Origin of the sequence: Acerihabitans arboris (assembly GCF_010131535.1) — a bacterium.
Classification (GTDB): Bacteria; Pseudomonadota; Gammaproteobacteria; order Enterobacterales; family Enterobacteriaceae; genus Acerihabitans; species Acerihabitans arboris.
The window spans coordinates 115343-173013 of the sequence record NZ_WUBS01000003.1; the positions used below are offsets into that span (position 1 = coordinate 115343).

Annotated in this window: 43 protein-coding genes (2 of these 43 running past the window's edge); 10 read left to right on the plus strand and 33 right to left on the minus strand. The window is 54.5% G+C overall.

Annotated elements, in window-relative coordinates:
• The 3 genes from GRH90_RS04925 to GRH90_RS04935 all read right to left on the minus strand — a co-directional run.
• A protein-coding gene (locus GRH90_RS04925) for a hypothetical protein (protein WP_162364788.1) crosses the window boundary here: on the minus strand, positions 1-1051 show its 5' portion. 977 nt of this gene lie to the left of the window's left edge; the window shows 1051 of its 2028 coding nt (coding positions 1-1051); it begins with the start codon at positions 1049-1051; its stop codon lies beyond the left edge, outside the window.
• A 461-nt stretch (positions 1052-1512) separates the two neighbouring features.
• Positions 1513-2250, minus strand: a complete 738-nt coding sequence (locus GRH90_RS04930; protein ID WP_162364789.1) for an SDR family oxidoreductase — start codon at positions 2248-2250, stop codon at positions 1513-1515.
• 432 nt (positions 2251-2682) lie between these two features.
• Complete coding sequence (locus GRH90_RS04935; RefSeq protein ID WP_162365048.1) at positions 2683-5664, minus strand: autotransporter outer membrane beta-barrel domain-containing protein; 2982 nt, start codon at positions 5662-5664, stop codon at positions 2683-2685.
• A 450-nt stretch (positions 5665-6114) separates the two neighbouring features.
• Here GRH90_RS04935 and GRH90_RS26590 point away from each other — a divergent pair, with 450 nt between their 5' ends.
• A complete protein-coding gene (locus GRH90_RS26590; protein ID WP_162364790.1) occupies positions 6115-6744 on the plus strand; it encodes a response regulator transcription factor in 630 nt (209 codons plus the stop codon).
• A 4-nt stretch (positions 6745-6748) separates the two neighbouring features.
• Here the strand turns inward: GRH90_RS26590 and GRH90_RS26040 are convergent, their stop codons facing one another.
• Positions 6749-7066, minus strand: coding sequence for a hypothetical protein (locus tag GRH90_RS26040; protein WP_218586214.1), 318 nt, complete (start codon positions 7064-7066; stop codon positions 6749-6751).
• 91 nt (positions 7067-7157) lie between these two features.
• On the opposite strand from GRH90_RS26040, the gene GRH90_RS04945 reads away from it, so the two are divergent.
• Both GRH90_RS04945 and GRH90_RS04950 read left to right on the plus strand, forming a co-directional pair.
• Positions 7158-8195 carry a S66 family peptidase gene (locus tag GRH90_RS04945; RefSeq protein ID WP_162364791.1) on the plus strand — a complete coding sequence of 346 codons (1038 nt, stop codon included), beginning with the start codon at positions 7158-7160 and terminating at the stop codon, positions 8193-8195.
• 265 nt (positions 8196-8460) lie between these two features.
• A complete protein-coding gene (locus GRH90_RS04950) occupies positions 8461-9426 on the plus strand; it encodes a threo-3-hydroxy-L-aspartate ammonia-lyase (RefSeq protein ID WP_162364792.1) in 966 nt (321 codons plus the stop codon).
• Here the strand turns inward: GRH90_RS04950 and GRH90_RS04955 are convergent.
• The 7 genes from GRH90_RS04955 to GRH90_RS04985 all read right to left on the minus strand — a co-directional run bounded on the left by GRH90_RS04955 (position 9395) and on the right by GRH90_RS04985 (position 19666).
• Entirely contained in the window at positions 9395-9805 is a 411-nt protein-coding gene (locus GRH90_RS04955; protein WP_162364793.1) for a RidA family protein, read from the minus strand. The two genes, GRH90_RS04950 and GRH90_RS04955, sit on opposite strands and share 32 nt — an antisense overlap.
• A gap of 350 nt (positions 9806-10155) precedes the next feature.
• Positions 10156-11304 (minus strand): DSD1 family PLP-dependent enzyme, encoded by a 1149-nt coding sequence (locus tag GRH90_RS04960; RefSeq protein WP_162364794.1) that lies wholly within the window; start codon positions 11302-11304, stop codon positions 10156-10158.
• Between the two features lie 459 nt (positions 11305-11763).
• Positions 11764-13221, minus strand: coding sequence for a DUF1593 domain-containing protein (locus GRH90_RS04965; protein WP_162364795.1), 1458 nt, complete (start codon positions 13219-13221; stop codon positions 11764-11766).
• A gap of 19 nt (positions 13222-13240) precedes the next feature.
• Entirely contained in the window at positions 13241-14872 is a 1632-nt protein-coding gene (locus GRH90_RS04970) for a carbohydrate porin (protein ID WP_162364796.1), read from the minus strand.
• A 545-nt stretch (positions 14873-15417) separates the two neighbouring features.
• The gene (licT, locus tag GRH90_RS04975; protein WP_312857170.1) at positions 15418-16344 is read right to left on the minus strand and encodes a BglG family transcription antiterminator LicT; all 927 of its coding nucleotides are present in this window, start codon (positions 16342-16344) and stop codon (positions 15418-15420) included.
• On the minus strand, positions 16313-17758 hold the full coding sequence (locus GRH90_RS04980; RefSeq protein WP_162364798.1) for a glycoside hydrolase family 1 protein: 1446 nt from the start codon (positions 17756-17758) through the stop codon (positions 16313-16315). The genes licT and GRH90_RS04980 overlap by 32 nt, the downstream gene beginning before the upstream one ends.
• Before the next feature lie 15 nt (positions 17759-17773).
• Positions 17774-19666, minus strand: coding sequence for a beta-glucoside-specific PTS transporter subunit IIABC (locus GRH90_RS04985; protein WP_162364799.1), 1893 nt, complete (start codon positions 19664-19666; stop codon positions 17774-17776).
• Positions 19667-20150: 484 nt separating this feature from the next.
• Between GRH90_RS04985 and GRH90_RS26665 the strand changes: the two genes are divergently transcribed.
• Positions 20151-20336: an ABC transporter substrate-binding protein gene (locus GRH90_RS26665; protein WP_376766063.1), complete on the plus strand. Its 186-nt coding sequence runs from the start codon at positions 20151-20153 to the stop codon at positions 20334-20336.
• Positions 20337-20454: 118 nt separating this feature from the next.
• Positions 20455-21621 (plus strand): oligogalacturonate lyase family protein, encoded by a 1167-nt coding sequence (locus GRH90_RS04995; RefSeq protein ID WP_162364800.1) that lies wholly within the window; start codon positions 20455-20457, stop codon positions 21619-21621.
• A 211-nt stretch (positions 21622-21832) separates the two neighbouring features.
• Here GRH90_RS04995 and GRH90_RS05000 read toward each other — a convergent pair whose 3' ends face one another.
• The 6 genes from GRH90_RS05000 to GRH90_RS05025 form a co-directional block, all read right to left on the minus strand.
• Positions 21833-22531, minus strand: a complete 699-nt coding sequence (locus tag GRH90_RS05000; protein ID WP_162364801.1) for an oligogalacturonate-specific porin KdgM family protein — start codon at positions 22529-22531, stop codon at positions 21833-21835.
• Between the two features lie 267 nt (positions 22532-22798).
• Entirely contained in the window at positions 22799-24085 is a 1287-nt protein-coding gene (locus tag GRH90_RS05005; protein ID WP_162364802.1) for an ABC transporter substrate-binding protein, read from the minus strand.
• Positions 24086-24100: 15 nt separating this feature from the next.
• The gene (locus GRH90_RS05010; protein ID WP_162364803.1) at positions 24101-25228 is read right to left on the minus strand and encodes an ABC transporter ATP-binding protein; all 1128 of its coding nucleotides are present in this window, start codon (positions 25226-25228) and stop codon (positions 24101-24103) included.
• A 13-nt stretch (positions 25229-25241) separates the two neighbouring features.
• Positions 25242-26162: a carbohydrate ABC transporter permease gene (locus GRH90_RS05015; RefSeq protein WP_178113034.1), complete on the minus strand. Its 921-nt coding sequence runs from the start codon at positions 26160-26162 to the stop codon at positions 25242-25244.
• Complete coding sequence (locus GRH90_RS05020) at positions 26155-27045, minus strand: carbohydrate ABC transporter permease (protein ID WP_162364804.1); 891 nt, start codon at positions 27043-27045, stop codon at positions 26155-26157. Before GRH90_RS05020 ends, GRH90_RS05015 begins: the two co-directional genes overlap by 8 nt.
• A gap of 895 nt (positions 27046-27940) precedes the next feature.
• The gene (locus GRH90_RS05025; RefSeq protein ID WP_162364805.1) at positions 27941-32767 is read right to left on the minus strand and encodes an ATP-dependent helicase; all 4827 of its coding nucleotides are present in this window, start codon (positions 32765-32767) and stop codon (positions 27941-27943) included.
• 421 nt (positions 32768-33188) lie between these two features.
• Here GRH90_RS05025 and GRH90_RS05030 point away from each other — a divergent pair, with 421 nt between their 5' ends.
• Positions 33189-34709, plus strand: coding sequence for a glycoside hydrolase family 43 protein (locus GRH90_RS05030; protein WP_162364806.1), 1521 nt, complete (start codon positions 33189-33191; stop codon positions 34707-34709).
• A 32-nt stretch (positions 34710-34741) separates the two neighbouring features.
• On the opposite strand, the gene GRH90_RS05035 is transcribed toward GRH90_RS05030, so the two are convergent.
• The 12 genes from GRH90_RS05035 to GRH90_RS05090 all read right to left on the minus strand — a co-directional run bounded on the left by GRH90_RS05035 (position 34742) and on the right by GRH90_RS05090 (position 47520).
• Positions 34742-35329, minus strand: a complete 588-nt coding sequence (locus tag GRH90_RS05035) for a DJ-1/PfpI family protein (RefSeq protein WP_162365051.1) — start codon at positions 35327-35329, stop codon at positions 34742-34744.
• A gap of 38 nt (positions 35330-35367) precedes the next feature.
• A complete protein-coding gene (locus tag GRH90_RS05040; protein ID WP_162364807.1) occupies positions 35368-36066 on the minus strand; it encodes an oligogalacturonate-specific porin KdgM family protein in 699 nt (232 codons plus the stop codon).
• 344 nt (positions 36067-36410) lie between these two features.
• Positions 36411-37253: a Cof-type HAD-IIB family hydrolase gene (locus GRH90_RS05045; protein WP_162364808.1), complete on the minus strand. Its 843-nt coding sequence runs from the start codon at positions 37251-37253 to the stop codon at positions 36411-36413.
• Positions 37232-38191 carry a hydroxyacid dehydrogenase gene (locus tag GRH90_RS05050; RefSeq protein WP_162364809.1) on the minus strand — a complete coding sequence of 320 codons (960 nt, stop codon included), beginning with the start codon at positions 38189-38191 and terminating at the stop codon, positions 37232-37234. Before GRH90_RS05050 ends, GRH90_RS05045 begins: the two co-directional genes overlap by 22 nt.
• A gap of 51 nt (positions 38192-38242) precedes the next feature.
• Positions 38243-39082 carry a PTS system mannose/fructose/sorbose family transporter subunit IID gene (locus tag GRH90_RS05055; RefSeq protein ID WP_162364810.1) on the minus strand — a complete coding sequence of 280 codons (840 nt, stop codon included), beginning with the start codon at positions 39080-39082 and terminating at the stop codon, positions 38243-38245.
• Positions 39075-39878: a PTS mannose/fructose/sorbose/N-acetylgalactosamine transporter subunit IIC gene (locus GRH90_RS05060; protein ID WP_162364811.1), complete on the minus strand. Its 804-nt coding sequence runs from the start codon at positions 39876-39878 to the stop codon at positions 39075-39077. The genes GRH90_RS05055 and GRH90_RS05060 overlap by 8 nt, the downstream gene beginning before the upstream one ends.
• 11 nt (positions 39879-39889) lie before the next feature.
• A complete protein-coding gene (locus tag GRH90_RS05065; RefSeq protein ID WP_162364812.1) occupies positions 39890-40384 on the minus strand; it encodes a PTS sugar transporter subunit IIB in 495 nt (164 codons plus the stop codon).
• A 24-nt stretch (positions 40385-40408) separates the two neighbouring features.
• Positions 40409-41584 carry a glycoside hydrolase family 88 protein gene (locus tag GRH90_RS05070; protein ID WP_162364813.1) on the minus strand — a complete coding sequence of 392 codons (1176 nt, stop codon included), beginning with the start codon at positions 41582-41584 and terminating at the stop codon, positions 40409-40411.
• Positions 41581-42060 (minus strand): PTS sugar transporter subunit IIA, encoded by a 480-nt coding sequence (locus GRH90_RS05075; protein ID WP_162364814.1) that lies wholly within the window; start codon positions 42058-42060, stop codon positions 41581-41583. Before GRH90_RS05075 ends, GRH90_RS05070 begins: the two co-directional genes overlap by 4 nt.
• Before the next feature lie 188 nt (positions 42061-42248).
• Positions 42249-44855: a sigma 54-interacting transcriptional regulator gene (locus tag GRH90_RS05080; protein WP_162364815.1), complete on the minus strand. Its 2607-nt coding sequence runs from the start codon at positions 44853-44855 to the stop codon at positions 42249-42251.
• A 482-nt stretch (positions 44856-45337) separates the two neighbouring features.
• Positions 45338-46216 carry a glutamate/aspartate ABC transporter substrate-binding protein gene (locus tag GRH90_RS05085; protein ID WP_162365052.1) on the minus strand — a complete coding sequence of 293 codons (879 nt, stop codon included), beginning with the start codon at positions 46214-46216 and terminating at the stop codon, positions 45338-45340.
• Between the two features lie 281 nt (positions 46217-46497).
• A complete protein-coding gene (locus GRH90_RS05090) occupies positions 46498-47520 on the minus strand; it encodes an LLM class flavin-dependent oxidoreductase (protein WP_162364817.1) in 1023 nt (340 codons plus the stop codon).
• A gap of 378 nt (positions 47521-47898) precedes the next feature.
• Between GRH90_RS05090 and GRH90_RS05095 the strand changes: the two genes are divergently transcribed.
• The 4 genes from GRH90_RS05095 to GRH90_RS05110 all read left to right on the plus strand — a co-directional run bounded on the left by GRH90_RS05095 (position 47899) and on the right by GRH90_RS05110 (position 52787).
• Positions 47899-48654, plus strand: a complete 756-nt coding sequence (locus GRH90_RS05095) for an IclR family transcriptional regulator (RefSeq protein WP_178113035.1) — start codon at positions 47899-47901, stop codon at positions 48652-48654.
• A 224-nt stretch (positions 48655-48878) separates the two neighbouring features.
• Entirely contained in the window at positions 48879-50399 is a 1521-nt protein-coding gene (locus GRH90_RS05100) for a D-arabinonate dehydratase (RefSeq protein WP_162364819.1), read from the plus strand.
• Between the two features lie 76 nt (positions 50400-50475).
• Positions 50476-51819 carry an MFS transporter gene (locus GRH90_RS05105; RefSeq protein WP_162364820.1) on the plus strand — a complete coding sequence of 448 codons (1344 nt, stop codon included), beginning with the start codon at positions 50476-50478 and terminating at the stop codon, positions 51817-51819.
• 68 nt (positions 51820-51887) lie between these two features.
• Entirely contained in the window at positions 51888-52787 is a 900-nt protein-coding gene (locus GRH90_RS05110; protein ID WP_162364821.1) for a dihydrodipicolinate synthase family protein, read from the plus strand.
• Between the two features lie 148 nt (positions 52788-52935).
• Here the strand turns inward: GRH90_RS05110 and GRH90_RS05115 are convergent, their stop codons facing one another.
• The 4 genes from GRH90_RS05115 to GRH90_RS05130 form a co-directional block, all read right to left on the minus strand.
• Positions 52936-54258, minus strand: a complete 1323-nt coding sequence (locus GRH90_RS05115; RefSeq protein ID WP_162364823.1) for a c-type cytochrome — start codon at positions 54256-54258, stop codon at positions 52936-52938.
• Positions 54259-54274: 16 nt separating this feature from the next.
• Complete coding sequence (locus GRH90_RS05120; RefSeq protein WP_376766061.1) at positions 54275-56050, minus strand: GMC family oxidoreductase; 1776 nt, start codon at positions 56048-56050, stop codon at positions 54275-54277.
• A 2-nt stretch (positions 56051-56052) separates the two neighbouring features.
• A complete protein-coding gene (locus GRH90_RS05125) occupies positions 56053-56778 on the minus strand; it encodes a gluconate 2-dehydrogenase subunit 3 family protein (RefSeq protein WP_162364824.1) in 726 nt (241 codons plus the stop codon).
• 390 nt (positions 56779-57168) lie between these two features.
• A protein-coding gene (locus GRH90_RS05130) for a leucine-rich repeat domain-containing protein (RefSeq protein ID WP_162364825.1) crosses the window boundary here: on the minus strand, positions 57169-57671 show its 3' end. Its footprint extends 697 nt past the window's final position; only the last 503 of its 1200 coding nucleotides appear in the window; the start codon falls outside the window, past its right edge; the stop codon is at positions 57169-57171.

Sequence of the window (57671 nt, forward strand, 5' to 3'; positions counted from 1 at the left end):
CCCGTAATGCCCACATAAACCAACCCGCCCCTATTTCTGACGAATCGGGGATTTGAGAATGACTTGTAAGTTTCCAAAAATATCCAGACTCACCTTCAAGATAAGGCGCCAACTCGCGTGCCGCCTCACTCACTGAATAGGCCCGTTTTCTGGCATCCTCAGGGAAAACGACATAACGTTTAGGTGAATCTTGCTTAATCCTCGCAAGTGCACCATACGCGTTTAAAAATGAGTAAGAGTGAAATTCTGTTGTTTCAAAAATTTGGTAGTGTCGCCAATTTTCGAATCTGACACTGCCCACCACAACACAAAATGCTAGAGCACCCACAATCAGTGTTTTGATAAAATCGCCAGAAATGGCTTTAATGAACTTATCTTTTTTCCATTGTGTAATAAAAGCAATAATAATGACGAGTAAAATAGTGGGAGCAAGCCATATTCCCTCTTCACGGGTTAGCCAATAGCAGCCGCCAATAACCCCGATCGCGAGTGGTTTTAGAAAAGCCCATTTATTCGATGAATTTATTTTAAAAGGAAATAAGGTAGCCACGATTGAAACAATGAGAATCATTGACAGAGATATATAGATTCCTTCGCGGATCACGCGCGCCAATGACTCCGTCCAAAAAACGGGGTTAAATGCAAGAAAAGCATAAAGAATAATACCCAAAATTGCGCTTCTGGCAACCCGTGAAGCATAACGAGCGGCGAAAAAGCAGCAGCCCAGATATAGTATGTGTTCTGCAATCTTTAGCGGCAGGCCAATAAAAGCCGAGATTGAGATAAAAAACGGATAAAACATACCTTTTGCAAGGGTCAATTTGTCATAAGGCCCTAGCCAATCAGAATATAATAGATGCCTAGCTAGCTTTTGGAATAATAAATCATCAAAAACTGAATCTGCGATGGCAAACGTCGGAAAACCTAAACGTATCCAGAGGCTTACCAAAAATATAGCACCGTAGGTTATGCCAATCATCCACTGAAAACAATTTTGCTCTTTACCCTGATCTATCACATAGTAGCGTTTATTCGACGTTATTTTTTTCATCTATTTGTATAATTTTAGTCACTTTTAGGCTGCTGATTATAGCCACAAATTTTCCTCAATTCCATTTTTTCCCATAGAATGATTTACCAGTACGCACCAACGCGTCGCTAAGCCAACATTTTCCCAGCGCTTAAAAAGAGAAACCCAATATCCGAATGGGTGCCGGGAATCTGGTTTTGCCTGCTTGCGCAGTAACAATCCAATTATCTAGCAACCTATCATTTGTGCTTTTCGGTACAAGGGCCCGCCCGTCTAAAATAAATACCGGACGGGTGGCGCTTGGCTCTTCCCCCAGTTTACCCTGTACGTCGGCTATAGCCACCTGCCCAGAGGTCACCTAACCGGCTTCTTTATGGACAATACATTGATAATAAAGCTTATTCACGTCAGGCCCCCAACTTTCCTCCGCATCCAGGACTACGTCCTTTCCCACCTGGGTGGTAATAAGATAGTTCCAATCCTCACCCTTGGGCAGTCGGACGCATGACGATCTCACCGACATCCACGTTAGCAGGTTGTGCGATTGCGAATGCAATAGCTTCAGCTATGGAACTCGCCGGAATCGCCGTAGCCTTCATACTCGCTTCACCCTGCCTTCGCAAAGTCTCGTCCGTCATCGATGATGGAAGTTCCGTGTCTACATAACCCGGTGAGAGGGTCGTCACCCGAAGAGACGGACCAGCCTCCTGACGGAGTCCTTCGGAAATCCCCCTGACGGCGTTTTTCGATCCCGCGTAGACGGCCATCGTCGGGACGATCTGAATCCCGGCGGTGGACAGCGTATTGACGAAATGCCCGAAGCCTTGGCGACGAAAGACCGGCAAAGCAGCAGCGATCCCGTAGAGAGCGCCCTTTATATTCACGTCGATCATATCTTCCCAATCGTCGACTCTCAGGTCGTCGAGAAGGGAAATCGGGGCGATTCCCGCATTGTTGACCAGAACGTCCAGCTTCCCATATCGCTCGAGCGCGTGATCCACTAGCCGGGCGACGTCTTTACGCCGTTTGACGTCGGTAACGAGATAAGACGCTATCCCCCCTCTAGCCACGATCGCCTCGGACAGTGCCGCGAGCCGGTCGGACCGCCTTACGCCAAGGATGACGCTAGCCCCCCGTTCAGCAAGAAGTAGTGCGGTGGCCTCGCCAATGCCGCTGCTTGCTCCGGTAATTACGATTACCTTACCTTGAATACACATCATCACCACTCTTTTCAGGTCGTTGAATAATGATCCTGGCATGGTGGAAGAAGACGATCTATGCTTAGAATTCCTTGGAATCGTCGCAATCGGCTTAACTAGTGGACCCTCTGTCTGAAGTCTTCTCTCTGTTAAACGTTCGCGCCGCCCGGTGCACAAGGTCGTGGCCGGCGTCAGACAACGTTATAATGCGCGTTTTGCCGGCATCGCCAACGCGGATCCGGCCGCCGATAGCAATCTGTACTATTTGGATGGTTCAGCGCCAAAACGATAAATCACACTAATTAGGTAGAGAACATCATTACATCAGGCGAAAAGGTGCGATTGGCCTGCGCCGGCTGCACGGCCGTTCTGCAATCCGGATTTGAAGGGGGGGGTTCCATAAGCATGCCGCGGGCATTGCGCCCACGACATGTGTTTGTTACATAGTAAAAATCAGAACGACATCCTGAAATTCGCGTTTACCGCGTTTGAGCGGCTTTCGGCGCCAAGTTGGCCTTGATAACCAAGACCTATCGCGCTGGAACGCGTCAGCTGAACGCTGACACCCACATCGCCTACCAGCACATCCTTGTCTATGGACGTACCCCGGGTAACAAATGCGTCGCTATTGGCAAACGCCATGCGCGATGAGGTCGCTTTATCGCCATAAGCATGCTGCCAGCCCAGTGAACCATACAGGCTGACATTGCGCGGCAGCGCGGCCGAGCCACGCACCCCAAGCGTTGAATACAACGTATCCATCTTTTTATTGCTGACGCTCATCGCCGCGGCGCCGCCTTTTTCCGCGAAATCATCGGTATCCAGGTGTTGGTAACTCAGGTTGACGAAGGGTTCCGCGCTCGCGGCCGGCTGGCCGAAACGGTAGCCCGCTTCTGTGAACGCCAGCAGTGAGTCGGCATTGTAACTGGACGTCAGTTGGTCCGAGTAGCCGCTGAACGCCACATTGCGTTCGCCCTCAAGACGGTGCTTACTGTAGCCCACGCCGCCGCGCAAGGAGAGAGCGTCCTGCTGTCCCGCGGCATACAGGCCAACGTGGTAGCTATCATTAGCGATCTTGGAGCGGCGGCTATCCACCTCATAATTACCGTGGCTGTAGCCGGCATAACCGCCCACGCGGATATTATGGTCGGACAATTTGCGGTCGGCGCCCAACAGGAAGCCATGCGTGTCGCCGGCCAGATTGCCCACTTCGCCGTTGCCATTGCTTCTCGACCAGGAACCGAAGTTTTTCCCCCATACGCCGTTTTGTTCAACTTGGGCGGGCTGGACCAGGCTCATGGCCAGCGGCGGCACCGGCAGGGAATCGTTATCAAACAGGTTCAGCATGCGCTGGTTTAAAACGCCGGCCAGCATGACGCTGTTGGAAATCAGGCTAGACTGAACGGAAGGATACGCTTCCCCGGAGAGTTGATTAAAGGCGTCGCGCGCCTCGGCCGCGCTCAGCATCAGCACCGAATTGTACAGTGCCAGCGAAGGGCCGCTCTGTCCGAGGGTGGCAAGGGCCCCGGCAACGCTCCACTGGTTTGCGCCTTGCGCAACCGTTTGGAAAATGCTTGGACCGCCCCCCTGGTCTGGATTTGGTGTTGGGTCCGGATTTGGTGTTGGGTCCGGATTTGGTGTTGGGTCCGGATTTGGTATTGGGTCCGGATTCCCGGTGTCTTTCACCGCGATCGTCAGATCCACCGCGTCGGCGCTATGACTTAGCGTCACATCCAGAAACGCCGAGTTGGTGACGGCCTGCGCAAACTCGCCGTTAATTCCGCCACCGGAGGTCAAAATGTTATAGTTTTGGGCGGTCTGGTAGCTGGTCTGCGGATCAAGCGCGGTTACCTGCACCTTGGCCCGATCGCTGATGGTCGTTACGCCGGACACCACCAGCCTGTCGCTGCCGCCATCGCCGGCGATATCCACATCGTAGAAGGACTCTCCCAGGAAGGTTAGATCGCGTTTCAGCGTCAGGGTGCCAATATTTCCGTCGCCCGGAGAGATATGGCCGCCGTCCTGAATCTCGGTCTGTCCCAGCGTGCCGTTGCCGCCCAGGGTACCGCCGGATTTGATCACCGCCGCGCTGCTGTAACCCGTGTCCCCGACGATGTCCGTTCCCGCGCTGGCGTTAAGAATCAGGGTACCGCCCTTCTCGGCGACCAGCGTCTGGATTTTTAAGGGATTGGTTTCTTGCAGGGTGTTAATATCGCTGGCAATGATGATTTTTCCGCCCAGGGCGCTAACATTGGCCTTGAGCGCGGTAAGATCGCCGCTCAGCGTAGTTTGCCCGGCGGCATTGATAACGTCGCCTTCGCCCATCATCTTGTTGGCAAAGTTATAATCATCAGAGGTGTGGTTAAAATAAACGTAGCTGCGATCTGTCCCGCCATCAAGGTTGATGACGGTCTGCGCATCCACGGTACCCGCCGCGCCTGCCGCGCCCAACAGCAACTCGCCTGGCGCGGCGACATTATCCATATCGCCGCGGCTGCCGATAATCAACACCCCCTTGCCCGCGCTGGCCGTTCCGTTTTCGCCCAGGCGCAGTTCATTAGCGCCCGCGGAAAAAGAGCCGTCCTCGGCCACCGATACCAGGCCAGTGCCGTCGGCGCCTGCGCTGACATCACCTGCACTGGTAAAGGCCGAACCCGCGCCTGCGATATGCAGTTTGGCGATTTTGGGCGAGCCCGGTTCACCGGCAAACTCCGCGCTGCCGGCATTTACCTCGCCGCCGTCCAGAATATCTACATCGCCCTGGGACTTCAGCAGCCCGGTAATATTCCAGGCGGACTTCTTGCCGGTTACCGTCGCTTTGGGGTTTAGCACATCACTTTCATTCGGGGAATAGCCGCTGAAAATGGTGGCGTCGGTAGAGGTCGTCACCTTAGCGCCGTCTTCTATCAGCATAGTGGCGCGCGAGCCGGCCCCATGGCCTAAGCCAAGCGTTTCGCTAACCACAGTGGAGTTGGCGCCGTTAACATTGAGCTGGCTATAATTATCATCCAAGAAGCCGACCTTGATGCTGTCGGCATTAACCTGCGCGCCATCCTCGACTTTTAGCGTGCCCTGGCCAATATTCAGTTCACCGTTAACGGCGTTTGCCGAGCCGCCGTGCGCGGTTAATTGCGCTAGTGGCCCTTTAACCCTGAGCAAATTACCATCGTAGGCTGGGTCGCCCTTAAGGGTGGTGCCAATATAGATATTCTTGGCATCCACCTCGGCATCGTTGATCAGCACCTCGACGCTTCGAGTATCACCGATATAGATATCATCGGGCTGGCTAACTGATGACGAAATAACTGTATCAGTATCATAACTATGATCAGCGGCCCGGGCCATATCCACAGGCCCCATCCACGTCAGCGGCGCGGCAAATAATGCGAGGTAAATTCTTGAAAGCGGTTTTTTCACCGTTAAATAATGGGCCATGCTTTTATTTACGTTATTCACTCTTTTTCTCCTAACAGAATCATTTAATGCCACCAAAATATTTTGTTACATTTATTTATCGGTGGCTCTAAAAGTATTAAGGGTACTATTAATAACAATGACCTTATCACCCATTGAATATCAATCCTTTTATTAACCACGGAAAAAAACAATAACTATATGATAAACATCATTATATCAATATTGGTTCTTTTATTATCGTTGTGCATCTCCTCACATTTAACCAGTGGTTAATATTCCAGCCAAATGCTATGGTCTATTTGTGCCAGAACAATTTCATTGCCTTAGCATCATATTTACGTTATTAAAAAAACGAAACCCTACCGAAGTAGGGTCTGATTAAAATTGAACATAGTTAAATATGTTCAACCATAGTACTGGTGCTAAAACTTATCAGGAATAATCACTGCTTCCAGGAGATTAAATAACGTGACTACACCATATGCCTTAGTGGTCGATGACCATCCACTCATGGCGCACGGGATTGTGGAATTTCTCCTCACACATTGTGGGTATGATAAGGTCCAGGTGACAAAAAACGGAAAATCGTGCCTTGAACATATTATCGGTTTTGGCTGCCCACAGCTGATGGTGGTGGACTTTTGGCTGCCCGACGGCATTGCACTCAACTTATTACGTGACATTTCAAACCGTTCCCCCAATACACTTCTGCTGGTGATAAGCGGGGATGAGAATAGCCTTATCCAGCAGCAAATACGCAAAGCCGGCGCGCATGGGTTTGTGCACAAACAGGATTCGCCGCATATATTTTTTCAGGCGGTGACCGCCTTGCAAAACCGGAAATTGTGGTTTCCAGATGATGGGCTGCAAACTATCGCGCCGCTGGTAAAGTCCACCACGCAAACGCTGGGATTGACCCCGCGACAATCGCAAGTGCTGGAGATGATGCTGAGCGGTTCGTCCAATAAGCGCATCGCCCTTACGTTCGGTATATCGGAAGCGACCATCAAAGAGCATGTCGGCGGAATATTGAGCAAATTGGGCGTAACAAATCGGGTGGAAGCCCTGACGCTATTACATGGCCGAAGTTTGAAATGACGGTTTACGGCGGTGCAATATGGAATGGACGGCAACACGCAGCCGACCCGGCCGGTTTAGGCGGGCACGCTTGGAAAATCAGGTTGCATAACCGGCGCCTGTAAGCGAAACGGTAGTAGTTGCGGATGGCGGCCTGGAAAGCCTTATCGGTCTGTACGTTGTATTCATTGACGTTGAACGACAGGTACGCCAGCTTGCCGCTGGGGCCGCCACGGCCACCGACGGAAACCGCAGCGTCAGGCTGGCAGCGGCGGCCACCGGGCCGATTGTTGAATGATGAATCACAGGCAGGCGGAATTTTTGGAATGACTATATTGGTCATTTCTATGGGCGTTTTTTATCTTTCATTTAGACTTGGCATTTAAGCTTAATGTGTGGACTATGAATTTACCTTGCAGATAAGGATCTAATACATGAGTATCCGCTTCCCGCCCAAACTGGTTCCAGGGGATTTGATTGCTATAACAGCTCCATCATCTGGAGTACCTCGACATTTACATCCTCGGCTGGAACTTGCCATAAAAAACCTTGAGAAAAAAGGATTTAGGGTCCGTGAAGGGGATTGCTTACGTTCCCAGCATAAAAATAAAAGCGCGTGCAAGATTTCGCGAGCGAAGGAACTGATGTTTTATCTAACCGACCCTGAGGTAAAAGCGGTTATGCCACCATGGGGAGGCGATCTGGCGATCGAATTACTTGAGTTACTGGATTTCAATCAGTTAGCGCAGACTGAACCGAAATGGTTTGTTGGTTTTTCAGATCTGAGTACATTTCATTTCCCGTTGACTACCCTTTCTGGCTGGGCAACGGTGCATGGACCTAACCTGATGGATCTTGGTGCCAAAGAGTTGGATCCGACCACGCAAGCCATATGGGACATTCTGGAGAGTGACCGGGGAACCGTAATTAAACAGCATGCGTCGACAGCATTTCAAATTGATGAAAATCAATGGGGTACAGCAACAGACGCTGGTTTTAATCTGACCCAAAGAACGAAGTGGAAGCACCTTGATGGCGTCACTTCTTCTGCCTGTTTTCAAGGCCATCTGATTGGTGGATGCCTTGATATCATATCGCGGTTAGCAGGCACTTCATTCGGTAATCTACCTTTGTTTCAGGAACAAAATAGCGACGAAGGAACCATTCTGTATTTTGAAAACGTGGAAATGGCCCCCTGCGAGTTAACACGAGCATTATTTAGCTTACGCTTGCATGGCTGGTTCAATAACTTAAAAGGTGTTCTGATAGGCAGAAGCGCGGCGCCAGAAGTAAGCGACCCCACACAACAGAATTATTTGGACGCCCTTCGCTCCTCCCTTGGGGATCTTACCGTTCCTGTGCTGTATGACGTAGATATAGGCCACATTCCACCTCAAATTTCACTGGTCAACGGCGCAAGGGCGGCCGTCTTATTCACTGAAAATGGGGGTTCAGTAACCCAGCAGTTGTAAGTCAAAAGGTTAGTATCGTCATGATGATAACTTTGTCTCGTTTTTCCGTTCAGGCCGGAGGAAGACGAAATGAAACCAATACCAGTCGGTGTCGACATAGCGATCATGACGTCACGGCATGCTTATACCCCAAAACGGGCCAGGCGCAATACCCGGCACCGATCGTCAAAATGACGGGGGATAGCCTGGCAGAGGACGGGCCGGCCTGCTTTTACCTATTTGAACATGTAATATAGGTTTAAATATTGACCATGGGGCTATTGATATGAGTGCCTTGATTCTTCCTGAATACACAGATATTGAAGCGGCCGCCGAACGCATCGAGGGTTATGCCAATAAAACCCCGATAATGACGTCCCGGACGGTGAACGAACTGTTCGGCGCCGAGGTGTTTTTTAAGTGTGAAAACTATCAGCGTATGGGCGCTTTTAAATTTCGCGGCGCCATGAATGCCCTGTCTCAATTCAGCGATAAGCAAAAAGCTGCCGGTGTGGCGGCATTTTCATCCGGCAACCATGCGCAGGCAATTGCCCTGTCAGCGCAACTGCTCGGCATTCCCGCCACCATCGTCATGCCCCATGACGCGCCGGCCGCCAAGGTCGCAGCCACGCGTGGTTATGGCGGCAAGGTTGTGGAATATAATCGTTATACCGAGGATCGTGAACAGATTGGGCGCGATCTCGCGAGTAAGCGCGGCCTAACCCTAATCCCGCCTTATGACCATCCGCATGTGATTGCCGGCCAGGGCACCGCGGCTAAAGAGTTGCTTGAAGAGACCGGCGAGCTGGATGCGTTATTTGTCTGTCTCGGCGGCGGCCTTCTTGCGGGGTCGGCACTGGCGGCCCGCAGGATTTCACCTCACTGCGGGATTTATGGCGTTGAGCCGCAAGCCGGTAATGACGGCCAGCGGTCTTTTCGTTCGGGCGCCATTGTTCACATTGATACGCCAGAGACAATCGCGGACGGAGCCCAGACCCAACATCTCGGGCGGTACACCTTTCCGATAATCCAACAAAACGTGGATGACATCTTCACGGTAAGCGATGCGGAACTCATCACCTGTATGCGCTTTTTCGCCGAGCGGATGAAAATGGTGGTTGAACCAACGGGATGCCTGGGATTTGCGGCCGCGCGCGCGCGCAAACAGGCGCTGCGCGGCAAACGAATCGGCGTCATTATCAGCGGCGGCAATGTTGACCTCAGGAGCTACGGCGCGTTTCTGGCAGGCTAGGTTTCGATTGCGACTGAGTCGCGGTGGCGGTGAGCTGCACCTCGACCAGGCAACCATGGTGTAGCGCGGCAACCGGCACCACGACGCGCGCGGGTTGGTGTTCTTTTAAATACCGGGCATAAATTGAATTGAAGTTGGGCCAGTACTCAACGCCGGCGATATAGGCGGTACACTGAACCACGTGTTGCCATGAGCACCCCGCTTCGGCCAGAATTTTCCCGCAGATGTCCAATACGGATCCTAACTGGATATCAAATTCAGCATCGAAGCAGTCCGGCGAAGGTAAAACGCCGGAAATAAATACCCATCCTCGCGCGACGACCGCCTGGGAATAATGTCCGGCGGGCGGCGGTAAATCAGGAACGGAGATGATACGCATGCGTTTTGTTTCCTTTTTATTGGTTATTGATCCCGGTGGTTTCGCCCTGGCGTCAGCCGCCTTCCCGCATCAGGACCGTTACCGCCGGTGCCCAGGGTTAAACGTCCGACCATCCGGTTCCCGCGATATTGCGGGTGAGCTGAAAAGCGTACTCAGTGAGCAACGCGGCAACTTTATCCGCGGCTTGATGTTCATCAAAGGCTAATTCCGGCATTAAATGAAACTTGTGTCGTAACGTCGTCAGCTCCGCCTCGAAGGGTTTCAGATCGTCGTAAAGCCTTCATTGGTGTCCAGCATAATTTGCCTCTGATAAATATGTTTACGACCGGCCGGTGTCGCCTTGCTGCAACCTACCAGCCGCGGAAACGCTGCCAGGGAGTGACCCCGGCATTGGCATCGATGGCATATAACACATCGTGCTGCGCCCCCGTCGCGCAGGCATGGTTCGGCAGGATGCGCAAACGGCAGCCCAGTGGAAATTCAGCTTCGATGTCAACGTCCGCCGTGGATGATTTGGCGTCCGTCGCGACCCTTGAGATAATGCCATGTTCCTGGTTGGCGCCGATGACCGCGAACCCATGCAGCGGCGTACCGTCCGGTAAACAGGGAAGGCCATAACCATAATCCAGGGTCTGGCCGGCGGTGCCGCGATCGCGGCTCATGGCCATCCAGCCGGCGTCCACCATTATCCAGCCTTTGTCTTTCTGGTGGCCTATGACGGTGGTCATCACGCTTAACGCGATATCGTCGACGCTGCAAACGCCCACGTTTTTCATCACCAGATCGAAGAACACATAGACGCCGGCGCGCACTTCGGTGACACCCTCCAGGCTCCCGGCGGCAAAGGCGGTCGGCGTGGAGCCGACGCTCACATGCTCGCAGGGGATGCCCGCTTCACGCAGGCGGGTCGCGGACAGAACGCATCCGGCGCGCTCCCGCTCCGCCAGCCCGGCCAATTTCTCCGGGGTATGCAATTCATAGCTGGAGCCCGCATGGGTGAGCACGCCGCCCACGCGCGCGCCCTGCCCATGCAGCAGCCGGCCAACCTCAAGCAATTCCCCGCCCGCCGGCGGAATGCCTGAACGATGACCGTCGGTATCCACTTCGATCCAGACGTCGAAACGCTCGTTATGCCGCCGGCCGAAGTCGCACACGGCCCGCGCTGCCGGTACGCTGTCCACGATCACCTTGACATTGCATCCCCGGCGGCGAAGCGCAAGGATGCGGGGAAGTTTTGCGGCCGAAATGCACACGGCGTACAGGATATCGGTGATGCCGGCGGCAAAAAAAGCCTCGGCTTCCTTGACGGTGGACACCGTGATGCCCCGGGCGCCGGCGGCGATCTGGGCATTAACCACCTCTACGCATTTCGACGTTTTGGCATGCGGGCGGAATTTCACGCCAAGCTCTTCCATATGTTCCTGCATACGCTTTATATTGCGGTCCATACGGAATAAATCCAATACCGCGCAAGGCGTGTCTAGTTCATTGATATCCATCGCCAATACTCTTATTCAGGTTATTCCAGAAATGCTTTCATCATAATTGAAGGGAAAAAGAACTGAATTAAAAATAATTTACTTTAAGATTCAGTAAATCTTAATTAACACGAAATCCAGCGCCTCCGCGCGCAGGCCGGCTTCGCCGACAAGAGCGCCAACATCTCTGCGGCGCGTCCGGCGCCCGATGTCCGCGACGCCACGCGCGCGCAGTTTGTCGACCCCGCGCCGGGCGCGTCTGAATCCCGTGTGATTTTCATCGATCCCTATACCCTGGCGATACACGGCGACCTGACCCTATCTGGCATCACCCCGGCGGGGCTGGCGGCCCCCGCGATTAGCTGAGCGCCGGTGTTGCCGTGCTGTCGGCCGACGCCGCTGATGCTGATGCTGATAAGGTCAGCACCAGCTTAAGATCAGCACCGGCGTTGATAATATTTAGGCTAACCAAAGGTCTTGTTATAAAGGCGATGATGGCTCGACCATCACAATGGCCCTTCGATAGGAGGTCAATGCGGGAGAACCGTTATCCGTCGCAGCCAAAATAATGTGGAAAGGCGTGGCCTGCCCGACGGCGGGTGCGACAAACTCTGTTGCCATACCCGTAGCGGACGCTAACTCCAGCGCCGGCGCACTATGGACGCCGGTCGACGTTGCCGTCGGCTCTTTATATTGCCACCAACGGTAGGTTATCTGATTACCATCCGCATCGGCAGACCCCTCGGCAGACAGCTTTACAGTATCGCCTGTCTTGGCATTCAGATGGACGATCCCCGTGCCGGATTTACCATTCAAAACCAGGGTAGGATTATGATTGGCCCCAACAAAATCGGAAGACGTGCTCCAGCCTATACGCGCCGCGAAATCATTCTGGAACGCATCCCGCCAGCGCCAGATAGTGGCTGCCGCGGTACGGTATTTTTGACCGTCAACACCAACAACTTCATCGGAGGTGCTAACGCGTATGCCTTGCGTGGTATTCGGCGTGATGCCGGCGTATCTTCCCCCCCAACCACCGTACTCTGGGTGTTCTGGATCGCTTAGGCCATTACGTATGAGATAGAGAAACGCGGGCGTATCGCCTTCCATCGTATATTTAATGAGAGGGTACAACGCGCCTAGTGGACCTTTATTTTTTATATTTTGCGTAATCCAGTCGTTATTCACTCTGCTCATATCACCGCCAATCGCCAGTTTGGAAGAGATACCTATCCATGTCGATAGAAAATAATCATTCCAGGCATGAATGCTGGTTATCCAGCGTAATGTTGGAAACTCAGAACGGATCCAGACGCCGGTATCATCTTGATCGGAAATAGAATATACACGAATGTTATTAATAAACTTGGCTAGTTCTTTTGGGTTGCGCTGCGTTTTTACATCGTATAACGCCTGCGCCAAATCAACGCCGCCACCCCATAGGTTAATCCACAGGGGACGAGGATCCTGCTTATCGACCGCGCTGATGATTAATTTAGAAGCCTCAGTGCTGTTATTTTTTCCAACATAAGCCATGCCATAACCCACCCTGCCGCTACGCACCACCGCGCGAAGCGCCTTGGGAGAAGGGTATCCCGGGGCCTGTTTTTCCAGATTACTATAAACTTTTTCATAAGCATCCAGTTTTTCATTAATCATGGCAGGATTGACTTTATCTCTAAGCCAGGTTGACGTAGTGGCGATAATGCCCTCAGTATCAAACTCGTTACTATATAACAGGAAGCGAATAAGGGATTGGGAGTCATCCGGCTCATTGCCAATATCAGTCAGGACCATTATGCGCGTTTTTTCCGCAGGCCGGTCCACCGCAGCCGGAGTGATGACATCCTTTGCACTAGTCATCGCAGGAAACCATGATATTACCAACAGGCATAACGTTGGCATTGATAATTTTACCCATTTTCTCATAACAAACATACGCCGCTCCTATTATGTGTTAAAAAAATAGCTCAGCCTGGATGCCGAAACTGAGTTGATAGTTTTTATCATCGTTGAAGGTGACGCCGTCGAGTTCGTTTCTTAATGCTTTCAGATAGGTAGTGTAAAAACGAATTTCAGGACGTGAATTCAACATGCTCGCATCAACTTTCAGGGTATGCGCTAGCGTAATTTTATATCCAGATTCATTATAATTTTCCGAATCAAGCGTGTTTTTTTGATCAAAAAAACCTAATTCAATGGCCGACTGATTAAGTACGTTCCATATGTAGCCCGGCCTCACCACCGCGCGGAATGATTCAAAATCAGTATGTGCACCGGTGTAAGTTGAATACAGGTCGTGACCGCTGCCATAAACCAACGCATGGGCCATAATAACACTCGGAGTCAGATACACCTCGCCCTGATTCACCAGGCGCCACCCAATCCCTCCGCTATGCAAGCCATAATAAGCGCTATTATAACCAAACTCGGGGTTCGCATCGGAAATATTCATAAACTGGCTAGCTATTGAATTATTAGCCACTTGTACTGAAAATTCATTGAACCCCTTCCCTATGGGATTGCTGAGCGCCGCCAGTGCCGTCCATGATGATTTGACCCTATAATATTGATCTGAGTTCTCTAATTTCTCTTGTGTATCGGTTTTATTAGGAACGGCATATTTTGCTCCAAGCTCAAGTTTAGTATCATTTACCACCGGAATATCTTTATATCTTACTTCCGCGATATTTACATTAACTTGCGTGGTATCGGTGCAGCTGGTAGGACCCTCTTTGCAGGCTATACGGTAATTATCAACATCATATCTTGTTAAGGCCATGCTTAGTGAGCCTACTGGTTGCTTCCAGTTTTCCAAGCCGATACCCGCTCCGGTTAAGGTTTTATTCGTCTTCCAGTCAAGCATTTGAATTTCATGTTGAGGTAAGGTATTTTTCCCTATCCAAAAGATAGCATCGGGTGCAAAAGGAATAAATCCTTTTGTTTCAACATACAATTTATTCATTTTACCCATACCGCCGCCTGAATACCCTTTATCATAGGTTTCATCGCTTTGGGCTAAGAACAAGTCACCTTCAAGCTGCGCAATTGCCGAAATAGATTTATTTCCTTCCCGCCAAGCCCTTTTTCTAAATGTGAGATCATACCAACCATCATATTCATTGCCAAACCGGCCTAATGAACCCGCCGCCCATGATTTCGGGCCGCCATTAGTGGTTGATGCCCAACCCGATCGCAGGTAACCGGAATATTTAAAACCCGCATCGTCTTGCACATATTGACTTATTTTTTTTAGTGATTCCGCAGAAAGCGTCGGTTCATTTTTTTCCGCGAACACGTTCGGCGCCAAGGCGCTCGATTGCAGATTGGGTTTTGCATCTGGCTTCGCGACCGCAATCTTCCCTGATTCAACAGAATTAGACGCAGTTTCGGCCACCCGGCTTTCTTTTGCTTCTTTTTCTTCATATACCTGAAGTTTTTGCTGAGTAAGGGTTAACTGTTTCTCCAAGAGTTCCACCCTTTGTTCCAGGGTCATGGGTTTTGCATCAACATATGGAGAAAGAACACATCCTGATGCTATCATTAAAGCGATAGTTTTTTTATGAATTTCGTAACTGCTATTTTTCATCTCATCACCAAAAATGAAATATTATTTCAATTAAATTAAGTTTATAATCCCCAATCACAAACTAGCGCTTAGTCGTTTAATATGCTATTCCTCCACGATTAAAAATAAAAAAACCCGCCCACATAGAATTGAATTTATTCTATGCGTGGCAGGTTTCGCCCGGATGCCCTCGGTAACGTCCTCTTTTTTGTTACTATATTTGTAATTTATTTTTTGTTCAATATACCATGATGCAAACTGTGAATGACATCACCTAATTATTGATAAAAACACGCTCAAGACTAAATTTATTACAGGGAGTTTTTTCGATAGTCGACTTCTGAAAATTAATAGCATTGATAGCGCCACTGATGCAGCCTGGCTCTGGTAAAAATATTGTAAAATATAAAAAATGAAGCAAAAAGCAACATATTCATTTGCTTGTCGGAGCCAGAAGCAGGGGATAAAACAAGAATTAAAAATAACATTGCCACCCGACAAATGTGGCTTCTGATGCCATACCTCATTAAAAATTAATTTTTATCATTTTAACTAGTATCAAATTTTTAATGATGAAAATTATCCTTGCGCAAACGTTCAATATGTATGGCCAGAAAAACCACTTCATCATACGTTAATTCATACTGATAGTTTTTATCGACATAGCTGGACAGTTTCTGCGCACAGTGCCACGCCCTCGGCAGGCGTTGGTCAATATTATCATAGAGGGAAATCTGTTGATGACTGACAAATTCCCGCGTCAGCAACCGCTGGGTAAAAAACTTTAGATGCGTGATAAAACGCTGATAATCCAGGGACTGCTCATCATAAACTATGTTCAGATCGTATTTAACGATATTCAGCAAATTTTTAACTATTTCGGTACTCAACATCACTTTTTGCATATTGTTTTCGCCCGAGGCGTTTACAATATGCAGCGCTATGAATCCCGACTCATCTTCCGGTAGCTGCAGCTGCAACGATTCATTGATAATCCGCAACGCCTGTTGGCCAATGGCAAACTCGTGCGGATAGAAACGCTTTATTTCCCACAACAGCTGATTTTTAATCGCCATCCCTTTCTGATAACGCAACACGGCAAAGTTGATATGATCGCTCAGCGCCAGGAATAGCGTATCCTGTAACTCAATGGTCAGGGCATCACGCGCCAGCCGGATAATTTTTTCGGTTATCGACAGGTAAAGCGGAGGAATATCTGAAAGAATCTCCGCAAAAAAGGTCGACAGCCCGCCGCTGCTTTTCAGAAACCGACTTTCAATGGCAGCCTCATCCACCGCATCGCCGTTTTTTTTGCCAAAGCCGATCCCGCGCCCCAGCGCGACGCATTCCTCCCCCTGTTCAGTAATGAGCAGTACCGCATTGTTACTTAATATCCTGTCTATTTTCATTACCGAGCCTTCATTAATGCTCTCACCGGCGGCCAGAGCCGCCGGCAGGCGGCTAACCGACCGTATTGTCGCGGAGGGGGTCATAAAAATCCAGCCCGTTAGAGGCAATGACCTGCCGGTACCACCCGGCGCTCTGCTTACCGATGCGGCGCATGTCCTTCAGGTCGAACTCATCGCGGTTGACATAAATAAAGCCATAACGCTTGGAGCACCCCTGGTGGGTGGAGATCAGATCGATGGCTGACCAGGGCATGTAGCCGAACACCGCCACCCCGTCGGTTATCGCCAGTTGCAATTGTTCGATATGCCGGCGCAGGTAGTCGATACGGTACGGATCGCGTACCTGGCCGTCGTCGTCCAACCGGTCAAAGGCCCCCAGGCCGTTCTCAGTAACGATCAACGGCAGCTGATAGCGATCCCATAGGGCGCGCAGCGTATTGCGAAAGCCCACCGGGTCGATTTCCCAGCCGAAGGCGTTTTTCGGCAGGAACGGATTGCCGGCGCCACGGTGTACGCCGTCCTCGCCCGACTTCATATGCTGATCGCCGGCGCGCGCCACTTCATCCTGGCCGTCGCCCCTGCTGGCCTCGACGGTCTGCGAGGTGTAGTAGTTAAAGGCGATAAAGTCCGGCCGGGCCGATTCCAGCACCTCGCGGTCGCCCGGCGAAAAGACGGGAGTCCAGCCGCGCTCTTCCAGGTAGCGCCACACCAGGCTGTTATATCGGCCCCACACCGCCATATCCAGGTACAACCAGTTGCGGATGGCGTTATAGTTGAACGCCGCCATCACGTCTTCCGGCCGCGCGCTGGCAGGATAAATCAACGAGATATTGGGTGCCGGGCCGATTTTGGCGGCAGGATGCATCTGGTGCAGCAGGTCAATCACCCGCGCCTGCGCCACCAGCATGTTGTGGTTTTGCTGATACAGATCGCGCCGGGGATTCTCCAGCTGGGTATCCAGGGTGCCGAGCGCCGCGCCATGCAAGATCATCATATTCTGCTCGTTGATGGTCAACCAATACTTAATGCTTTCGCCAAAAGCCTCGAACACGATGCGGGCATAACGTTCAAAGGCATCCACCGTGGCGCGGTTGGCCCATCCGCCGCGCGCCTGCAGCGCCTGCGGCAGATCGAAATGATACAACGTCACCACCGGCTCGATGCCGCGCGACAGCAATTCATCAATCAGCCGGCGGTAATAATCAAGCCCGGCGGGGTTAACCTCGCCGTCGCCATCCGGGATCACGCGGGTCCAGGCGATCGAAAACCGGTAGGCTTTAAAACCGATTTCGGCGAACAGCGCCACATCCTCCCGGTAGCGATGATAGTGATCGCTGGCAGCCCGGTAGTCGGCCGTGCCCTCGGGGTAATGGGTGCGCGCGTCGATAACCGACGGTCCCTTGCCATCTTCATTCCAGGCTCCTTCCACCTGATAGGCGGAGGTGGAGGCCCCCCATAGGAAATGTGGGGGAAAAGGTCGCAGCGTCTGGTATTTCATGGTTAGTCTTCCTGGTTATGCCAGCGTAATAATGGTGTCGCCCACTTTCTGGTGACGCAGGTTGCTGGTATTGATTTGCGGATAATCGTCGGCGTTGGTGATCACCACCGGCGTGACGGTGTCGTAGCCCGCGTGGGCGATCGCCTCCAGATCAAATTCGATCAGCAGCTGTCCCTTGCGCACCCGGTCCCCTTCGGCGACCAGCAGCCGGTAGTACCGTCCCTGCAGTTGCACCGTATCGATGCCGACATGGATAAGGATCTCCGCGCCGTAATCCGACTGTAGTCCCAGGGCATGGCCGCTGGCGAAGGTGTGCATCACCCTGCTATCCATGGGGGCATAAACCCGCCCCTCCGCGGGCAGGATGGCCACACCCTGGCCCACCACGCCGGAGGAAAATACCTTGTCATTCACCTGCGACAGCGCGATCAGCTCACCGTTGATCGGCATGCCGATCCGCTCGCCGGCGAGGTCAAGGGTTGTGCCTGCCGGAACGGCCGGCGCAAAGTCTGACGCGGCCGCCGGCCCGGCCGTCGGCGCGGCGGCGCATGCAGGGTGGCCGGCCTCGTCAAACCCGACCATCAGCGTCAACAGCAGGCTGGCGATAAAGGCCACCACGCAGCCCAGCACAAATCCCATAAAACCGTCGCCGTAGAAGATCGGCACGGTCAACAGGCTGGTCATCCCCATCGACATGGCCGAACTGCGGGCGTAGCCCACCACCGCACCGCCCAGCGCCGCCGCGCATACCGCGCAGATAAACGGCCTTTTCAGCTTCAGGGTGATGCCGTAGACCCCAGGCTCGGTGATGCCGAACAGCGAGGCGATAAAGGTGCTGCCCGCCAGCGCCCTGAGCTTTTTATCACGGGCGCGAATCATCACCGCCAGTAGCGCGCCGGATTGGGAAAATACCGCCGGACCGGTGGCCGCTTTCAAGAAGCTGCGGCCCAGCACCGACAGATCGTTGATAAACAGCGTTACAAACCCCCAATGCACCCCAAAGATCACGAATACCTGCCACAATGCGGCGAATAAGGCGCTGGCAACGATCGGGTTAAAGCCGTAGATGGTGACAAACGCCGTGGCGATTATTTTGCTGAACGAAATGCCCAGTGGACCGACAGTCATCAGGGTCAGCGGCACCATCACCGCCAAAAGGATGAATGGCGTCAGGATATTACGCACGCTTTCGTGAATATGCCGGTTAAGAAAACGCTCAAGATAGCTCATCAGCCATACGCTGAGGATAATCGGAATCACCGATGTGGTGTATTTCATCATCACCACGGGGATGCCAAAAAAAGAGACGTTAGCGCCGGCGTCAAACAGTCCCTGAATCGAGGGATAAACCAGTGCCCCGGCCAGCGAAACCGCGACAAACACATTGGCGCCGAATTTTCGGGCCGAGGTGATGGCCAGCAGCATCGGCAGAAAATAGAACAGGCTGTCCGAGGCGGCGTGCAGGATGATATAGCTGCTGTTCCGGGTGGGCTGCCAGCCCAGCGCCACCGCAATGGCCAGCAGTCCCTTGAGCACGCCGGCGGCGGCCATCGCCCCCAACAAGGGGGTAAATATAGCGGATACCACGTCCACCAGCCGTCCCAGCACCGTGCCGTCCTTGTCCCGCGTCTGCGTCGGCGCGCTGTCCCGGCTGTCGTTCAGCAGCGAGGAGATGGCGCCGAACTCCCGATACACCTCCGGCACCCGGTTACCGATAACCACCTGTAGCTGACCCGCCCCCTGCACGACGGTAATGACCCCGTCCAGGACCTCCAGTTTGGTAATATCCACCCTGCCGATATCGTTGATTTTAAATCGTAACCTGGTAGCACAATGCACGAGGGCGGACACATTGCCCTCGCCCCCGACTAATTTCAAGATACTTTCTGCCAGCACTTTGCTATTCATAAAGGAGATTCCCGTTTAACAACCGGCATTAACTGCCTCATCCGATTCACCGTAATCCTTGCCGTTTATCCGCTGGCCAGCTGGAAATGAGCAAAAAAAAACCTGGATAAAGCAGTCAGTATCGACACTGCTTTATCCAGGTTTCGCTCAAAATGCTGCTGATAACGTCCCGAAGGCAACTCTTATAAAGCCTTCATAAATCAATCTCAATACCTTTGGTTTAAAGATGTGACGTTAATCACTAAATAGTTGGAGGTATTTTATTGCCGCCGGCATTATTCATGTCCCGACGCTACGCCCGCAGCGCATCTTGCTGGCACTGACGTTATCCCCTTCGCTGAATCATACCAAAACACAACCTTGACGGCCGTGATAGGCAGCCTGGAGCCGTTGATCTATTGCGATCGATGAAAAACCGCCTTCTCTGGACAACGCGCCATTACGGCTGGCCAGCGTCGGCCCAAACGCTGGAATTCTGACGCGGCTGGCGGAGGCATGGAAAAGCTCCGGCGACGGCAAGGTGGTTACCTTTACCTTGAAAAAGAACGACGCCTTTCAGGACGGCGCGCCGGTAACGGCGAAAAGCGCAGCAATACCACAGATTAAACATCGATTGAACGGGCGCACTATAGCAGCTTTCATTACAGGGAGCATTTTTCACAAAAAATAATAAACAGAACAACGATCACGTTAAAATGAAATAATGTTTCTATAATAATGAATTGGTGTTTGCCAGCAGTTATTTCCCTGGCCAATGAATTTCATATTTTATGATAAGGATCTCATTAATGGCAAAAGGTCAAGTTATACCCCTGCACTTTTATACCTATATAGACACCTCCACCGGGGCACAGGTGACCAGGTTAACGCCGGTGGATATTACCTGCCATCGTAACTATTTTTATCAGAAATGTTTTAGCCGCGACGGCAAAAAGCTACTGTTCAGCGGCGCCTTCGATGGACCCTGGAACTATTATTTGCTGGATATTCCCCGGCAGGAGGCGACTCAATTAACCGCAGGCCGGGGTGATAATACTTTTGGTGGTTTCCTCTCGCCTGACGATACCGCCTTATTTTATGTGAAAGACGGACGTAAACTTGTAAGGGTCTGCCTGGCGACCCTGAACGAAACGATAATTTACCAGGTACCGGACGAATGGGTGGGTTATGGTACCTGGGTGGCAAATTCCGCATGTGATAGCATGGTAGGTATCGAAATCAAAAGCCAAGATTGGCAACCGCTGACCGATTGGCAAAAATTTCACGATTTTTACTTTACCAACCCCTGCTGCCGACTGGTCAAGGTTAACCTGTCCAGCGGCCAGGCAACGACAATCCTGCAGGAAAATCGCTGGCTCGGCCACCCGATTTACCGCCCCGGCGATGATAACACCGTGGCCTTTTGCCATGAGGGGCCCCATGATCTGGTGGATGCCCGGATGTGGCTTATCAATGATGACGGCAGTAATATGCGCAAGGTGAAAACCCAGGCCGCCGAAGAAAGCTGTACTCACGAGTTTTGGGTGCCTGATGGTTCTACATTGATCTATGTCTCTTACCATAAGGGCAATGCCGAACGTTTTATCTGCCGGGCCGATCCGTTAACACTGGAAAACCAACGGATTACCGCGATGCCGCCCTGCTCCCATTTGATGAGCAACCATGACGGCTCGCTGCTGGTGGGCGATGGCGCCAATGCCCCGGTGGACGTGCAGGACGATGGGGGTTATAAAATTGATAACGACCCTTTTTTGTATTTATTTGATATAAAAAATGAGACACAGCGACAGATTGCCCGGCATGATACATCCTGGAAAGTCCTTGAGGGCGACCGGCAGGTGACGCATCCCCACCCGTCGTTTACCCCGGACGACCGACAGGTATTGTTTACCTCCGATATGCATGGTAAACCGGCGCTTTATCTGGCGACATTGCCCAAACCCGGCAACCCCTAGGCATTGATTCTGCCCGGGCCTGCCGGCGGTGCTTATCATTTCGGCATGCCGGCCATTCCCCGGGCCGGTATAACCCTGATCCACCGATAGTTGACAAAAAGGACACGCCACGGGACAAAAAAGGGGAAAGCTGAACGTGCAATGGCCTTTCCCCAAAGGGTGGTAACCAGGGATTAAAGCGTGGTGTTAATACCTTAATAAGCCTATTGCGTCAGAAATTATATTGCACGCCAACCCGAAAACGGGTCTGTCGTTCATCGGTGACGCTGCTGCCGGAAACATTGGCGACCTGAAGATAGGGAGTCCAATTTTTGTCCCATTTATAGGCTAGCTTAACGTCATGGGACCAGTCTTCTTTTTCGTTATTGGATAAAATGACGTCCTCTGATTTTTTGTATTCCAACTCGTATTCTACGGTATAGTCTTTCAGGAATTTATAGCCTAGCACCATAGTTAACGTATGACCTTTTTCATCGGTCTTGGTTTCATGTGGCTGGTTCCGTTTAAAATACGGACGGTAACGCAATGATGCAGACAGATCGTCGGTAAAATTTAATTTTCCGCGCAAATAGGGCCGGTAATTATTTGAATCAGAAGATGACTCCAGTGAAAATCCCGGTTCCAACTGGAAGGTATTATTGAATTTATACACATAGCTGGCCACGACCTCCGTGCCGTTGCTGACATGTTCATTGAACGGCTTATTGGGCGTGTTATCTGAGCTATGCTGGCCCCATTTACCTTCCAGTGATAAGCCGAAACCATTGGCAAATCGGTTGGAGAGCAGTAAGCGATCTTTATGATCAGATTTACTGGTATCTTTCATTTCATGCCGATAGTCAATAGTGGTCGCGGCCGCGCCAAAGCTAATGGCGGAGACTACCGCCAAAATAGTCAATACTGTTTTCATATTAATATCCCAGAGTTATTAATTGATAAAAAATACATGCCCATTCATGGGACCCCATAGGCATAACCATGGCGTCCTCTTTTTTTATCTGAGGTCTACTTATACTGGCTTTATAATTTAACCAAAACCACCTATATAGTGTCAAAAAATAGGGCGTTGATTAAATTTTAAATTAGTTAAATGGTTTATTATCGTTATTACTTAGTCCTTATGCCGTATTATCGGCAAGAAGAGATTAAAGGGAATATATTAATTGCACTAAAATAGTCATCTCATTGCACGGCTGAGTATTCGATCCCCCTGCTGGTTGAAATAATCCGCCGCCTCGGTAACGCTTTTTTGTCCATAATCGATAGATTGCAGCACGTCGCCAAATAATGACACTATTTGCGGATCGTCAAAATAAGGTGAGGTTTTCATTTCATGCGGCAAGCTTAATGCCAGATCCAGTCCGGCCACGGCGGGATCTTGATCTCTAATGGTGCCGTTATCGCGCAGTTGCTTAACCGCCGCGGCGCTTAACGGTACGCCGCGCTCCAGGCCGAGGGCGTCGATGCCCGCCTTGCTGTTAAGCAAAAAATTGATCAGCATGGCGCTTTCCTGCGGGTATCTGGTGGATTTGCCGATGGAAAGCATTTGCGCCGGTTTGAAAAACAGGCCCGCGTCTTTGGCTCCGGGCAACATAGGATAAGGACCAGGCACCAGCCTCGCGGGCTTGGTCAGGTTATCCGAATATTTGGTGATGGTGGAGTTCCACATATAGGTGCCGCCCCATTCACCATTAATCCAGGGCTTCATTTCATACATGTTGCTTTTACCAAATGAGGCATAATATTTGGTTGAAGGCATCACATGGCTGTCCACCATTTTTTTATACAGGGTGAAAAATTCGACCCATTGTTTCCGGCTATAAGCGAACTTTTTCGTACTTTCATCGATTGTCGGGGTATTGTATTTTTGCGTCATATACGAACGCAGCAGTGAAAGCGTATCCTGGTGTTCCAGGATAATGGGATAATATTGGTCGCCTAGTTTTTCCTGAAAAACTTTACCGGCGGCGATTAATTCATCCCATTGTGCAGGGTATTTCAGTCCAGAATGGCTCCAGGTCTGGTCATTAAAATAGAATACCCGGGCGGTAACCGAGATCGGAATGCCGTTCAGCTTGCCGTTCACCGTGGTTTGCCGCAGTTCCTTTGGGTCGAACTGGCTCAGGTCCAGTTGGTCTGTGACCTTATACAGATCATAAAACCCTTTCCCGTCTTTGGAAAAGATCGGCAGCCAATTCCAGTTGGTTTGCATTACATCAGGCTCGGTATTGCCCGCCAACTGCGTGGTCAGCCGGGAAAGATGTCCATCCCAGCCGGTATATTCAGCCTTGACATTGATATTCGGATGCTGCTTATGGAATTCATCAAGCGCCTTCAGGGTCACCTGATGACGGCCATTTCCGCCCCACCATGACATCCGCAGATCAATCTCGGCAGCCATAGACCGACACGAAAAAATCGCCAGCATGGAGACAATCAGCGTGTTTGGGATTATTTTTTTCATAAGGTACTGCTCCTGTTAAAGAGAGATATTTTTTTCTGTCTTGGCATCAAATATATGGCATTTATCCATATCGAACTGAAAATATACTGTCTGTTGCAAACCATTAGCGACAATGTCCCGCGCTTGCTCGGACGGCAAACGGCAGGTCAATTCAAAATTATCGACCTTAATATACATAAAAAACTCATGGCCCATGTTCTCCACGCGAACCAGCTCCCCCTGGGAATGATTCCCGGAGAAAGGAGATAATGAAATGTGGATAAATTCCGGACGGACGCCAAAGAAGACGGGTTGTCCGGCATACGCCGACACCTTGGTTTGTTGCTCCCGGCTCAATATCAACATGTAATGCCCTACCCTCAGGCCGATTTGCCCATCGGTTACCTTAAGCGTACTGGGTTTGATATTCATTTCCGGCGAACCGATAAACCCGGCGACAAACATGTTGGCCGGATAGTGGTAAAGATTATCCGGCGTATCAACCTGCATGATATGGCCCAACTTCATCACGCATATGCGATCTCCCATGGTCATGGCCTCAGTTTGATCGTGGGTGACGTACACCGTGGTGGCCGCCTTGCCGCTACTTTTAAGATGCTTATGCAAATCGGAAATCCGGATACGCATCGAGGCGCGCAGCTTGGCGTCCAGGTTGGACAACGGCTCGTCGAACAGGAACACATCGGGTTTTTTTACGATGGCGCGGCCGACCGCGACACGCTGGGCCTGGCCGCCGGAAAGCTGGCGCGGCAGGCGATCGAGCAGTTCGTCGAGCTCCAGGATTTTCGCCGCCTCGGCGACCTGCGCCTCGATCTCTTTTTTCGGCAAGCGACTTAATTTAAGGCCGAAGGCCAGGTTCTCGCGCACGGTCATATGGGGATATAAGGCATAGTTCTGGAATACCATCGCAATGCCGCGGGATTTTGGCGCCAGGTTATTCACCACCCGCTCAGCGATGCGCACCTCCCCGTCGCTGATGGTCTCAAGTCCGGCCAGCATGCGCAACGTGGTGGATTTGGCGCAGCCGGACGGGCCGACAATCACCATGAATTCACCATCGCGAATGGTTAAATCGATGCCATGCACCGCCCTGAATCCGTTGGAATACACCTTGCCCAGTTTACTAAATATAACTTCAGCCATGATAAATCCTCGATTAGCCTTTTATTCCACTGCTGGTGACGCCCTGAACGAAGTAGCGTTGGGCCAGGAAAAAAACAATGATAGACGGCATGATGGAGATGCTGGCCATCGCCAGGATTTCATTCCACGGGGCCCCCTCGGTGACATCAATCGACATTTTCAGGGCGAGCGCTATGGGATATTTATCCACGCTGTAGACATAAATCAACGGACCGATAAAATCGTTCATGGACCACATAAACTGGAACAGCGCCACCGAGATAATCGCCGGTTTTAAAATCGGCACCACGACATACCACAACACCTGGAACGAATTGCACCCATCTATTTGCGCCGCTTCTTCCATATCCCGCGGCACGCCGCGTAGAAACTGAATCAGCATGAAGACAAAAAATCCCTGGGTGGCAAAAGCCAGTGGCAGATAAAGCGGCAGGTAGCTGTTAAGCATGCCCATTTCCCTAAACAAGATATATTGCGGGATCAGCAATACCGTACTGGGTAATAACATGGTGGTAATCAGCGTGGCAAACCAAAATTTCTTCCAGGGAATGTCAAAACGCGCAAAGCCGTAAGCAACCACGGTAGACGAAATAATAGTTAAGAATACTTTAGGGATAACGTATTTAAAAGTGTTCATCATATAGTGGCCGAAATTATATTCCGTTCCTGTTTTCCAGCCGTTAACAAAACCATCTTGGGTACCGTGTTCGGGCCATAAGCCAAGAGTAGTGAAAATTTCATTATTGGGTTTAAATGCGGCCGAGAACATCCATAACAGCGGATAGAGCATCGTTAGCCCAACAGTAATCAGGATAACATAGCGGAACGTCGCATTAATTCTCTCTTTGCGCAGTGTACGTTTAATTTCCATTTCAGCAGTGGTGTTTGAACTGACCGATTTATTATCGCCGGCATTATTTTGTATTTCAGTCATTTTTCCCTCCTTTATCGGCGGAGTAGAAAACCCAGTATTTTGAGGATTTAAAGGCAACGGAGGCAAAAACAGCGACCACCAGGAACAATATCCACGCCAGCGCCGCGCCATAGCCCATATCGAAATATTTGAACGCCGTATCATAGATATACAGCGAGAACAAATAGGTGTAATGGGTTGGCCCGCCTCCGGTTATGACATAGGGGGCGGTAAATTCCTGGAATGCTTGGGTGGTCTGCATGATAAAATTAAAAAAAATCACCGGGGTAATGAGCGGCACCGTGACTTTCATAAACATTTGCCACTTGGATGCGCCGTCGATCGTTGCCGCCTCATATTGTGATTGCGGCACGTTTTGCAACGCCGCCAGGAAAATCACCATGGCGGAACCAAACTGCCATACCCGCAGCAGGGTCACGGATGTTAACGCCAGGGCCGGTTCCCCCAGCCAATTAACCGGGTCGAAGCCTAATACGCCAATAAAACTATTCAGCAGCCCATCGATGGCAAATAAGGCGCGCCATAACACGGCAATAGCCACGCTGCTGCCGAGTATGGAAGGAATATAAAAAGCGGTACGGAATAACCCAATACCCCGCAGTTTAAAATTCAGCAGAAATGCTATCCCCAGCGCAAAAGCCAGCTTCAGCGGAATTGTCAGGAGAACATAGGCAAAGGTCACCCACATCGACTTCCAGAACAAATCATCTTCCAACAACATATGGCGATAGTTTTCCATCCCGTTGAATACCGGCGGATTCATCAGGTCATAGTCGGTAAAACCCAGAAAAAACGATGACACAAAAGGGAACGCCGTAAATACAATCAACCCTATTATGTAAGGCGATATATAGGCTAACCCCAGCAATCTGTTTTCATTCATCATACTTACCTATTTTAGATACATGGAAATATCTTATCTTTACATCTGGGATGACTATCATTGACATCATGCCTCCCTAACCCTAGTTATTTCCGGGAACATATTCTGTGAGGCGAATTTACAGGGTCAATCAGTGATCCCTGGTGGAACGCCGTTTAAATCGGTTTTTTCCCCGACACGGAAACAGCATAAAGCGATGGGCCGGCGTAACATTTGCCCCGGCTTGACGGTACCTTGGCGGCACGGCGTAGCCGCTGGCCAGCGCATCCTGGCTGCACCCGGTCGGTGCTATCGCTTGCTGATGCCATGCCTTACCCCCCGGTTTACTGAAGCTTTCTTTCTAGTAAAGAGAAATAGTGTTTCAATATATTATGTTTAACTTTGCCCTTCGTCATCGACCATATGATAAAACTGTGATCAAAGTCGAAACGTTGTTTTGATTTTTTTTATGTTTTGATTTCAATTTAACGAAAAAAATTTATTAATCTAACTATATGATATAGATCGCAAAATTTTACAACGTGATTATACATAATCGTAACCGGGTTCTGACGGCAGCTCGTCAAGACGCCGGTGCGGGTTCGGCCATTAGCCCTTGGTTCCACCTCTGGACATTCTGTTCTTGACGCTCAGGATGTAATTAATTATGTCCAAAATAATTTTTCATAACATTTTAATTTTTGTAAACTCCTGCTAATGATATCTAAGGGCAGAACTCATTTACCCTGCCGTATACAAAGGAGCCGGCATGGCGCAGGTTAAACGGCGGGCAGCACAAAGGACTATAATTACGCGGGGTTAAAAATTATATTGGTGACATTAAAATCTAATCGGATGTATCTTCCGGCATGATAAAGACGCCAGGGGGATCGCTTTACGCCGGTAGCAGCCCGTCTCAGCCATACCAGGCGTACCCCTTGGGAACACGCGAGAAGCCGGCCGCCGATAAGGCCTCCGCTACCGGGCTGGCATGCGCCGGCCGGTCATCGACATTCTCCAGCGTGAACACCCGGCGTTTCTCGCGCCTTAGCGCGGCTACCAACGCGAGCAATCCACCGGCAAGCTCCCCGGCGGCGGCATCGTTCTTATCAGTAAAGGTCAGCAGTTGGCGGCCGCTCTGTCCCAGGTAGCACGCCAGCCTGCCGTGGCGGATCACCACCATGGCGCCGACGCGACGCGCCGGACGAATGCCTGCGCGATGGGAGGGCCAGGGCAACAGCCAGCCGAAGGGATTGGCCGGATCGCTGGCCGACAGCGCCACCGGTTCACCGGACGGCGCCTCCGCCAACTCGCGCAGACGTTCAATGGTAGCCCGATCGGCAAACTGCGCCGCGCCCGACCCGATGATAAATCGCCCGCGCAGCACGCGACCCGCCTCCTCCATCCGCCGCAGCACCGGCGTGAGCGAGGGAAATCCTCCCGGCACCTGCTCCGCCACGGCCACGCCGCGGCTTACCACGCCATAGCGGTCAAAGAGATTCTCGACCTGGGTCAGCATTCTGACGGTCGGGTTGACCGGCCCGACCGGCAGCAATGACCAGCGGCCGGCCAGGGCCGCGTCGCCCAACCGGACGCTGCCGGCCGTCTCCAGCCTGGCCGGTTTCCAGACCGGCGCCCACCCCGCCACCTGGCGCCGGTGCCGCAGGGAGCGGGCCGGGCGCGAACGGACGGGCGGCCGGGCGCCGGTCAGCGCGCGTAATGGCGACCAGGCGTCGCTGGTGACGCGGCCTTGCCAGACGAGATCCCACAAGGCTTCCGCCACCTCGGCAGGCGTAACCTCCTCCGCTATTCCCTGTTGGTCGGCGTTCGGCAGGCGCGCCTGGACGAGCGGCGCCAGCTGACGGGCAAAATAGGCGCCGCCATCGGCCAGCACGGCGAGAACGCCCTGCTGCAGCGCGGATGTGGTTAACGTGGCCTCTTCGTCCACCAGCGGCAACGTTTCGCCGGCGAACTCGCGCAGATGCAGGGAGACCAGGCCATCGGCGTCGCCCTGCGCGCCATGGCCGGCCCAAATCACCTCGCCGGCGGCGATCAGTTCATCCAGCATGGCCGGCCGATAGTCATGCACCCTGGCGGGCAAAATCTGGCGTTCCCACAGCGAAGCCGGCAAAACCACTCCCGCCAGTTGCTCAATCACCCGCGCGATGCCATCGACGCCGGCAAACGCGCCCTGCGCCGCAGCCGGCGGGGCCTGCTGGCCCCCTTCCTGCGCGGCGGCGTCGGCCAGCACGCCCTGGCGCTCCAGCACCAGCCGCACGAACGCCTCGCGCGCTACCGGACGGGTCGCCTCGCGCGCCGCCAGCAGGGAACGCGCGCGCAAACGACGGAACACCTCATCCCACACCCACCGGCGTTTGGCGCCGGCGCCGGTCAACGCGCCGGACTCGGTTTCCCGGCCCCACTCGCCGTCGACACTGCAGGGCAAAATCCTGCCCCGATCGCGCAGGTGCTCCAGTTGCTCGTTGACCACGGCCACGCCCAGCCCAAAGTGGGTCGCCATCTGCGCTGAGGTAAAAGGGGCATGGGTGCGGGCATACCGACTGAGCAACTCGCGCAAGGGAGCGTCGACCGCCTGCAGGAATGCGGCCGGAATGCCCGGCGGTAACGTTACCCCCAGCGCGTCGCGCAGGCGAGCGGCATCTTCGATGCTGGCCCAGCGCGACTCATCCACCAAGCGCACGCGGATAATCCGCTGCGCCTCCTCCAGCTGCGCCAGATACTCGCCGGGGGTGCCGGCCCTGTCCTCGCGGGCCAGGCGCGCCGCGATGTCCTGGCGCGACAAAGGGCCCAGCTCGCGCAACAGGTCGACCAGCCCTTCCGCTCCCTTTACCCGGCGATCCGCGGCGGTACGCTGCAATTCTTGCCCGACCCGTTCCACCACCCGGGGATCGAGCAACTCACCCAGCGCCACCTGTCCCAGCAGTTCGCCGAGCAGGCCGCTGTCCAGCGACAGCACGGACGCCCGGCGTTCGGCCAGCGGCGCATCGCCCTGGTACATAAACTCAATCACGTAACCGAACAGTAAATCAGCCGCAAACGGCGAAGGGATCTCGGTGGTGACCTCCAGCAAGCGCACCGCGCCGTCATTCAGCCGCTGCATCAGCGCCTGCAATGCGGCCAGGTCGTAAACGTCCTGCAAACACTCCCTGGCGGTCTCGATGATGAGCGGGAAATCGTCATGTTCCCGGGCAATCTCCAGCAGCTGACCGGCGCGTAAGCGCTGCTGCCACAGCGGCGAACGTTTGCCGGGGCGGCGGCGCGGCAGCAGCAAAGCGCGCGCCGCGCATTCGCGAAAGCGGGCGATAAACAGCGCCGAATGCCCCACCGCGTCCGTGACGATTTGCGGCAGCGCCTGGGGATCGAACAGAAACAGTTCAGCGCCGGGTACCCGGCCCACGCTGTCCGGTATGCGCACCACGATGCCGTCATCGCTGGCGGCGATGGCCGGATCGATGTGCAAACGCTGGTGGACGCGCGCGGCGATCGCCAGCGCCCAGGGGGCATGCACACGCTGGCCATAGGGCGAATGCAGCATCACCCGCCAGTCGCCGCTTTCATCGCGGCAGCGCTCAATCACCAAGGTCAGGTCGGTAGGCAGCGCCCCGGTGGCCTCGCGTTGCTCCGCCACCATGTCGATCAGGTTACTGATGGCGTTATCGTCCAACCCGGCGGCCCTGAGACGCGCCGCCAGCGGGCCGGCCCCACCCGGCGGGCACCGCCTGCCCGCCGTCGCCGCCTCCGCCTCGCGCAGGAAGACGCCGATGGCTTCCCCCAATTCGGCCGGCCGGCCCGCTTTGTCCCCATGCCAGAACGGCAGCCGGGCGGAGCGTCCCGGCGCCGGGATCACCACCACCCGATCGTGGGTAATCTGCTGGATTCGCCAGGAGGTGGCGCCCAGCGTAATCACGTCGTTGACCCGCGACTCGTACACCATCTCCTCGTCCAGCTCGCCGACCCGCCGCGCGCCGCTCTGTTCCTCGCCTTCCGGCAAAACGACGGTGAACATGCCGCGATCCGGGATGGTGCCGCCGCTGGTGACCGCCAGGTGCTGCGCCCCTGGACGGGCGGTGAGCAGGCCGCTCGCGCGATCCCAGACCAGGCGTGGGCGGAATTCGCCAAACGCCTCCGACGGATAACGGCCGGCCAGCATATCCAGCGTGGCGTCGAAGGCGCTGCGCGGCAAGGCGCGAAACGGATCCGCGCGCCGCACCATCGCATACCAGTCCTCGATATTGATCGGTTCCATGGCCACCGTGGCGACGGTGTGCTGCGCCAGCACATCGAGCGGATTGCGCGGCGGCGCCACCGCTTCCAGTCGCCCCGCCAGCATGCGCTCCACCGTAACGGCGGCGTCGATCACATCGCGCCGGGTACGCGGATAAATCATCCCGGACGACACGCCGCCGACCTGATGGCCGGCGCGCCCCACCCGCTGCAGCGCGCTGGCAACCGTCGGCGGCACGCCAACCTGGATTATCCGGTCCACCAGCCCCATGTCGATGCCGAGTTCCAGGCTGGAGGTGGCGACCACGCAACGCAGCTCGCCGGATTTAAGCGCGATTTCAATCTCGGCCCGCTGTTCCTTAGACACCGAGCCATGATGGGACCGGGCGATGGCCGGCGGTTCGCCGGCGGCGCGCTTGCCGGTGCCGCCCGAGTTGGACAGATAATGCGCGGCCGGTTCTTCCGGTTGGGATGGGGCGGCATAGTGCTCGACATAGTGCTCGGCATAGTGCTCGGCATAGTGCTCGGCATAGTGCTCGGCATAGCGCTCGGCATAGCGTTCATTGAGCCTGGCCGTCAGCTTCTCCGCCAACCCGCGGGAATTGGTAAACACGATGGTGGAACGGCAGGCGAGGACCTGCTCGAGGATACTGGCTTCCACATGGGGCCAAATCGACCCCGCGCGCCCGGACGCTTTAGCCTCCGGGGACGCATCGCCGCGCGCCGGTATATCGGTCATATCCTCTACCGGCACCACGATTTTCATCTCAAGGGTCCGGCTCGACAGCGGATTGACCACCGTAACCGGCAACGCGCCGCCGAGAAAAAGGGCCATGCGCTCAACCGGACGTACCGTCGCCGACAGGCCGATACGCTGGGCCGGCGCGGGCAGCAACGCGTCCAGCCGCTCCAGGCTCAGCGCCAGGTGCGAGCCGCGCTTGGCGCCGGCCACCGCATGGATCTCGTCGATAATCACCGTGGTCACGCCGCGCAGGGTCTCGCGCGCCTTGGAGGTCAGTATCAGATACAGCGACTCGGGCGTGGTGATCAGAATATCCGGCGGCCGTCGCAGCAGTCTGGCGCGTTCAGCGGCGGGCGTGTCGCCGGTGCGCATGCCCACCGTCAGTTCCACTGCGGGATCGCCGCGCCGCCGGCGCCCGGCGCTGACGCCGTCCAGCGGCATGCGCAGGTTGCGCCGCACATCGGCGCCCAGCGCCTTGATGGGCGAGATATACAGCACCCGGGTGGCGGTTTGGCGCGCGCGGCCGGGGTCGCGTTCGCGCTCCTGAAACAATTGATCGATGGCGTGCAAAAAGGCCGCCAGCGTCTTGCCTGAACCGGTGGGCGCAATCACCAACGTGCAGTCGCCGGCGCCAATCGCCGCCCAGGCGGCCTGCTGCGCGGGCGTTGCCTCGGCGAACGTCGCGGCGAACCAGTCCCGGGTCGCGGGCTGGAACCGGTTTAAAGGGTTTGGGGGAGCCGGTGTTGGCGTCAGCATCGCTTATCGACGCCCGCCGCGAAACGGGCCCCGTCGCCGCCCTGCGCTTCCACCGCCGCCAGGTCGCTGGATAACCAATATGCAGCGCGCGGTCGACGACCCGTGCCCAAACGACGGAAAACCGATTTTTTTCATGATGAGGCGATCCTTTTAAGGGCCGGAAGAGCGACCATTCCCACCGGTCTGCTCTCAGGCGGCCGGCTGGCGGCGGTAGACGCCGGCAAGCAATGATTAAAAGCTTAGCACCATTAGCAGATTGAGGGTTCGAGGTTGTGGGTTCAAGGCGCAAGCCAACACAATGGAACGGCGTACCGGCGCTGTCCAAACACAAATTTTAACTAACTGATATTAAATGAGTTATATTCCTGGCTTGAAAATTGCTTTTCCCTGGGACAAATACAACACAACGGTGAACACGCCTATGTCTTTGTTTTATGGAAATCCGATCATCCACGCCGACTATGCCGATCCAGATATTATCAGGACCGGCGGCGATTTCTGGCTGGTGTCATCCAGTTTTAATCATGTTCCCGGCCTGCCCCTGCTGCACTCGCGCGACCTGATCCACTGGACGCTGGTCAACCATGTGGTGCCGCGGCTGCCTTTTGCCGGCTATGACGGCGTGCAACCCGGCAAAGGTATCTGGGCGCCCAGCATTCGCTATCACGCCGGACGATATTGGGTGTTCTTCAGTATCCCGGACGACGGCATTTTTGTCTGTCATAGCGCCGATCCGCTGGGCGAATGGAGCGCGCCGCATTGCCTGAAACAGGTGTCCGGGTGGATCGATCCGTGCCCGTTATGGGACGACGACGGCCGTGCGTGGCTGGTCCATGCGTTCGCTTATAGCCGCAGCGGCATCAAAAATCAGCTCCAGCTAATCGAAATGGCGCCGGATGCCTCGCGTTTGCTGGATGAAGGACAGATTATCTTCGACGGTACGCCGTCGCACCCGACGCTGGAGGGCCCGAAGTTGTATAAACGCGGTGGCGAATACTGGATTTTCGCCCCGGCCGGCGGCGTAAAGCGTGGCTGGCAAACCGTGCTGCGCGCCGCCCGTTTGCCGGGACCCTGGGAAAGCCGCGATGTGCTGCATCAGGGCGAAACACCCATTAACGGCCCGCATCAGGGCGGTTGGGTGGCATTGGAGAATGGCGAACACTGGTTTATTCATTTTCAGGATAAAGGCCTGTATGGACGGGTAGTCCATTTACAGCCGCTGCGCTGGCGCGAGGACGGCTGGCCGCTACCCGGCGAGCCAAGCGACGAACCCGGCAAGGGGCAACCTGTGTTGACACACCGGCTGCCGGGCCTGCCCTACTCCCCCTGCGAAATCCAGACCAGCGACGATTTTGCCGACGGCCGGCCCGGGAAACAGTGGCAATGGCAGGCCAACCCCGCCGACGACTGGGTTAACCCGGGCCGGCCGGGACTTCGGCTACGCTGCGCGCCGATGGCCGCCTGGGATGGCGCTCCCGCGTTATATACAACGCCACAACTGCTGCTGCAAAAGTTCCCCGCAGTTCGTTTCTCCGTGTGCTGCGGCGTCACCCCGGATTTTCAGCGGTCCGGGGATGAGGGCGGTCTGGTGGTGTATGGCGAACGCTACGCGGCGCTGGCGCTGCATCAGGGACAAGACCGCCTATTGCTCGGCCTGCGTCACGGCTGGATAAGCGAGCGCGGTATCCTTACCGAGCATTGGGTGCCGGTGGCCGATATAACCGATTGCCCACCATCGGAACTGGCCTGCGATGTCGGTTATGACGGGATTTGTCATTTCCGCTATCGCGCCGCCGGGCAAGCATGGCAGGCGGTGTCTCCCAGGTTTTCCGCCGGGGCGGGGAAATGGGTCGGCGCGAAAATCGGCCTCTACGCGGCATCATCGCAGCGTGACTCGGGCGGTCATGTCCATTTTGACTCTTTCACCGTCGATAGCAAATAACGCCGGGGGGCGGTTAATCCGCCCCCCCGGCGTTACAACGCGAGGTTCAACCGATGATAAATATGTTCAGCCTGGCGGCGTATCCGCGCTTCATCACCGGTTAAACGCATGGCGAGATAAAAGGCAAAATCGAACGCCGCCCCCAGCCCTTGCCCGCTTAATAAATTGCCGTCCGCCACCACCGTGGCGTCGACATAGACGCCGTCGGCAACCGGGTCGGACGGCCGGCCGGAACAGACATAACGGCGCCCTTTTAACAACTTATGCGGGGCCAGCACGCGAGCGGCGGCGGAACATATCGGGCAAATCCATTTGCCGGCGTCATCATGGCGGCGGATAAAATCGATCACGGCATGATTTTCCGCCAGGCTTTGCGTGCCCAGGGGGCCGCCCGGGATCACTACCGCATCGTACAGCGCCGGACTATTCCCGTTAAGTAATGTCAGGGAAAGCAACGCATCGGCTTTCACGCACAGGCCGTGGTAGCTGTCCAGAATTTGGCTGTTATGACAAGCAAGCGTAGTCACCGCTATATCAAGCCGCTTTAGCACATCAAGGATAATAATTGCCTCCGCCTCTTCAAATCCCGGAGCAAGTAATAGCGCGACATGTTTTGTCATCATGGATTATTTGGACGGGCTGCCCGCCCGCCTCCTTATCAGAATAAATAATAACGAATCCCTAAACGGAATCGCACTTGGTTATCATTATTTTGATCCTGATCCAGCCACGCCACCTCCGCATAGGGCATCCAATGCTGGTTAACCCGGTAGCGCGCGACAATACTGGGTTCCCAATGGGTTTTCTTGCCGTTGGATGCATAATAATCCCCGGTATTGATAAAGAACTCCGGGTTGAACTGCAGCCATAATTTATCGGTGGCCTGGTAATTAAGGAACAGATCAATCTGGTGGCTGTCGTTAAAATCCATTTCATTATTATAATCTCTTTCCTGGTGGGTCATGTGATTATAACGGTAGCGGGTTGACACGCTGACGACTTTGCTGAATTTGTAATCCAGGCTGATATAGGGCGCCAGTTTGGTGCCGCTGCTGTCAATATCCGTCAGCCCGCCCGGCGTAATACTCCATTTATCGTTTAATGGCAGCGGATACCACCCCTCATATTCCTGGAACGTACTTCGAAGCTGACCGAAATCCTGCCCCAAATCATACATCGACGAGACAAGTACCCCGGCTCCGTTATCAAAGATATGACCGGCGCCGATTTTATACTGGTTTTTTTCCGATGCGGTGGTATGCGCATAACGGTTGTCAATCCAGGTCGCGGACGCCATGGCGTTCAGAGTACAACAGGCCAGGGGCAGACCCATGGCCAGAAAAGTAATTTTTTTCATATTCTATCCTGCTATTGTTTTTGTTTAATCATTTCGATAAACAGGTTCCCGCAGCATCGGGTTATTCCGTGTATCGTCTTATTGAATGACGGCAATATTCTTTATTTTGCCATTGAGTTATTTTCCCACGCTCTGCGACAACCAGAAGCAGCGTTAAAACACCCATTGACTTAATGAATATAGCAATTATTATGCCATAATATAAATATCAATATTTACAGTGAGTTACAATAATCACCCAGATTTATTTCGACACTCGGGATATAATATTATCAATATGGCTTTCTGTTTAATTTTTTATGGAAAACCTATCAACACTACATTTGAACTCAATCACATGCGGGTCATCTTTTCTTAATGATAAAATGCTCCAGGACTTTTGCTGCGCCTTCATTTTCATTACTATCCGTCACCCAGTCGGCGAGTGATTTTATTTCCCGCGCGGCATTGCCCATCGCCACCCCTACGCCGGCAAACAACAGCATTTCTTTATCATTTTGTTCGTCGCCTACCGCGATAACCTGCGCCATCGGAATCCCCAGATAAGCGGCCAGCGTTCGGCAGGCGGAACCTTTATGCACGCCTTTTTTCATTACTTCATAATAGTTAGGTTCACTGCGCACAAAATGATACCGTCCGGCGATGTCCGGCGGGATCAACGCCGGCAGCGCATCTATTTTTTCCTTCTGCTCGATAAACATCATTTTCGGTGGCCGGCGCGGCGTGACCCACCAGTCGTCAGGCAACCTTGCCACCGCCAGCCGGCTAAAAAGATACCCGCCGGCGTCGGGCGCGATGGGAAAATCGGTCAGCAGGTGATTATTTTCCAGCATATAGCAGGCATAACCCAACCGCCGGCCAAGTTCACTCAATGCCAGCGCATCACAAATTTCGAGACATTCTTTAGCTACATACCGCCCCGGCCGCCGGCTCCAGACAAGTGCGCCGTTACAGGCAATGGCGTAACCCGGCGTATCGCCCAGCGGTAACTGCCGCAGCACGTCCAGCACACTGTCCAGCGAGCGTCCGGAAGCCAGGGCAATGACGACGCCAAGCCGCACGGCGTGTTTTACAGCACGTTTAAACCGCGGGGTGAGTTTTTTTTCCGGCGTCAATATCGTGCCATCCAGATCAAATATGACCAGGCGATAGTCGACGGCCGCCGCTATCCCATGACTTGATGACACAGTGGTTCTCCTTGCAGCCAACGGCAAAATTCCTCCAGCACGCAGTCGGCCAGGCGCTGGGTTTCATGATTCAGCGCCCCGGCGATATGGCTGCTCAACTGGATATTCGGCAACTGGTACAGCGGTGAGCCGGCGGCCGGCGGTTCCGGTTTGGTGACATCCAGCAACGCGGTAAGGTCCGGACGCTGGCTAAATATCTCGATCAGTTCCGGCTCATTCACCTGTAAGCCGCGCCCGGTATTGATAAACACCGCCCCGGGCCGCATGCGGCGAAATAACGCCCCATCCAGCACGCCGATGTTATCGGGACGATTCGGCAGATGGTTGCTGACCACGAACGCCGTCTCAAACGCCTGTTCCAGCGATACTCTTCGGCGCGCGGCGCGCGAAGGAACGCCGATCACCTCAAGCTCGAACGGTGCCAGTAAGCCGGTTAACGTTTGAGCAATCGCCCCTGCGCCGAGCAATGCCACCCTTTCCCCGTACGCGCCGGGCGCCTGGTGCCGCATGCTCAGGTCGTCGAATACGGCGGGGGCGCGATAGTCGCGATGATTGCGGAAATAGCCTTTGCAGGCCAGCAGGATCTGCGCAAGACAAAATTCCGCCACCGAAACGGCGTTGGCCCGCCAGGCGCCGACCACGGTAATCCCACGCGATAAAAAAGGCGCGGAGAAATATTCAGTCGCCCCGGCGGCGTAGAAAACCGCTTTCAGTTTCGGCAACCGATCGAGCTGCCGTTCGCTCAGTGGAAACATTCCCCAACTGGAGAAGATGACCTCCACCTGCGCCAGCTTTGGTAACTCATGTGCCAGCATGTCCTGCGTCACGATACGCGGATGAAGTTGACACAGTGCTGAAAGCCGTTGCCAACGGCCACGGGAGAAGACTTGCTGAAATTTTTCAGGCTGGTTGGAAAAACAGGCTGCGCGACAAAGCATATCCAGGGTCCGGAAGTGAATCCCCTCTTCGTGTGAAAAGGGGATAATGGGTCAGATAATGCCGATACCGGCGGAGGCAAAGCCGAGCGCAATCAGCAAAATAAGCACTTTGTTCGGGCTGACCTTTTTATTCAGCAGGCGCAGGCAACCCAGCACCAGCAGTAACGGAATCAGCCCGACGCAAATTTTATCCAGGATCTCCTGCAACACGAACGGCTGCCCGGCAATGGTGGTTTTATAGGTCGTGGCGAATTTCACCATTGAAGCGCTCATCGCCCCGACCATCATCAGGCCCATGATGGAGGAGGCTTTGGTGATGCAGCCCAGCAACCCCGACTGGGTGGCTTCGGCGATATATTTCGACCCGAGCCGATAGCCCATCGCTCCGCCATAATAGCGAATCAAATAGCTGGGAATGTTATATATCAGCAGGAACAATAACGGCCCAAGCGGGTTACCCTGCGAGGCCAGGCCAATCGCGATGCCGGTGGCTATAATGCGCAGCACGCCGTAAAAAAAGGAGTCTCCCACCCCGGCAAACGGCCCCATCAGCGCCACTTTAATGCCGTTGATACTGGCGGTATCGAAATCCGGATTATTGGCATTCTCCTTTTCCATCGACAGCGTCAGGCCCATAATAAACGGCGCCAAATGCTGGTTGGTATTAAAAAACTGGCTATTACGCTTTAACGCGTCCAGGTAGCGACGGGGTTCCGGGTAGATTTTGCGCAGCATGGGCGCCAGCGCCCAACCATAGTTCAGGCCCTCCATGCGGGTAAAGTTCATCGCCCCGAGCAATTGGAACTGGCGGAAGAATAGCTGACGGAACATTTTCTTTTCGTCTTTATCGCTGCTGTAGGCGGCAGCGTCCCTTATTTGGATATCAGTCATTGAAGAACCCATCCTTATCATCGACAGAAACCGCATTCGCACCGACGGCGTTCTGTTTGTTTAATTTGAGTTGATTGAATTCGTTAAAGCACAGGTAGACCGCTACGGAAGCGGCAATAATGGCGATACCCATAATCGGCAGTTTCAAATACGCCGCCAGCGCAAAGCCGATAAAAAAGAAGGCGGCGATATTACGGTGCCAAAGCGCCTTAAGCAGGATGGCGAACCCCAGAGCCGGCAGGATGCCGCCCACTGCGGTCATGCCGCGCATCACGGTATCGGGGATATTCTCCACCAGGCTGCGGATAACGTCGGTGCCGAACAGTACGCCGAAAAAGGCGATAATCGCGAACGGCAGGCCATAGAACATCGTCATGCCGAAGGTCAGGCCCAGCGCCGCGCGGTCATGGCCCTGTTCAAGCAACGCGTCATATTTTTCCACCAGCGCGGTATACACCAGCTTGAGCACCTGGTAGACGAACACCGCCAGCAGGCTTATCGGCAATGCCAGCGCCACGGCCACCGCCGGTTCGGCATGGGTCAGGATGGTAAACGCGGTGGCCAGCACCGAGCCCACCGCCAGGTCTGCCGGTACCGAACCGCCGATGGTGATGGTGCCGAGGAAAATCAGCTCCAGGCTGGCGCCGATAATGATGCCCTGCTGGAAATCGCCCAGTACAAACCCCACCATGGCGCCGCATACCAGCGGGCGCTCGATTAAGGGCTGACCGAGAGTGTGGTCGAAGAATTTGGCGATATACATCACCAGGGCTACAAGTAATGCCGGAGTTAACATAATGGCCTCGCTTATCGGGCGTTATCTAACATGTCGATGAGATTTTTCACCGGGTGTGAAGGCAACACCTGGTAGTCCACCTTCACGCCGCGTCCGGCAATGGCGCGAAAATCCACCACATCCTCCGGCGTCACGTAGACGGTGTCGCTGATTTTGGTTTTTGCCGCCAGGTTATCGGTGATACGCCCGAAGTTGGCGACGTTCAGCCGGTCGATGGCCGGAACCTGTTCGATCAGGCGGCGGGCATCAGCTACGCAGTTGACGATAACCAGAATTTTCATGCCCGCGGAGCGCGGATCGTTGAGGGTAGCCCCGGCGTCCTTCACCGCCATGATGGCGCATTTCGCCGTATCCGGCGCGGCCATGCGCAGCGACATCTTCTGTACGTCGTTGGTCACGATCTGGTCGTTTGCCACCAGAATACGATTTACGCCGAGGTGTTTGGTCCACACCACCGCCACCTGGCCGTGGATTAAACGATCGTCAATACGAACCAATGAAATCATGCTTTTTTCTCCTGTTATTAATCTTCACCAGTAGGGTGTCCAGGTACGGGATAAGCGCACCAGCGCTTCGAAATAAAAAAAATCGCCCCAGAGATTGGGCACGTTAATGCCCATATTGCGGCCATAGTTGTAAACCCCTTCGCGCAGCAGCCCGTCTTCGTTATGCGCAAAATAATGCTGGTGCAGATTGCGCATCATCAGGCCGATGGCGTTGCCATAGGCCGGGCGCAGCGGATCGCTGAGCGGCAGCTGTTTCAGTAACTCGTCCAGCCCGCACACCGCGATTGCGGCGGCGGAGGTATCGCGAAACGCGTGGTCTTGCGGCGTGAATATCAAATCCCAATAACAAACGTAATCGTCCGGCAGGCGGTTGAGAAAGTAGTGGCTCAGCCTGCGCGACAGCTCGGTAAAGGCGGCATCGCCGGTGTGATTAAAACCGAGCGCAAAGCCGTACATCCCCCAGGCCTGCCCGCGGGACCAGCACGAATCATCGCGAAACCCCTGGTGGGTATCGCCGCGCAGCGGTTGCCCGCTATGGATATCCAGGTAAAAGGTGTGAAACGTGGATGCGTCGTCACGAACCAGATAACGTGAAGCCTGCGCCAAATGACGGCGGGCCGCCTCGCGCCACTGCCGGTTGCCGGTTTCATCCGCCGCCCAGAACAGCAACGGCACGTTCAGGTTGCAATCGATAATCATGCGCCCCTGGCGCGCCGGGTCGTTTAAATCCCCCCACGCCTGGATAACGCCCGCGCTGGAGTTGAACCGGCGGTACAACAATTCCGCGGCGCGTAGCGCCAGGCCGCGCGCGCGTTCATTGCCGGTCAATTTCCAGGCATTTACGCAGGAAAGCAGATACAAAAAGCCCAGATCGTGGGTATCCACTTTGATCTGCCGATCGAGACGATCCTCGAAGCTATCCAGCAGCCCTTGGGCGGCGCGTCGATATTTGTCATCTCCGGTGACTTCCCACGCCAGCCACAGCAGACCGGTCCAGAATCCCTCGGTCCAGTCCACTTTTTCCACCGCCGGATAACGCCCGCCCCGCGCGCTGGCCGCCGGGAACGTGGCGGTAAAACGCGGCAACATGGCATCAATGCCGGCAAGCACATCGCCAATCGCGGCCCGTAGCCATGCCGATGTCAGCGGTGGCTGCGCCGCGGCGTAACGCGGGTCCAGGGGTTCAAGCACGACGCTCATTGATTTTCCTCCATGGCGAAGAAATCATCGTCATCCTGGCTGCTGCTGCCCAGGTTCTGCCGCGCGCCGATAATTTCCGGCAGGGTATTCATATACTGCATGGCCTGCGTCGCCATATGGATGGCATCGGCGACGCGCGCCGCCGTTTCCGTGCGTTCCGACATGCAGAACTCCATCAGCATGATCAGGTTCGCGCCGCTAATCACATGCATATGGGGATAGTCCATCATCACTTGAACCGCGGTGTTATTGACGCTCCCGCCCTGCATATCGGTAAACAACACCAGCTCATTGCCGCGCCGGGCCGCTTCCAGCGCGATAGCGTTAAAGCGCTGCGCCAAATCGGCCGTGGAGCCAATGTCGCCGCAATAAGCGCATATCGGGGTAATGCCGTGATCGCTGCCGATAAGTAAATCAAGCCCCGAGATAATGCCTTCGGCATACTGGCCATGGCTGGCGATAAAGACCTCTCGCATTACGCGTTCCTTAAAGAATTCCTGATGACCTTCCCAGGAATATGCAATAGCTATGCCATACCAAATTAATCGATATAAAACAATACATTATATATATTTTCCACACTAGAAACGCCGTTGAAAGCGCTAAAATCCAGTAGTGTCTAGAGAAGGGCCCCGCGGTAAAACCGTAGAGCCATAAGGCGGGATCACAATGGCTGCGGGACAATCCACGGCTCCATGATTTCATAAATCATCAGAACCTCGGTCAGCGGTAACACAATGTGATATTTACGATTTAGAGCCAGGAAAAAAGTGTCATGCACCTCGACAAAGGCTTTTTGGTCGCCGGTCAGCTCCACGTCGTCGCGATTGCGCATTCCGGCGTTGACCATCACGCGCTCTATCATCAGGGCAATATGCATAAACAGATTGATGCGCAAATAGCTTTCGAAGTGAAGTTTGTAAAATGACTCGTACTGCTTGATGACCGATTCCACTTCATTAATAATGACCACCGGGTTGAGAAAGTTAAGCCGGCTGGCAACCCCTTCCACCGTGAACAGTTTAACCACCTCTTCGATCATCGGCTCCAGCCCTTCCGCCGCCAGCAGATCGGTGAAATAGTCACGGCGCAATACGGCGGTTTTCTCTTTGATCAGTTGCTCAACGCTTAATAGCGGAATATAGCCCGCCTCAAGTTCGGTAGTGGTGATAATAAGCCGAGTGCCGTTCAGCGCCGGATCCGAGCGGGCGATTTTCCATTTCACATCGTCGTACTCCATGGTGACGATATCAATCTCATCGCGCGCCAGATAACGCTGTACGATATCCTTGAGTTTGTGCGAAATGCCTTCGCCCGAGATACAGGTGATAATGATTTTATTTCCCGGCAGTACGCCGGCGTAGTAGCGGGTTTCCACTTCGTAGGCGCCTTTGACGCTGTTGATGATCTCCTCCATCGGCAGGCGGTGCTGGATTTTTGACGCGATATCCAGAGCCATGGCGGTGCTGACGTTATTGATCACCAGCAGCTCGCCATGTAAATGGAGTTTTATTTCTTCATAAATCGCCCTTAATGACCCCATGTCCACCAGGATTATCAACCCCGCGCTCTGCTTTATGGCATCAAGGTGGTTGATCAGCATGTCGATTATTTCGCGCGTTGAGGTGGCGTTGGGCATATCGAAGGCTTTAAACATATAGCCGCCGGTCAGCTGATTAGCGATGCCCGCCAGGCTGGACGCCGTGGAGCGGCCGTGGGAAACAATCACCCCCTGAATCAGGTCGTCGTCACCGGCCAATGAGTTAAACGCGCTGCCGAGCAGCGGCGGCAACAGCATGAAGGGCGCGTCCACGACGTGATGACGCAACAGGTTCACGCACTCGTCGGCAAGCAGCCGCGCTTTGCTGGAAACGTAATCGGTTATCGCCCGTAAATCCCCGGCCTGCGCGGCGTCGCTGTCGTGATGTAAAGCGTAGTTTAAACACAGCCAGACGGCTTTGCGGTGATCCTGGTTAAACGCCAGGCCGGTTAAATTCTCCAGCTCGTTAATGGCATGCATAGTGCTTTGCCAGACATAACCGCCGTAGGGCGACGCCTGGCTCAGAACGCCGCTAATCGTCGTCAGCAGTTGTTCAAGCTTGCGATTAAGCAACAGCGTATTGCCGCTGTGGCAGAACTCCTTGAAGATGACCTCATCGCGCATCGCTTTTGGCAGCAACGACGCCACATCCACCGTGGATGCGCTTTCCCGACGGGAAATAAGCAGCATTTCACCGGTGCCGGTTGGTGGGTACGGTAAGTTCAGGACGATATATTGCGGGTTATCGCTCTCGCTCCATGCGCTGGCGCATATCACTTTTATCTGGTTTTTCAACTCGCCGATGTTGCCCCTGACCGGCGACATGACTAATTGACGCATCAGGGACGCGTCCAAATGAATATCCCTTGCCAGGCTACGCGCCTCGCAACGCAAAAAACAGTCGACCTGGGCCACCCGTTCGGTGAGAGGACGCGAGATGAAATTCGGCAACGTAACCCGCACCGGGATCCGGCGGCGAAAGGTGTTGAGCAACACGGTATCGATATTTTCGGTAGTAGCGAAAATAAAACGGATGACTGCCGGATGGCGGGTGCGATTATCCCCGAGGCGATAGAAATAGCCTTTGTCCATGAACAAGAACAGCTTTTCCTGGTTTTCGGCGGACAACCGATGGACTTCATCGAGAAATAAAATGCCGCCGTCCGCCTCATCAAATGCGCCGCGTTTTTCCCGATCGGCGCCGGTGAAAGCCCCCTTGATGTAACCAAACAGCGTGCCGGACAACAGTTCAGGGTTATTGGCATAGTCGGCACAGTTCAGTTCGATAAGCGGTTTGTCCGCCGCGATGACGCCCCGTTCAAGCGCGTAGTCGTAAATCAGGCTGGCGAGATGGCTTTTGCCCACCCCGCTTTCTCCTGCCAGCAGCACCGGCAGGCCACCGGTGGGGTAGTCCACGGCCGAGCGGCACAGCGATACCGCCTGCGCCAGGCTACCGTCCGCGCCAATCAAGCGGCTAAATGCATTCTGCGTCTTTTTGTCCACCGGCGCCGGCGTGGACGGCGTTGGCGCAGTGTTGACAAAAAAGCGTACCGGCCGGGTGTTTTCCTTAATTAATTTCCCGTCATCGCATAGGCGATTGAGATAGTGGCTTATCACGCTGCGGCCGATCGGAACCAAATCCGCGCAATCCAGCGCGGTAAAGCCGCTGTGGTTAGCGGAATAATGGGTCAATATATTCTGGTACAGTTTATCTTTTGCTGACATGATCATGATGACAATCCGTGAAGCGAATCGATGCCCGACAGAAATAGTTAGACACTAGACACTCCTATTCCCGTTAAACACTGGGTACTCTCTACTCAACGGCACAAAAATGAAACCCTGTTTTAACTAGTATTTGATCTCCTTCACACTACAATTTTAAACATGTGCAAATGCATCCGGAATGGAAGGTGGCGACTGGATTGAAAGCCGTCGCACCGCGGGAGCTGCTATCGGCCTGAATCTACTGACGCCAGTGAGCGCGCGGAGGGAATTTTACGGCTGTGACGGCCTGCCCCCGGGCGACTGACAGGCGGCGATGGACGCCGGCAGGCAATAATTAATAGTTTGGCGCCATGAACAGGCGGCAGCCTGAAGCCCGCCTACACATCCGCCCGCGATAGAACGCATCCTTGGATGCCGGCGCATCCCAAATAAGAAAACCCGCCTCCCGGGGACGGGTTTTATGTGTTTTTTGCCAGTGCTTACTCTTACAGCGCATTATTATTCGGGTGTTTAAACAGCGCTTTTATCTCATCACTCATGTCGAAATTCATATTAATTCCTTTCGGGGGAATAGGCTGTTTAAACCACTTGCCATACCATTTAGCGGCCTCGCCTGAAAGCTGCGCATCCGCAATCGTTTTATTCAACAGCGTGGAGAATTGCGGGTCATCTTTTCGCATCATACAGCCGTAGGCTTCATGAGATTGCGGCGTGCCGACAATAACCCAATTTTTCGGATCCCGGCCCTTGGAACGATCGCCCGCCAGTAAGGCGTCGTCCATCATATAGGCAACCGCCCGGCCGCTTTGCAGCGTGTAAAAAGCCGGGGCGCCGCCCTCCTTGGACGTGACGATCCTCATACCCAGGTTCTGCGTGTCATTCAGTTTATTCAGTAGCACCTCGGATGTGGTTCCGGCGTTCGTGGTAACGGCCTGGCCTTTCAGGTCGCTAAAATCCTTGATATTGCTATCTTTAGCGGTTAACAAGCGGGTGCCGACAATAAAGATGGTATCTGAAAATTCAACTTGCTGCGCCCTTTCCTTATTGTTGGTCGTTGACCCGCATTCGAAATCATAAACGCCATTTTGTAATAAAGGGATACGGTCGGGAGAAGTTATCGGCACAAACTTAACGGTCAAGTTCGGCTTATTCAGCTTCTGCTTAACGGCGGCGATAATCTTGTCAGAGTATTCCTGGGAATATCCCTTAACATTATGAGCCTCATCTTGATAAGAAAAGGGGATGTTTGTCTCTCTATAACCGACGGCGATAACGTCCGAGTCATTTATTTTTTTCAGTGTTCCGGTGAATTCATCCGCCAGGGTTAAACCTGAAGCAAAGAGTGTCGCCATGCCGATTACCATCGTTGCGCTATGTTTCACATTGTTATCCCTTTCCTGTAAAAAATAAGAAAGTAGGCAATAACCGAGCCAATTTTAATGATGCGGGTTAACGCCCAGCGGGATAATAGCGCACATAGGCAGCCTCCCGTAAACGATGGCGAAAATTTCAGGTTAAGTGCCTCCTGCCGGGATAACATCCTGTATCATATCAGTGCGTTTGGATCACCGTTGAGCAAGCGCGGCGCCGGCCCGCCCTTGGGGAATGGACACCGCGCCGGTGGCCGCAGGCGCCCGCCGCGTTATCAGCGCCAGCCCAGGCCCGGAGCCACGTGGGTCAGGATCGCCTCGATGACATGCGCGTTGTAGTCGACGCCCAGCTGGTTCGGCACGGTCAACAGCAGGGTGTCGGCCTCGGCAATGGCCTCGTCCCGGGCAAGCTGTTTGATCAACGCGTCCGGCTCGGCGGCGTAACTGCGGCCGAAGATCGCCCGGGTCTTCTCGTCGAGAAAACCAACCTGGTCGCCATCGCGGCTGCTGTTGCCGAAATAGGCGCGATCGCGTTCGTCCATTAGCGCGAAGATGCTACGGCTTACCGACACCCGTGGTTCGCGCGTGTGGCCGGCCTCTTGCCATGCCGCCCGGTAGGCCCGTATCTGCCGGGCTTGCTGGATATGGAACGGCTCGCCGGTCTCGTCGTCCTTAAGCGTAGAGCTTTGCAGGTTCATACCCAATTTCGCCGCCCAGACCGCGGTGGCGTTCGAGCCCGCGCCCCACCAGATCCGGTCGCGCAGGCCCGCGGAAAACGGTTCGAGGCGCAGGAGGCCGGGCGGGTTGGGGAACATCGGCTGCGGATTGGGCTTGGCGAAACCCTCGCCGCGCAGCAAGTCGAGCAAGACCTCGGTGTGGCGCCGGGCCATGTCGGCGTCCGTCTCGCCCTCGTCGGGCCGGTAGCCGAAATAGCGCCAGCCCTCGATCACCTGCTCCGGCGAACCACGGCTGATGCCCAGTTGCAGACGTCCGCCCGAGATAAGGTCGGCCACGCCGGCGTCTTCGGCCATGTAATGGGGATTTTCATAACGCATATCGATAACACCGGTGCCGATCTCGATGCGACGGGTCCTGGCGCCGACGGCGGCCAGCAGGGCAAAGGGGGAGCTGAGCTGGCGGGCGAAGTGATGCACCCGGAAATAGGCGCCGTCCGCCCCCAGTTCCTCGGCGGCAACCGCAAGATCGATGGATTGCAACAGCGCGTCGGCGGCGGAGCGGGTACCCGACTGCGGCGAAGGCGTCCAGTGGCCAAACGACAGAAATCCGATCTTCTTCATGGCGTATTTGTCCTTACATTCAGGATGGCTGACCTAAAGGTCATAAAAAAGCTGATGTATTACCGCCCCGGCCGGCGCCTCCCTGTCGACAAAATAAAACGTTCCCGTTTACAGAAGCTGTTCCGATAATAAGTCCCGCCATGCCGAAGAGCAAATCGCATTCCTGCGTTCCCGGGTTTTATCCAGGTCCGATACGCCGCGGACGGCGCGCCGGCTCTTCCGCGCATCTAAAAGCGCGGCGTCGCAATTCGCTTATGAGTCCGTGGCCCGCGCCGCACAAACGGGTGCTCGGTTAGCACCATGAAATAAAAAGAGTTATGCTACCTCTTCTGAATTTGATAACCGGCATTGCCGCTCTTGCCCGAAAGCAACCTTATGATGAAAAAAATAACCACTCAAGTTCCCGCGCTTGATAAAGTCGTTGATATCTGCGACTACCTCTCTGATAAACGGGGGGCCACGTTCACGCAGATTTACCAAGGACTGAACATGGCAAAAAGCACCACCTCCTCCTTGCTGAGCGGGATGATAACGCATGGGCTGATAAGGCAGGTCGGCGATAAATACTGTTTGGGCCTGCGCCTATATGAGCTCGGTAATAAAGCCATCCAGCAGTTTGATATTAAAAATATCGCCATGCCGGTGCTGGTTAACCTGCGTGATAGCACTGAGCTGACATGCCATCTCGGTGTTTTGGAAGGGAATACCCCGATATACCTGGCAAAATTAGAAAGCCCGCGCGCCATCGTGATCCGCAGTTGGGAAGGCAAGCGTCTCTCGCTCCACAGTTCGGGCCTGGGCAAGGCGCTGATGGCATGGTTGACCGATGAGGAGAGAAACGCGCTGCTGACCGATGAAGAGACGCTACCCCGGTATACCGACACCACCATCACCGATAAGCGCCAGCTTGGCGCTGAACTCGCCCTGATCCGGCAACGCGGCTGGGCCTATGATAATGAAGAGGACAGCCAGGGGGTAAGATGTATCGCCGTCCCGGTGTTCGACGCCAACCTGCGCGTGATTGCCGCCATCAGCGTGTCCGGCGTTTCTTTTCAGCTGCCCGAAAATCATCACGAGGAAATTGCGGCAATGCTGGCGCTAGCCGCGCGGACCATTACCGATAAAATTAAATAACCCCGCCCCTGCCCGCAAGGCGCGCGCTCACGGCGCGCCGGCGCTTAAAAAAACGCCCATTGATTAATTTGAAGACAATCACAAAAGCAATATCTTTCCGTTCAATGCGTTGACACCCCAAATCCCAGCGAGCAAAATTGTTCTACAAAAGGAACTATAGTTCTACATACAGAACCAAAATAACAAATAGTCAATTTACCGCTACGTGATTCAGGAGCATTGTGATGAGCCAAGTTTATCCGGTTATTAAACTCAATCCCAAAGACGATGTTGTCATTGCCCGCGGCCCGATCCAGGCCGGCACCCTGCTGCAGCACGAGCGGCTTACCGTGCTGACGGCTATCCCCGAGGGGCATAAAATCGCGCTGCGCGATATCAAGGCGGGTGAAGCCGTTAAGCGCTACGGCCAGATCATCGGCTTTGCTTCACAGCCGATCGCCAAAGGGGAACATATCCATACCCATAACCTGGGCATGGGCGACTTCGCCCGCGATTATGCCTACGGTGAAGATACCGTCGAGCTTGTTCCCGCCGCAACGCAGGACACTTTCATGGGGATCCGCCGCGCCGGCGGACGTGTCGCGACCCGCAATTTTATCGGCATATTAACCAGCGTGAACTGCAGCGCCACCGTGGCGCGCGCTATCGAAGATCATTATAAAAAAACCGGCCTGGAAGAGTATCCGAACGTCGACGGCGTGGTCGCGCTGCCGCAGAGCTTCGGGTGCGCCATTGGTTTCGACAGCGAAGCGATGGTGGTGATGCGCCGCACGCTGAGCGGTTATGCGCGTCATGTTAATTTTGCCGGCGTCATTATTATCGGCCTGGGATGTGAATCCAATCAAATCAAGGATTTGATCAGGGTTGAGCAGCTGGAGGAAGGCCCGTCATTGCATACCATGACCATCCAGGAAAGCGGCGGGACGCGCAAAACCATCGATAAAGGCATAACGCTGATCGACGGCATGCTGGCAACCGCCAATCAGGTCAAACGCGAGCCGGTGCCGGTGGCGGAACTTATCCTGGCGCTGGAATGCGGCGGCTCCGACAGTTATTCGGGCATCTCCGCCAATCCGGTGCTGGGGTATGCCGTCGATAAAATCGTCCAGCAGGGCGGCAGCGCCATTCTCTCGGAAACGTCGGAAATCTACGGCGCGGAACATTTATTGACCCGGCGGGCCGTTTCGCCGGAGGTGGGCAAGAAGCTTATCGCGCGTATTGCATGGTGGGAAGATTACTGCCGCAGGACCCACAGTGAAATGAACAATAATCCGTCAGCGGGAAATAAAACCGGCGGGCTCACCACCGTGCTGGAAAAATCCCTCGGCGGCATCGCCAAAGGCGGCACCACCAATTTAGTCGAGGTCTATGAATATGCCGAACCCGTTACGGCTAAGGGACTGGTATTTATGGATACCCCCGGCTATGACCCCATTGCGGTGACCGGCCAGATTGCCGGCGGCGCCAACGTACTGTGTTTTACCACCGGCCGCGGTTCCGCCTTTGGCAGTAAGCCCACGCCTTGTTTAAAACTGGCGACCAATAATACGTTATGGCGACGGCAGGAAGAGGATATGGACCTTAACTGCGGTAATGTCGTCGACGGCACGGAAAGCATCGCCGAGGTGGGCGAACGGCTTTACAGCATGATCCTGGACATGGCTTCGGGTAAAAAAACCAAAAGCGAGCAGTTCGGCTATGGCAGCGCGGAATTTGTCCCGTGGAATATCGGTTCGATTATGTAATCAGTCGACGGTAATCTTCCCTACAAAATAGATTAATAAAAAGCCATATAACCTATATATGGTTTAGGTAACCATTATGTCTAATAACATAACAAATAATTACAGCAACTACGGCAAGCCCACCAACGTCAGATGGCGGATATTCCTTATCCTGTTATTATTGGGCGCGATTAACTATATGGATCGAACGTCCCTGGCGATTGCCATGCCGCATATTGTTCAAGAGTTTAATATCCAGGATGCCGTGGTGGTCGGCTTACTTCATAGCACCTTTTTTTGGGCCTATGCCCTGATGCAGCTGCCAAGCGGGGTCATGGCGGACCGCTTTAAAGCGCGTATCATTATCGCCTGGGCCACTATCATCTGGGGGATGTTCCAGGCGCTGGGCGCCTTATGCCATACCACGGCACTGCTGGCGCTGACCCGGGTCGGCCTGGGTATCTCGGAATCGCCCATCATGCCGGCCGGGGCCAAGCTCATGGGCACCTGGCTAACCCCGACCGAGCGTGGACGCGGCTCCATGCTGCTTGACGGCGGCGCGGCGCTGGGCACCGCCATGGGCGCGATTGTCCTGACCTGGCTCATCGCGGTATTCGGCTCGTGGCGCATGGCGTTTATTATTGCCGGCGTCGCGACCGTGCTTGCCGGCTTATTAGCCTATTGGTATATCCGCACCTACCCGCATGAACATCCGAAAATCAACCAGGCCGAACTGGATCATATCGTCGCCGGCAATCCATCCGCAGCCGTTGCCGGTAAAAAATATACTTTCGCGGAGATAAAACCTTATTTTAAACAACGCAACACCCTGGCGCTTATCGGCGGATGGATTTGCTACAGCACGGTGTTTTATGGCTTGATGACCTGGCTGCCGCTTTATTTTCAAAAAACCTATGGTTTTGATATCAAATCAATGGGCGGGGCCATGGCGATCATTTTTTTATGCTGCTTTGCCGGCCAGCTCACCGGCGGCTACATTATGGACCGCTGGCGCAATAGCGGCGGGGATACCAACAAGGTACTGCATACCATGCTGGCTATTTCAGCCATCACCGCCGGGGCAGGCATTTTCCTTTGCGCCAACAGCACCAATCCAGTCATGGCGGTAATCCTGCTCGCCGTGGCGATGTTTCCATTACGCTGGGCAAGCGTTTACTGGTCCATCCCTTCACTGCTCGGCGCGCAAAAGGTCGCGGGAACCCTTTGTGGCGCGATGAATTTCAGCAGCAATCTTTCCGCGGCGATCATCCCCATCTTTATCGGTTTTCTGGTACAGGTCACTGGAAATTATTATGCCGCAATGATGTTCTTTGCCGCCGCGGCGGTAGGTTATCTGCTCTGCTCGCTGGCCATTAATTTCGATAAAAAAATCGGCAGTGAACAGATGAGCCTGGAGGCTGAGGTGGAAGCGGCCAGATAACGATAAACCCCGGCACATCGCGACTTAACGCAGCCCTGATTTTCACAGACCCAATACGGTGGTATTAAATGAATATTGAAAAGTTTAAAGGTGTTTTCCCGCCCGTCCCGACCATTGTCGACGATAAAGGACATCTGGATGAGGCCGGTATGGCAACGCTGCTGGATCATGTTATTACCAGCGGCGCCAATGGCATTTTGGTTCTGGGCAGCGGCGGCGAATTTTGCCATATGTCCCATGAAACCCGGCTGGCGGTAGCCGAATTTTGTGTCGACTACGTCGACGGCCGGGTACCGGTGTTACTCGGCATCGCCGCGCCGGGAACCGCCGAAACCATTGGGTATGGCCAACATGCCGCCGCGGTGGGGGCCGATGCGGTACTGGTGGTCAACCCTTACTATGCGCAGCTGAATAGCGATTATCTTTACCATCACTACCGCACTATCGCGGAATCAATCCCGTTACCGGTATTCCTGTATAACTTCCCCGCCCTCACCGGGCAAGATATCGGCCTGGAGGTAATCGCCAGGCTGGCGCGCGACGTGCCCAATATCATCGGCATAAAAGATACCATCGATAACATCAGCCATACCCGCGAAGTCATTAATCTGGTGCATGGCTTCAGGCCGGACTTTATTATCTTCTCCGGATATGACGAATATATGCTGGATACGCTTATCCTGGGCGGGCATGGCGGTATTCCGGCCACCTTTAACTTTGCGCCGGAAGTCACCGGCGGCATCTATGATGCGTTTATCAAAAAGGACTATGAAAGAGCGTTCTCCCTGCAACGCCGCCTGGCCAAACTCTCGCCGCTTTATGCGCTGGAAACGCCATTTTTCGGGGTCATCAAGGAAGCAGTCAAAGCCAGCGGCGTGGATATCTCCACCGAGGTCATAGCTCCCGCCAGAAAATTATCGCCGGAGAAGACCCATCTGGTAAAAGAAATTCTTCATGGCACCAGGTAGGCGCGACCGCGGCCGCCATTGCCAGGAATCTGCCAGCCGGCGACGCCGGCCGACATAAGGCCAGGGGTGGCAATGACCTTGTCTTGTACGAATGGGCGGGCGCACGCGGAGCCTTGGCACACGCCCGCCCGCTTGCGCCATCATCCCGTTACTGGCGCGGCGGTCCGGTATTCGGCTCATTCGCCTTATTGGGATCCTTGCGTTCTACCGTCGACAGCTGCTTGCGCAGTTCCTTCACCTGTTTCGCGCTGACCGGCGGCGCGTTATTGCCCCAGCCGCTGCGAACAAAGCTAAGCAAATCCGCCACCTGCCGGTCATCCAGCCGCCAGGCGAAATCCGGCATGGTCAATCCGGTGACGGCATCTTTGGTGACCGCCATCTTGCCGCCGCGCAGCACGATGCTGACCAACGAAGAAGGATCGTCGCTCAGCACCGCCGGGTTATGCGCCAGCGCCGGGAACGTTTTGGCATAGCCTTTGCCGTCAATACGATGGCAGGCGGCGCAGTTGTCCATATATTCCTGCGCCCCCGGCTTACCCATATCGCCTTTAACCAGCGCCGCGGAGGTGGCGTCATCCTCCCTGGGAACCGCCGCATGGGGATCCGAGGATTTGATCGATTTCAGATAGACCGCCATCGCCCGCAAATCCGCATCGCTCAGGTGTTGCGTGCTGTGTTCGACCACGTCGGTCATGGCACCAAAGGCCGCGCTGGAGTCGGTGCGCCCGGTTTTCAGGAACATCACCAGCTCATCCGCGGACCAGCGACCCAGGCCATCGTTGGCATTGCCGGTAAGGTCGGGCGCGTGCCACCCCTCCAGCGTGCCGCCGGACAGGTAGGCGTCGTCGGACTGATCCAGCGCCTTCTCCTGGAACGCGAGGCCGCGCGGCGTGTGGCAGGTGCCGCAATGCTCCAGCCCCTGCACCAGATAGGCTCCCCGATTCCACTCGGCGTTTTGTCCCTTGTCCGGCCGGAACGCGTCGTCATCATGGAATACCCAGTTCCAGGCCGCCAGCGGCCAGCGCATATTGAGCGGCCAGGGAATATCGCTGTCGCGATTGGGCTGCTTGACCGCCGGCACCTGTCGCATAAAGAAGTCATACAGCGCGCGCATGTCTTCATCATTAATCTTGGCAAACGACGTGTAGGGCATGGCCGGATAGAGGTGATGACCATCTTTCGCCACCCCTTCACGCACGGCTTTGGCGAAATCCTCATAGCGGTAGTCGCCAATACCGGTGTCTTTATCCGGCGTGATATTGGTGGAATAAATGGCCCCTACCGGGGTGTTCATCTTCAGCCCGCCGGCAAACGGCCGGCCGCCGGCGGTGGTATGGCAGGCCACGCAGTCGCCGGCGGTTGCCAGATATTGTCCTGTGCTGACCGGTTGGCCGTCGGCGGCCGCAGCGGCCGCGGCCGGCAGCAGCGCCAGGGCGATAAAAGGCAGTACCGCATTCCATCGAAATTTCATCTCGGTTCCTTCCCTGTCAAGCCTGGACCAGCGGTCCGGGGTTAGCCAAATACTGCGTAAGGATCGCATGCGCGGCAAATAGCGTAGTGCCGCCGACGATACCGGTCGGGTTATACGACAGGTTTTGCGGGAAGCAGCAGGCCCCCAGCACGAACACGTTGGGCACATCCCAGCTTTGCAGGTATTTGTTAACCACGCTGGTCTTGGGGTTGTCGCCCATCACCGCGCCGCCGGTGGTATGGGTGGACTGATAGGGACGCACATCGTAGTGGGCGTTCATGCCTTTAAAGCCCATTTCGTAATGCTTGGGTCCAATGGCCTTGGCGATCCCTTCCGCCTTGCCGGCGATGAAGTTGGTCATCTTGAGTTCGTTCCGCTGCCAGTCGAAGGTCATGCGCAGCAGCGGTTGTCCGTGATGATCTTTATAGGTGGGGTCAAGATCGAGATAACACTGTTTGTAAGGCATCACCGATCCGGAAGAGCCGATGCTCATGGTATGCAGGTAGCTCTCCTTGATCGCTTTTTTCCAGCCGGTGCCCCATTTAGGCGCTTTATTGGAAATGCTCATCTGCTGGACTGGCCGCCCGCCGGTAATAGTGGCGGAAATGGTGGCTCCGCCGACAAATCCCAGACCGCTGTGGTCAAAGTTTTCCGCATTAAAATCGTCGATAAACGTCCCGGTGGCGCCGGTTGCGGCGAAGGGATTAAAATTGGTGTCCGGGTCGAAGAACAACGAGACGCCGCCATTCATCTGGTAGGCATAGTTACGCCCGACCACGCCTTCGCCGGTGGCCGGATCGTAGGGTTTACCGATGTTCGATAACAGCAGCAGACGCACATTGTGCAATTGGAAAGCGCTCAGCACCACCAGGCTGGCGGGCTGCTCAACTTCCTGGCCATTGGCGTCGATATAGGTAACGCCGGTCGCTTGGGCGCCGGTGGAATCGGTATTGACGCGCAGCACCTGGGACTGGGTGCGCAGCTCAAAGTTTTTATACTGGTAGAGCGCCGGCAGCACGCAGCTCTGCGGCGACGCCTTGGCGTAATTAAAGCAGCCGAACCGTTCGCAGAAACCGCAGTAGTTGCACACGCCTAACTGCACGCCATAGGGGTTGGTATAAGGTTCGCTGCACAGCGCCGCCGGCAGCGGGAACGGATGATAGCCCAGCTCTTTTGCCGCTTTTTCGAACAGCATACCGGAGTACTGCTGTTTAAGCGGTTTGGTCGGATAGTGATTCTGCCGCGGGGCCTCAAAGGGATTGCCGCCGGCTATCTTTTCGCCGTTAAGATTGCCGGCATGTCCGGCGGTACCGCAGATTTTCTCGAATTTATCGAAAAAAGGCTCCATTTCGGCGGAGGTAAACGGATAGTCCTGCACCGTCATATCCTGCGGAATAAAATCCGCGCCGTAGCGCTCAATCACGGTGCTGCGCATCTTGAGATCGGCCTCGAGCGGACGCCACAGCATGCCGTTCCAGTGCACGCCGGCGCCGCCCACGCCGTCACCCGGCAGGAAGGAGCCAAAACGGCGATACGGCAGCGCGCTTTCGTTGCCGGAGTGACGGACGGTCACCGTTTCTTTTGACGCATTTTGAAACAGCTTCAAACGAATACCGTAGGTCAGTTCATCAATAATGCGCGGATAGGCAAAATCGGGATAGGTGTCGCGCTGCTCGCCGCGCTCCAGCGCCACTATCTTCAGGCCGGTTCCGGCCAGCTCCATCGCCATAAGCGAACCGGTCCAGCCGAAACCGACGATAACGATATCCACCGGGTCTTTTTTAATCGCCACGTTCAGACGCTCCTCTTCCCTGAAATACTGACCGGCCCTAACGGATAGGGTTTATTGGGGTTATCCATCGTTTGCTGGTAATCGGCGCGCGCGCCCGGGAAACCAATCAGTTTCCACGAGGCCAACGTTTGATTGCCACCGTGCATGGGATCGGCCAGGTAGCCCTCTTTGGTGTTGTCCAGCAGTTGGGCGAAAAACAAGGTGCCGGGCACATTGTCAAACGTCAGCTTGCCGCCTTCCAGTTGGCGCAGCAGGTCATCCTGCTGTTCCTGGCCAAGGTCGGCAAAGACCTGTTGAAACTGCCGCCGGCAATGGCCGTTCAGGGCCTGGATACCGCGGCGATAGGTGTCACGAGGCGCCAGCTGTGATTGATAACCCAGTTCCGGCGCGGCCTCGGCAAAGGGAGGCTGCATGTACCACAGATGACCGTAGCCGTAGGGTAATTCCATCTGCTTATCGATATAGACCGGCACCCCTTCGCCCACCGCGCCCGGCCCGTATTCATCGGACGGAATCAAACGATCGGTGGCGGCCAGGATAAAGCGCCATTCGTCGTTATTAAAGAAAGTGGGAACGTAGTGGGCGGAAATGCCTTCGGATTTGGGCGTGGCGGCCGGACTTGCCAGGGAAACCACGCTGCTTCCGGCAACCGCCAACGGAATAATCGACAACGTTTTTTGCAAAAAACGCCGTCTTGAGGGGATCCCCTCGTTGTTTTGCTTGCTCATAAAATTTCCATCAGGTGTCGTAATATATGCGCTGGCGCCGGCCGCGGGAATGCGGCAGCGCCGGGCACTAATAATTATTTGTATGATAATTTTAAGCGTAGAATATGCTGAATTCTTGTTAGTTCAAGTTAAAAAAATGTTAACTTATGTAAGCAGCAACCACCGTTACTGGTAACAATTTTCATTAAATTAATTTAATAGATTGATTTTTAGGGTTATTAGGTTCACACGTAGATATGACGTTTGGTTATATCAATAGATATGTTTTGTGATAATGATCACAAATAATACGATGTGGCATCGCGCCGCCGCCAAATTACCCGGACCCGCCGGGCCAGCCCGGTCAGCAGGCCGCCGGAGCGCCTGCTGACCGGTTGAACAAGATAAAAGCTACATTACGGGATCATGCGCTGAGGATACCGATTCCAGGGAGCTAACGGATTCATAGCTTGCCAGGCGGCTAAACGAGACCTTACTTAAGTCGAGGTTCCCCGAATCAGGTAACGCGCCTGCCGGCTCTTTAAGCGCCGCTCCGCCCGGCAACCCGCCGGTGGCGCCTTCAAGCACCGGGCCGTCCGGCAACCCGCCGGTGGCGCCTTCAATCACCGGGCTGTCCGGCAACCCGCCGGTTGCTCCTGCGATAATCGAGCCGGCGATCCCGCCGGCAGTGGAACCGGTCTTCGCGCCACCGGTTATTCCCCCGATAATCGAACCGTTCGGAAGACCCCCATCCGCTAATATACCGCCGGGAAACAGGCCTCCGGTTAATAATCCTCCCGCCTGCAGGGCGCCGGGCAGCAGCGTTTCGATTAACCCAGCCAACGGGGTATTGGCGATATACAGCTTTAATGTCGACGGCAGGTTGGCAGGCAAAGCGGACAGCTGGCTATTGC

Excerpts from the sequence above, each read along its gene's own strand:
- licT (WP_312857170.1), bottom strand. The coding sequence starts at position 16,344 with ATGACCCCCTCCGCGACAATACGGTCGGTTAGCCGCCTGCCGGCGGCT.
- GRH90_RS26040 (WP_218586214.1), bottom strand. The coding sequence starts at position 7,066 with ATGACCAATATAGTCATTCCAAAAATTCCGCCTGCCTGTGATTCATCA.
- GRH90_RS05095 (WP_178113035.1), top strand. The coding sequence starts at position 47,899 with ATGAAAAAAATAACCACTCAAGTTCCCGCGCTTGATAAAGTCGTTGAT.
- GRH90_RS05010 (WP_162364803.1), bottom strand. The coding sequence starts at position 25,228 with ATGGCTGAAGTTATATTTAGTAAACTGGGCAAGGTGTATTCCAACGGA.
- GRH90_RS04985 (WP_162364799.1), bottom strand. The coding sequence starts at position 19,666 with ATGAATAGCAAAGTGCTGGCAGAAAGTATCTTGAAATTAGTCGGGGGC.
- GRH90_RS05025 (WP_162364805.1), bottom strand. The coding sequence starts at position 32,767 with ATGCTGACGCCAACACCGGCTCCCCCAAACCCTTTAAACCGGTTCCAG.
- GRH90_RS05055 (WP_162364810.1), bottom strand. The coding sequence starts at position 39,082 with ATGACTGATATCCAAATAAGGGACGCTGCCGCCTACAGCAGCGATAAA.
- GRH90_RS04980 (WP_162364798.1), bottom strand. The coding sequence starts at position 17,758 with ATGAAATACCAGACGCTGCGACCTTTTCCCCCACATTTCCTATGGGGG.
- GRH90_RS05105 (WP_162364820.1), top strand. The coding sequence starts at position 50,476 with ATGTCTAATAACATAACAAATAATTACAGCAACTACGGCAAGCCCACC.
- GRH90_RS05065 (WP_162364812.1), bottom strand. The coding sequence starts at position 40,384 with ATGATTTCATTGGTTCGTATTGACGATCGTTTAATCCACGGCCAGGTG.
- GRH90_RS05000 (WP_162364801.1), bottom strand. The coding sequence starts at position 22,531 with ATGAAAACAGTATTGACTATTTTGGCGGTAGTCTCCGCCATTAGCTTT.
- GRH90_RS04935 (WP_162365048.1), bottom strand. The coding sequence starts at position 5,664 with ATGGCCCATTATTTAACGGTGAAAAAACCGCTTTCAAGAATTTACCTC.
- GRH90_RS04970 (WP_162364796.1), bottom strand. The coding sequence starts at position 14,872 with ATGAAAAATAGCAGTTACGAAATTCATAAAAAAACTATCGCTTTAATG.
- GRH90_RS05085 (WP_162365052.1), bottom strand. The coding sequence starts at position 46,216 with ATGGTAATCGGCATGGCGACACTCTTTGCTTCAGGTTTAACCCTGGCG.
- GRH90_RS04960 (WP_162364794.1), bottom strand. The coding sequence starts at position 11,304 with ATGGATATCAATGAACTAGACACGCCTTGCGCGGTATTGGATTTATTC.
- GRH90_RS05075 (WP_162364814.1), bottom strand. The coding sequence starts at position 42,060 with ATGCGAGAGGTCTTTATCGCCAGCCATGGCCAGTATGCCGAAGGCATT.
- GRH90_RS05020 (WP_162364804.1), bottom strand. The coding sequence starts at position 27,045 with ATGAATGAAAACAGATTGCTGGGGTTAGCCTATATATCGCCTTACATA.
- GRH90_RS04995 (WP_162364800.1), top strand. The coding sequence starts at position 20,455 with ATGGCAAAAGGTCAAGTTATACCCCTGCACTTTTATACCTATATAGAC.
- GRH90_RS05030 (WP_162364806.1), top strand. The coding sequence starts at position 33,189 with ATGTCTTTGTTTTATGGAAATCCGATCATCCACGCCGACTATGCCGAT.
- GRH90_RS05060 (WP_162364811.1), bottom strand. The coding sequence starts at position 39,878 with ATGTTAACTCCGGCATTACTTGTAGCCCTGGTGATGTATATCGCCAAA.
- GRH90_RS05015 (WP_178113034.1), bottom strand. The coding sequence starts at position 26,162 with ATGACTGAAATACAAAATAATGCCGGCGATAATAAATCGGTCAGTTCA.
- GRH90_RS05040 (WP_162364807.1), bottom strand. The coding sequence starts at position 36,066 with ATGAAAAAAATTACTTTTCTGGCCATGGGTCTGCCCCTGGCCTGTTGT.
- GRH90_RS05115 (WP_162364823.1), bottom strand. The coding sequence starts at position 54,258 with ATGAAATTTCGATGGAATGCGGTACTGCCTTTTATCGCCCTGGCGCTG.
- GRH90_RS05005 (WP_162364802.1), bottom strand. The coding sequence starts at position 24,085 with ATGAAAAAAATAATCCCAAACACGCTGATTGTCTCCATGCTGGCGATT.
- GRH90_RS05050 (WP_162364809.1), bottom strand. The coding sequence starts at position 38,191 with ATGCTTTGTCGCGCAGCCTGTTTTTCCAACCAGCCTGAAAAATTTCAG.
- GRH90_RS04965 (WP_162364795.1), bottom strand. The coding sequence starts at position 13,221 with ATGTTTGTTATGAGAAAATGGGTAAAATTATCAATGCCAACGTTATGC.
- GRH90_RS04930 (WP_162364789.1), bottom strand. The coding sequence starts at position 2,250 with ATGATGTGTATTCAAGGTAAGGTAATCGTAATTACCGGAGCAAGCAGC.
- GRH90_RS05125 (WP_162364824.1), bottom strand. The coding sequence starts at position 56,778 with ATGAGCAAGCAAAACAACGAGGGGATCCCCTCAAGACGGCGTTTTTTG.
- GRH90_RS04950 (WP_162364792.1), top strand. The coding sequence starts at position 8,461 with ATGAGTGCCTTGATTCTTCCTGAATACACAGATATTGAAGCGGCCGCC.
- GRH90_RS05090 (WP_162364817.1), bottom strand. The coding sequence starts at position 47,520 with ATGAAGAAGATCGGATTTCTGTCGTTTGGCCACTGGACGCCTTCGCCG.
- GRH90_RS05100 (WP_162364819.1), top strand. The coding sequence starts at position 48,879 with ATGAGCCAAGTTTATCCGGTTATTAAACTCAATCCCAAAGACGATGTT.
- GRH90_RS04945 (WP_162364791.1), top strand. The coding sequence starts at position 7,158 with ATGAGTATCCGCTTCCCGCCCAAACTGGTTCCAGGGGATTTGATTGCT.
- GRH90_RS05110 (WP_162364821.1), top strand. The coding sequence starts at position 51,888 with ATGAATATTGAAAAGTTTAAAGGTGTTTTCCCGCCCGTCCCGACCATT.
- GRH90_RS05080 (WP_162364815.1), bottom strand. The coding sequence starts at position 44,855 with ATGATCATGTCAGCAAAAGATAAACTGTACCAGAATATATTGACCCAT.
- GRH90_RS04955 (WP_162364793.1), bottom strand. The coding sequence starts at position 9,805 with ATGCGTATCATCTCCGTTCCTGATTTACCGCCGCCCGCCGGACATTAT.
- GRH90_RS05035 (WP_162365051.1), bottom strand. The coding sequence starts at position 35,329 with ATGACAAAACATGTCGCGCTATTACTTGCTCCGGGATTTGAAGAGGCG.
- GRH90_RS05070 (WP_162364813.1), bottom strand. The coding sequence starts at position 41,584 with ATGAGCGTCGTGCTTGAACCCCTGGACCCGCGTTACGCCGCGGCGCAG.